The organism is Lunatibacter salilacus (assembly GCF_009797935.1).
Lineage (GTDB): Bacteria > Bacteroidota > Bacteroidia > Cytophagales > Cyclobacteriaceae > Lunatibacter > Lunatibacter salilacus.
Map to the genome: position 1 here is coordinate 1 of NZ_VOLC01000006.1, position 57,671 is coordinate 57,671.

Sequence of the window (57,671 nt, forward strand, 5' to 3'; positions counted from 1 at the left end):
GGATGACGCGGATTTTTTTGGATCGGAATAATCTCGACATCAATAAAAACAATCCCTACAATCCGCCAAATCCGTGTTCCATTCGCTTCGAAGTAAAATAGAACACGGATGACTCGGATAAAACGGATGACGCGGATTTTTTTGGATCGGAATAATCTCGACATCAATAAAAACAATCCGTACAATCCGCCAAATCCGCCAAATCCGTGTTCCATTCGCTTCGAAGTAAAATAGAACACGGATGACTCGGATAAAACGGATAAAGCGGATTTTTTTGGATCGGAATAATCTCGACATCAATAAAAACAATCCGTACAATCCGCCAAATCCGTGTTCCATTTGCTCCGAAGTAAAATAGAACACCGATGACGCGGATGAATCGGATGACGCGGATTTTTTTGGATCGGAATAATCTCGACATCAATAAAAACAATCCGTAGAAATCCCTACAATCCGCCAAATCCGTGTTCCAATCGCTTCGAAGGGCATTATATATTACGAATGATATGGATGAACCGACCTATTTTTTGAACGCATCCGGAATGATAAACTCATACCCAGCAGGCGGCCAAGGCCCAATACTTTGCCCTGTAGGCCTTGATGCTTTGGGGCGGATAGGTTCGTGGCCAACTGCCGAATAAGTAATGGCCAAATGCGGCGTTTGTCTTTCTTTACCCCCATCCTGTACCAAGGATCTTATGCCTGCATCCATAATGCCGCTTGTCATCAAGGTACGCTCCACGGGGGCGGTAGGTTTGCCCGTCACAAAAAACTTCTGAATGTTTAATGTCAAGTAACTAAAATGGGAATAGCTCATGCTGTGGTCCAGTACAAATTCGGTGGCTACCGTTTTACCATCCGCGTTGGCCGCATAGGCCCAGCTAGAATTTACATAGCCCGTAAGCATCACAATTGCCCCCTTAGTGCCGTCGCTATACCGGATAATTACCGCATGGGGATCCGATTCCAATTCCCTCATATTTCCTTCCTTTTTACCTCGAATGGCGTTACAGCCTGCCTCTACCAAGTCTAGTGAAATTTCACCCGAATCCATCGCTTTCCATACTGCCTCGCCACGAATACCTTTAACACTTTGCACACCCGTTTCCCCTCCTTTCCTCCGTTCTACCATGCATTGAAGAATCTCGGCAACGTGAAATCCATAGGAATCAAGCGATGAATAGCCGATCGCCACAGCTTCCGTAATCTCAACTCCAAGTGGGTGCTCCATCGGCTTATCCCTCCAGGCAAATGGCAAAGAGGACCCAGCCATCATTGGGACATTGAGTTCCTGGGCACGGTCGTAGATCCACTTGCTATCCAGCCAGCTATAGGCCAAATGCTTATCCGTAAAAAGCGGCACCGATCTATTAGAGGCATCGAAGACCCTGAAAATTTGCTCCAAATAATTCATCCGGGGATACATTTTGACACCTAACCGGCTTTTTGGATACTCTCCATGTTCACCAATGTACAGGACCGCATCTACAGCCAACATATCTCCCCCCAATGTAAGTGCTTCGGCGATAGTTGGGTAAAGCGTGGCACCGTTCATCTTTGCTATCCGAACGCCGGTGTCATTCTCCCCAATCTGATCAATCCATACCGAAACGATCTCAATCTCAGGTGTAACCATACCCTCATCGGTGGGAATGCCCGCAAATATCTTTGTAGCAATCACATCCGCATGGGCACTATTCCGGTAAATGTTCGCAATCAGGGCAATTTTCTTTTTTTCCCTCTTAGCTGCAAATACAGTTTCAAAAGTAGCTCCCATCGCTGATGTGGAAACTGCAACTAAAGAGGATGCTAACACAGATTGCTTTAAAAATTTTCTTCGGGGATAGTCGTTCTTCTTATTCATAGAAATTATTCATTTTGAAGGATTGATCAATTAACCAGCATGTAACATTTTTCTAAAAACCAGAGCAATTTGCTGTGATTGGGTGATTCTTTTGAAGAAAAACCTTCCAAGTTTTACCAGTTGAATTTTAACAAAGAGCTGATTTTCAAAAAACTTGGAAGGTTTACGGAATAAGATAATCGACTTATACGACCGCTACCAACCTACGGCATAGCCATTTCTCCTAGGATCTGCCCCTCCCATCAACCAGCCTGTGGAATAGTCAATCGTAATGCCCTGCGCACCGCCCACCGTCATGGACCATGGACCCAAACTGGAATCCAACTGAAATCCCATTTTGCGTAAATCGCTTAAGACGCCTTCCCCTACCCTTGTCTCCATTATAACCTCCTTAGCAGGCACCGACCCCAATTCATCTTTCCAGCGAAAACGTGGCGCACTGATGGCATCTTGAATATTCATGCCAAAATCTATATGATTCATCGCTACCTGCGGTACGGACTGTAAGATTCCAAAACTTCCAGGGGAACCAACGATAAGTTCCGGCCTACCGTTTTTATGAAACTGCATCATTCCTCCCACACACCAGCCTACACCCTTGCCCGGTTCCACACTATTGGCCAAGCCGGGTTCTTTGGACATCCAATCCAAGGCACTATTAAAGATTAATCCTGTCTTTCCCGCAATATAGCCCGAGCCGAAACCTCCACCATGGGTCTGTATAATTACCGCCGCATTTCCCCATTCATCCACAACTGACAAGCTTGTGGTGGCATACTGATAGGACGAGTAAATTTCTTCACTAATAGCTGTTGTGGGCAAAGTCTCACCATTCCCCACCGTAGCCTGAGTTTTTCTTTCAGAGACACGCTGCCTAACCTTTTCCCGCTGTTGATCCAAGTAAGCATCGGACAGCAACATGTCGACAGGAACCTCCACATATTCGGGATCTCCTACATATTTATCTGTATCCAATCTACATAGATAGATAGCTTCCATTAGATGGGCGAGGTACTCGGTGCTATTATGTCCCATTTTTTGGACATCAAAGCCCTCCATGATTTTTAGGGTCTGAAGCTGCTGTATACCCATTCCCGGAGGGGGATGGTTGTAGACTGTATAGCCTTTATAAGTAATAGATATTGGATCCACCCACTGAACCTTATCCAGAACAGTGGCTAAATCTTTGGCCGTTACAAATCCTCCATCGGCTTTAAACGCAGCCTCAATTTCTTTTGCCAATTCTCCTTTGTAAAAATAATCAGCACCATTTTCCACTATCCTCTTCATGGTTTGTGCCAAAGGTTTATTAGTAAAAAAATCGCCGATTTTATAGGGTGACTTATCTGCCTTTAACAGAATATTAACCGACTCAGTATGCGGAAGCACACGCTGCAAAGTTCCTTCCCACATCGCTTGGTCAAATTCGGTGATAGGTACCCCCTCTTCCAAATATTTAATCGCCGGGGCAAAAACCTGACCCAAATTCATGGTACCGTAGTCAGTCAAAGCCCGGTTCCAACCCGCCAAATTCCCTGGAACCGCGACAATTTTAGGACCTACCGTCTCTATCGCACCATGCCCTGCCCCATCCTCTGCCATAGTCGCTCCGCGAAGTTTGTCGGCATCGAATGTTTCAGGTACCCATCCCCCGAAAATAAGGGATCGGGTTCTGTTTTCTTTGACATCGTAATACAGCAAGTACCCTACCCCTGCTACCCCTGACATATAGGGTTCTACCGCATTAAGCGCGGCTGCGGCAGCAACGATGGCATCTATTGCATTACCACCCTTAATCAACATCTCTTGACCTGCCAGAGTTGCCAGCGGATTTGCCGTAGCAACCATACCCCTTTTACCCATTGCCGCCGGACGAAGGTTCTCTTTAGCCACTTGTGCATGAAGGGGCATATAAATGAAACTAGTGAAAACGAAAAACAGAAAAATTCTAATGGCCTTTCTAAAATTTGATGGATATAGGTATGTCATAATTTTCAGTTTTCGATTGAAATAAATATTTGATTTCCAAGCATGCTCAATGGCGTTATGAGACTTTGTTTCTCTGATTTATGTGATCCGTATTTTATGGTGAAAGGGAGTAAAGCCGGTGAGAAACACGGTAGGCGCACTCATTCTTGGCAGCGATCCCCGAATTTCCACCCACTTATGACTATGAATTCCAGGCCCAAAATGAATTGATTCTCCTTCCGCTGTATAGGTGCCCCACCCTTCTTTCAAGTAGTAAACATCTTCCATGTCGGGATGATCCTCAACTCCGGAAAATGATCCGCCTGGCCGGAAAATCAATTCCAAAGCCAGCGGTACATGATCTGTTCCCTTGATATCAATTTCCAATTCAAAACCACCCGCTATCTCACCAATACTCACGGTGGCAGTATACTTCTGCACCTCTGACTGGGGGCGAAGTGTCCTGGGCATTTTTTCCCAATCACCGTCCTCCGGCAAATGTTCCACCGGCAAAGGTTGGTAATACGGACCTTCAAGGCTACTAGTTAATATGTACTTTCCATTCTTTTGTTCCATGTTCGCAGATGAAAACTGCCCTTTACCGAAAAACGCACTTGCAAACCTAATGCCTTGGATAACTGCTTTCTTTTTGTGAAAAGTAAAAAAGGAAGCGGAATTAAGCAGTATAGATCCATCATAGTCCCTCCTGCGGATTCTGGTAAGGCCTGAGTGCGAAAACACCTTGACGTAATCTATCGGTAAAGGACTGCTGCCTGGCAAAGTTTGCCATAGACTTGGGTCTTCCAAAAAGTAGTGAAGAAAGCCTGTGATTTTCGCAAAGGCTGTCTCCTCAATTAAACGGCATGCGGCAGCAAATTGGGAATTATTATCTTTTATCGCCAAATACCGATAGGGGTAGTAGTAATTTTCCAGCGTTCCGATGATGGAATTATCTTGCCTGCCGGAAGCTTCGGTGACAATCTCTCCATTGGGATGAAGGTAGTAAAAGGTCATTTCGAGATTTTTCCGCACATAATCCAGCAGTTCCGGTTTATCGAAACCCCTAGCCGTGCTAATCAAAACACGATTGCTGAGCGATGAATAAATGTAGCTACTTCTTTCATTGTATTGTCCATCGGGATCTATGTCAATTTTTTCCGCCAACCATTCCTCAGCACGGTTTAGATACCCTGAATCTGGGTCAATTTTATACATCTCCGCCAATGCGGAACAGACCACCCATCTGTGGTTTGGGGTGTGAATCCCTCCAATTTTCAGACATTCCCCTGCTTTATCCAGAAACTGGCGTAAAGGGGTCAAAAGTGTCGCTTTGTTTGATATGCTACTTTCTCCCAACAATCGATAACCTGGCGCCAACCATTTGACAATAAAGGCTGTATCGGGTGTAGAGTGAAAGTTGGTCGAAACCAAGTCTATGGTCCCATCTTCATGCTGAACGGATTTCAGGAATTCACTACATGCTATTAGGGATGATACAAGCTCTTGATCACCATAAAATGAAGATTCCTCCGAAACTAAAGCGTTTAAGCCAGTTTTTATCAGCGAAGTAGCAGAATGAGCGGTCGCCATTCCGTAAGCGTCAAGAACGCCCCCATAATTAGAGGATTCCTTATCACTAATAAAACGTTGAAGAATGTTACTGAGATTGGTATCATTCTGTTTGATTAGTCTGATTAGCCAATCTGGCTTTTCAGATTGATCTTTATCCTCTAGCGAAATTGAATTATCTAAAAATAAGTTGGGGACAAACGGTGCAAATAAGGCCACTTGGGTGTTTTGTTTGATAAATTTTCTTCGGTTCATTTAGGGGTTTTGTCTAATTTAATGAATCAAGATAGAAAAATTCGACAACTTTCCCTTTGTACCCCGGAATAAAATCCGGGGCACTTTCAATTCATACATTCAATTCATTGGTAATCCATACAGGTACTCTCAAATTTGACCGATACTACGCAATTGATTCAAGAAGTGCTTCACGTAGCTTTTTGGCCACAATTTTGTCTTGTCCCTTTTGAAGCATAAATACCGCTACACGGATATAATCATCACTTTCCCAGGAAATTGTTTCTATCGAAGGAGTTCCATTTCGCATTTTTTCACCCAGAAGTTTTCCTGTCAGGTTGATTTTATTTTTGTCCCAAGTGACTTTCAGCGTTGGGTTTTCATTGGCAATTTCGGGGATAACCGTCTCAGTTTGTATTCCAGGTATATCCTCAATGGCACTAGCTATATGCGAAACCTGTTTTTCCCATGATTTCCAGATCTTATCGTGATCCCTGTTTATGAATGTCTCTAAAGCCACATACATTCCTAGAATCTCTTCCTTGTTCACTTTATTTCCCCTACCAATATTCCCACCTCTGGGAGGTGCACTTAATCGGGCGGCTTCAATCAGTTCTTTTTTCCCCATCAAGATACCGGCACTTTGCGGACCGCATAAGGCCTTTCCACCGGAGATGGCTACTAGATCATAGCCCATATCGTTGTACTTCCATAGATTTTCCACTGGGGGAACATCTGCTGCTATATCGTTCATGGTGGGAATATTGTGTTTTTTTGCAACTTCCAACCATTCCGCATGTTTGATTTTACCCAGAGGTTCTTCTCTATTTAAGAACCACATCATAGCCGTTTTTTCACTTATAGCTGCCTCCAGTTCCGCACGGGTTTCGATGAGCACCAGTTTTGCCCCTGTATTGGTAAGGGCATGGTGATAGCCATTGGCATGTGTTTTTTGGAGGATAATTTCGCTTTTCATACCGCTGCCTTCCAAGAAAGGGAGCATGGCCACTTTTTTAGTATCCTTACCCGTAAGTACACCAGCAGTTCCCAAAACAAGTGCAGACCAACAGCCAGCAGTGACCATGGCTCCTTCCGCATGGCAGAGCGCAGCAATTTTTTTACCCACGGCATCCTGCACATCATCCAACATCACATAGTGCTTGGCGGATTCGTTGATTGTTTCCATCACCTCATCCGGCATTAAGGAGGCGGTCATAGAAGTATAGTTTCCGGCAGCGTTTATAAAGGTGCGCAAGCCCAGTTCCTGTATTAGATTTCGTTTTGCAGGTGCAGCGGCGGCAGACGCCATATTTGGTATCAATAAGCTACTCCCAAATACCCCTCCCAATAAGGGAAGGGTAGAGAGTCGTTTTAACAGTTTTCTTCTTGAAATCATAATCCTAAAATCCTTTAACTAATGGCAAAACAATATGACTTGGTCTAGCCCCTCCGTGGTGAATGGACTGCTGGGCAATCCTTACCTCTGCATCGCTACCTAATGGTTTCCCAGTATTTGGATTTCGGTCAAATTGCGGAAAATTACTGGATGTAATGTCAATTCGGATACGGTGGCCTGGCTTAAACACATTTGCAGTTCCCATCATTTCAATTTCGAACTCATAAACCTGATTTGGTGTGAGAAGATTTATTTTATCCAAACCGTCTTTAAATCGGGCACGAAGGATTCCCTCCGAAACGGGGTAGGCGCTACCGTCGGGATATACATCCACCAACTTGATCATCCAGTCCGTGTCCGGTCCGTCCGTAGCTGCGTGAAGTTTCATTTTGATAGGTCCGGCTACTGTCAAGGCTTCCGTCAAAAACTCTGACGTGTAAACCAACACATCGTTTCTGCGCTCGATATTTCGCTGATCCTTGGGGCCTGCTATGGTAGGTGTACCGCAGCAGTTGTTTCCTCCATAGGTCATTACCGGGTGGTTGGGGTCATACAGGTATTTGTCCAACCCACTTTTTGAAGGCTTGTCAAAAGAAAGTTTTCCTCCACCACGCAATGTGTTTGCCGGCTCATTACCAGAAAGATATAGCTCTTTATACTGAGTTCCAGGAATGGGCCAGTTGTCTTCCTGACGCCACTGGTTTTCTCCCATATAGAATATCTTTACGGGCTTTTCAGTGTCAATTCCGTTTTGAATCCCTTTTAGGTGAAAATCATAATACCTGAGTTCTTCCTCATAAAGATCAACAAAAGCATGAGCACCAAAATCAAGGTCTCCAAATTTAGTTCCTGGACCGTGACCCCACGGGCCGATGAGGAGTTTTGTACCCTGACGTGCTTCGGGGGTGCCTCCATGATTTTTCATGCCCACATAACCATTTATAGTACCCTGTAAGAAAATATCAAACCATCCCCCGGTATTATAAGCGGGAACCAATACTTTTTCAAACCGCTCCTCGTCGCTGATGGATTTCCAATATTCGTCATAGCTTTCATGTTCCACCCAATCTCTATAATGCTGCACTGCATAACCTGCGCTTTCCAGGTCCCCATCTTTCAGTGGAAGATGCATCAGGATATTGTCATAGGTTAGTTCTTCCGGTGTGTAGGCAGCCGTGTGCCAATATTGGGGTAACATGATCCTATTTGGCATACGGACTACACCCCAACCGTAGTTGAAACTTAGACGATAAGCACCCCCCATGGTTATCCAGTTGGCATATAAATTCGTGGAAGCTACTGACGGAAAGATGGCGTCTAGGCTTGGTGGACTCTGACTCGCTGCTGCCCACTGATTATGGCCCAAATAGGAACCACCTTGCATAGCAATTTTCCCGTTGGAAAAATCCTGCTCGGCAATCCACTCAATAGTATCATGGCCGTCATTGGCTTCATCCCGGAAGGGTTCCCATTTCCCATCACTTTCATACCGTCCCCTTACATCCTGCACAATGCCAATGTAACCGTTTTGGGCAAATTTCGTCATCCGCTCGTGATGCACATTGTCCCGCTGCAACCCATAAGGTGTCCTCGTTACTATTACCGGATACTTTCCAGGCTTTATGGGACGGTAGATGTCGGCATATAGGATGGTGCCGTCCCGCATAGGAATAGCAACCTGTCGGACAATACGTATCTCATTGAGAACATCGTCAGGTACAGGTGGGGGCATACTCCCATTTAGGCCGATGGAAACGATGAAAAAGAAGATTATTAAAAGGAATCGGCTGATATCAGTCAACTTTTCGGATAAGGTGATTTTTTTTGATTTTTGCATTTTCAATGGATTTTATTTCAGGGGTTATCGTTGATATTGAGGGTCCCACCAAACCGTACTGGTTAGTAAGTTACCTACATTTTGGCGGTTATATGCTTCATAGAAAGCATCCTCATTGAGTGTAATTTCGGAATCTGGGATGATCAACCGTCTAGGAATAGTACCTCCGGTGAGATTTCCCGGATAATTGGTAGGAATAAGGGTTGGATAATTTGTTCTACGCCAATTGGCGAAAATTTCATAGTTATCCAGAAGCAATGAAACCCATTTTTGCGTACTAATTTGTTCTAGTCTTTCGTCAAAAGAACCACCAGAAAGGTAGGGGTTACGGGCCACATAGGATTCAATTTTTTCTTCGGCAATAATTCCCTCATCTCCAAATAACGCCCACTGCCGCATACCAGCCCGAACGGCATCCTCATAGGCGGATTTTGCATCCCCCGAATACCAGCCTCTCAGAGAAGCCTCTGCAAGAAGCAAAAGGGTCTCTGCATTGGTCATCGTCAATATTGGACTGCCAAAATTCAAAATCGTATTTGGATGGGGTTCAGAATAGGTTTGGAAATCGTCCGGCTCGCCGAAAAACGCCCCATTTTTCATTCCTCGCTGAAGGACAGTGGTTGTATCATAAACATATCCACTCCCACCTGGCGCATCCACCCAAACTACGGCGATGACATTAAGCCTTGGGTCGCCGGTGGATTTAAGATGGTCTATCAATGTTTCTGCGTATTTTCCACCCTGTGTATTGCTAATTCCGACTTGGGGATCCTGATAATCTTGTTGAAGCAAGACTGCTGCCTTTGGATTTCGACTGTGAGGAATGGGACCATCCTCAAACGAAACTTTAGCGATATCACTGTCTTCAATTATAACCCCGCCAGCAATTGCTTTTTTGACCCATGTTTCCGCAACATCCGGCTTTGCCTCAGTGAGTCTCATAGCCAGTCGGAGCATAAGGGAATAGGAAAACTTTTTCCATTTTGCGATATCTCCCGAATAAAATAAATCAGAATTTCCAAAGGTTGGCAGGGCTGGATTAAACGCATTCGCCGCATTTTCCAGTTCTTGCAGCATGTTCATGTATATATCTTCTTGCCTATCATAAGCGGGTCGAATATCCCCGTCAAGCACTTTTAGCGCCTGTGAATAGGGTACATCCCCATGTACATCCGTCACAATATGGAACATATATATTTTCCATATTCTTGCCGCGGAGAGCAGGTTGATTTTTTCCGGATCATCCACCACGGCTTGAATAACCCGCTCATTGTCCATCAGGGAAGAATTGTATATTGCCCAGTGGCTTCTTGCCATACTTTCGTTGAAGTATTTATCCCCTGTGCCTCTTACTTCACTGTGGGTTGCAAAATGCTGCATAGCTTGGGCCAAAATAAAATGTTGGCCATCAGCACCATTGGTAAAATTAAAGGCCGCTCCAATAAGTTGGGAATTGGTGAACAGATACTCCGGAACCACATCTTCAAAGGCATCAGGATTTTTGTTTAATTCTGCAAGGTCTGTCAAATCATTACAGCCCAGCCAGCCGAAACTGGCGAATGCTAAAATAATCAGGGAATAATTATATATAAATTTCATGATTGAATACAATTTTAGTTGAATACTCGGTTGTTTAAAATTGCGGATCAAAAACTGATTTTCAGGTTTAATCCTATCTCTCTGGTTCTAGGCAACATGACTCCAGCAAAATTCTGGTTGTTACTGTTGGGGTCAAAACCCTGTTCTGGATCAAAGTGGTCAGAATTCCTGTATATGATTGCGAGGTTTCTGGCAACAAGTGATATTTGGGCAGTATTCAATCCCAAGGCCTGAACTTTACTGGATGGCACATTATAGTTTAAAATGAGGTTTCTAAGTTTGACAAAACTTCCGTCAATCATGAAATTCTCCGAATATTGCCCGTCATTGTTGTAATAGGTGGACATAAAGTTGGCAGGCCAGGTTTGGGTAAATTCATCTCCATTTTCGTCCACACCGGAATAGGTAAGTCCATCTTCTCTTCCTGGCAATGTCTCCTTAAGCAGTCCAAAGCGCCACATATATTGCTTGTTCTGGGAAAAGAAATGGTTGCCGAACTTACCGTCTAAGAGAATATTTAGAGAAAAGCTCTTATAGGAAAAGGTGTTTTCAAAGCCCATAGTATAAGGAGGCACACCTATGCCGAGCGGCTGTACAGGACCTAACATCGCATAGCGGCTTCTACTGTTATACACCCTCACCCCCTCTTCGTTATACATGTAACTTCTGCCAAACCGGGTACTCAAATCTTTTCCAAGCAAGCTACTAGCCCCCGTAGCCTGGCCTTCGGCAAGCGTGATAACCCGGTTTTCATTATAACCCAAATTATAACTGGTAGACCAAGTGAAGTTGCCAGACTTAACTGGAACTCCCGTTAATAAAAGTTCGACACCCCGATTCCTTATTTTTCCGACATTTAACAGTATAGAAGTGGCACCGGATGATGGAGCAATCCCAGTAGGAACAATATCATCTGTATTCATCCTCCGGTAATAGGTGAGGTCAATGCCCAATCTTCCCTGCAGGAAACTTGCATCCAAACCTACCTCAAAGGTAGTAGATGTCAGGGGCCTTAGATCAGGATTTGAAATGGCAGTCGATGAAGTTTGTACCGGCACTCCCATATGTCCTCCCTGCCTAAACCCGAAAAGTTGGTTAATGGCGTAGGGTGAAACAGTGGCACTTCCTACTTCAGCCCATGAGCTGCGGAACTTGGCAAATTCAATGCTTTGGGGAAGTTTGAACAAGCTGGATAGAATAACGTTTCCTCCGATCGAAGGATAAAAAATCCTGTTATTCCCAGTACTTAAAGTGGAAAACCAGTCCTGACGGGCTGTCAAGCTCAGATAAATGGTCTCCTTATAGTTGAAATCCGTTGATGCGAATAACGAATTGGTACCCGACCGGACCAATGCCTTATCAGGAACTAAAATAGCTAGATTGGCATGGCTGATCCAATCAGGTATAATGAATTCTGAACCAACCAATGACGTGGAAAAATTATTGTCTCTTTCCAAGTTTGCCCCTGCCATGGCAGCGAAATTAAAATGCTCAAAAAACCCTGTGCTGTAATTGGCAATCAATCTGGCGTTAGTTCTAGACTGCTCATCGCTTACAGATCTATACGTGCCAAGGGGCCGGAATGCTGTGCCTTTAGGGTAATAATCCTCACCATTCCAACTGCTAAAGTCACGCATAAAATCAGCTTTGATAAACATGTTTGGCAAAACGTCATAGGTCAAGCTGGCTTGGGAAATCACGCGGTTTCGATAATCTTCGTTCCTCATCTTATCCCTAGCAAAATAGGGGTTTGTTGCTTGGTTGACGTGCTGCCATTCGACTTCCTGACCCGTCTCGGGATCGTAGCCCGGGGCGAGGCTACGGATATCCACCGTATTTGCCAGCAAGTAAACACCCCACGCTGAGTTTGTCCCCACATATCCTACACCGGGTCTGTTTACGCCCGCTTCATAATTGTATTGGATTTGGGTATCAAAGCTTAGTTTGTCGCTTAGAAATGTTTTTAGATTTAAATTGGCTGTTTGTCTACTAAAGTTTGAGCCGTGAACAATGGCCTGCGATCTCAAATCAGACATGGAAAAGCGGTAAACAACATTTTCATTTCCACCTGAAATAGCAACCGTATTTACCACATTGGTACTTGACCTATAGAAATTTTGAATATTATCCTTCACATTTACCGGCGAATAGGGTCGCATCACACCGTCAAACTGAACATACGGTTGGCCATCCATCTTCTCCCCAAAAGACAAGCGCCCGGTACTTTTGGCTTCTCCCTGATTTCTGGGACGAATCCCCAAACTTCCCTGCCCGTACTCATATTGATAGTCCGGAAAGATATTGATGGTTCCAACAGTGACATTGGAATTTATTTCGACACCCATGCCCTTCTTACCCCTGGCACCCTGTTTGGTTGTGATCAGAATAACGCCATTGGCCGCTTGACTTCCATAAAGCGCTGCGGCAGCACCACCCTTCAACACGGATATGGATTCAATATCATCCGGATTAATACTTTGAATTCCATCGCCCAAGTCAGTTGTAGCTCCGTTTGCCTGATCAAGTATAGTAGTAGGATTATTGGCGATGGGCATTCCGTTGATAACGTATAGGGGTTGGTTATTCCCATTGAGGGATCCGTTTCCCCGTATCACCACCCTGCTGGAGCTTCCCGGGCCGCTAGCCATACTTGTGGCGTTTACGCCGGCGATTTTTCCGGTAAGGGAATTGGCAATATTTGTTTCTCTTGCCTGAGTGAATTCCTCTCCTCTAACTTCCGTGACGGAATATACCAGCGACTCTTTTTTTCTTTCCAGGCCAAAAGCTGTGACCACTACCTCCCCCAATGCCTGTGATTCATCGTCTAGAGTAATCGTAAGCGAGGTCTGCCCCCCTACGATTACCTCTTTGGTAGCATAGCCTATAAATGAAACAACCAATACGGCTCCCTCTGCCACATCCAATACAAAGCTGCCAGACAAATCCGTAACTGTCCCGATAGTCGTACCTTTGACAAGTACAGAGGCCCCTGGTATAGGTTCTCCCGAAGCGTCTTGGATTACCCCACTGATTTGGGGACGATTTGGTTCAGTTGATTCCATCCTTTCGGCCACCGTCTGTGTATTATCCCGTGATTCGAGGGGACTTGGGACCACATAAATGGTGTTGTTTAACCGTCTAAAATCAAAATCCGAGGTTTCTGCGAGGTATTCCAAAACCTCCCTCAGATTACTGTCCGTAAATGTAAAACTGAAAGACTTTTTGCTTTTGGCTATACTTTGGTTGTAGGTAAACCGGAAAGATGTTTTGTCCTGAATTTGTTCTAACACCTCCTTAAATGACTTGGATTCTACGTTGATGTTAATTTTAACATCTTCCAGATTCTGGCTGTTTGAAGGCGTTGCCAGGATGAACTGCATCGCCATTATTTGTACAAAGAAGGCATAGAAAAGCCCTTTTGATGCCATGATCAATAGTTTTAGTAAATTAATTTTCATAATTTTGAGTGCTTTAATCTTCTTAGTGAAGTGATTGAATTAATAAGGTTTAAGGCTTGATCCAGAGCTGTGGCCGCAGTCTCTGGATCTTTAATTATGATATTATTTTTTATATCATAGGCATTTAGTTTTTACATTGTTTAATGGTTAATGTGATGGTCTTGGTGGACACATCCGTTTCGTAGGTAAAATCTAGAATATGTGTTAATCCTTTCATAATCGTTTCTATCCGTTCCCCCTCGTACCTGCCGGTTATCAAGCAGTTAACCTTCTTTGAGGACTTGTCCAACGCAATGGTAACTCCATATGCCCTCTCTAGCACATGAAATACTTCTTCCGCTGGTAGCGAATCAAATTGAAGCTTTCGGGTATGCCAGCCTATATAGAAGTCGGGATTTACCTGACTTACTACTATTTCGCTCTCCTGAAGAACCGCCTGCTGACCCGGGGTAAGAAGCACATTGTCCTTTGAAAGCGTATCCGCAACCTTTACGCTCCCTGACGCCACCGTAACTTCGGTAGCCTGAAAGGTGTTGACATTAAAAATAGTACCCAAAACTGTCACTTCCGTTTGATTCGAAATTACTTTAAACGGCTTTACCCGATCGGAGGTCACATCAAAGTATGCTTCCCCATACAACTTCACCACCCGTTCGCTTGAATCAAAAAACTCAGGAAATTCCAATTTGCTATTTTCGTTCAACCGGACCATTGTACCGTCATTAAGGGTGATCGTAGACCGCATGCCTATTTCAGTAGTTTTAACAATCCATTCCGGCTCATGAAGCTGAGGACGGGTAAAAAAATGGATTGCTAAAAACACTAATCCAATGACTAAAACAGAAGCTGCATATTGGCGTGATGAAATTAGAATTTGCCTCAATTTTTTCTTTCTTTTTCTTATCGAAGTAACCTTGGCAAAAACACCGGCTTTGGCTTGCTCTAAATAGGCTACCTCAGGTTCTTCACCCCTTCTTTCAATCTCCTCTAGCAAGGATTCAAACGCCTGCTTCTCATCTTCACCAGATCCTGGGGAAAGAAAACGTTTTGCTAGTTCAAAAATAGTTTGATTTTTCATCAATACCTTAATGGTTATATTAAAGAAGTACCAAAAAGAGAAATGATCAGCTACTCAAACTGAAATAAATATCAAATACTTTTATCCGATTGATAAAACCAGTATCATAACGCTAAGAGTTTGTCTTAAATAATACAGTGCTTTTTTAATGTGGTTTTCGACTGTAAATACAGAAATACCCAATTTCTGGGCGATTTCCTTATTGGAAAGAAAACTAAAACGGCTCAATTCAAACACACTTCTACATTTAGAAGGCAATCGGCGTATAGCTGCCTCGATTGTGGCACGTGTATCCTGTTCAAACAAATATTCTTCCGTCGCATTGGTTGATTCCCAATCCCGGATAAATTCCATCTGTACGCTGTTAAATTTGCTTTTTCGAAAGTGTTTCGCAATCTGATTCTTTGCAGCTCCAAATAAATACGCCTGTAGGTTCTCAATGGTCGGTTTGTCTGGATTCTTCCACAGCCCAATAAATATATTTTGAACCAGATCCTCAGACGTCTCCCTATCCTGCATAATCCTATAAACATACCTATAAACAGTCTGGAAATATCGACTGTATATTACTTCAAAAGCCCGAGAATCAACTGTATCATGTAACAGCAGAAGCAAATCGGTATCGGAAAGGGTGTCTATATGTCTCAAACTCAACTAAATTTAAAGGTATGAAACTCTTTTTCAATAGGCTGGGTTTATTCGAACCGGCATTAAAAACAAAGTGATTATTTAATCAAAAATTGACGGATTCGCAAGTTCTTTCAATTTACCTGTTTCTAAAACTTATCAAAATTTAAATTATTAATTTAATAAAAAAAAATCTTTCCTTTATAAAATCCTAAACGGCAAAACAAAAAATCGCCTGTCAGTTTAGTTGCTTCAACCAGTTCGCTAGTAAAAAAATCAATCTCGAAAAAGGGAATTCACCAATCCTTAGATCACATTTAATTAAACAATGAATTTATCGCATCATTCATACGCCCAAATCACCTGACTCCAGATTTCCGGTCCGTCATTCTTTTGAGGTGGCCCAGGGGTACTTCGGCCATTTTTTATCAGTTGGGCTAGTTCAATTTGCAAAGCGGATCCCTGATCGGGGTGGGCGTCGATAAGGTTTTCCGTTTCTCCAGGATCTGTCGACATGTTATACAACTGCATCTCTGGAAGTCCAACCAAAGCATCACCACTCATCGGTTCGCTCCAGCCACCGGAGCCGGGCCAGAGAATAAGTTTCCAATCCCCTTTTCGAATCGCAAACCTACCCTCAATGGAATGATGGACAACTTGAGGCCTTACTTGGTTGATATTGTTTCCTTTCAATGCATTAAAAAACGAAAAACTGTCTTCGGCAGCATTGGGAGGAAGGTTATATTCTACTAGGTCCGCCACTGTCGCCATCAAATCCGTGGTGCAGATAATTTCATCAGACGTTCTCCCTTCCGATACTTCTTCTGGCCAATGTACAATAAAGGGGACCCGATGACCACCTTCATAGATATCCGCCTTGTGTCCCCGGTAAATATAACTGGGATTATGTCCGACTTTCTTCAGCTCTGGAAAACTGGCCCTCGGTGAGCATCCGTTGTCACTGGTGAAAATAAGAATGGTATTATCCAAGATACCTTTTTCCTCCAAAGCCCGGGTAACCTGACCAACTACATCGTCGACTTGCAGCATAAAATCACCATACATATTCGTATTGCTTTTTCCCATAAATTCAGTGATGGGCAAAATTGGGGTATGGGGAGCCGGCAGGGCAAAATAAAGAAAAAACGGAGTTTTAAGATCCGATTGCTCATGAATATAAGAAACTGCTTTGTCAGCCAGGTGAGGTAAGGCCTGTGTATGGTCAAAATCCGATCCCGTGGGGCCGTTTCTCCAAAAGGCCTTTTCATCCACATTGACCGTCATGCGGTCGGGGACGGCTGTTACCCGGTTATTTTCAACATAGACATAGGGTGGAATGTCCAATGAACTGCTAAATCCAAACGAATAGCTAAACCCCGCTTCCATGGGTCCGTTTTTTATTGGCTGGGTATAATCCACTTCCAAGTTGTTGTCCAGGCTATTTAATTTTTCATAGGGCTGCTTAAATGTCCAATCCCATCCCAGGTGCCATTTGCCAACAAAGGCCGTGTGGTATCCTTTTTCCTGTAATAATTTCCCAACAGTCAGCCGGGTCGAATCTATCAACGCCTTTGAATACCCACCCAAAACTCCGCTTTTTAAGGTAGAACGCCAATTGTACCTGCCTGTGAGAATTCCATACCGGGTAGGCGTGCAGACTGCCGAACTGGTATGGGCATCTGTAAACTGAACCCCACGCGCTGCGAGCCTGTCAATATTTGGAGTAATGATTTTTGACTCCGGGTTATAACAGGACGCATCTCCTATGCCCATATCGTCAGCAAGGATATAGACAATGTTGGGGTGGTTTTGGGCAAGCGCGACAGTAAGTCCAATAAGGATAAAGGCAATGAAAGACAATAGTTTCGGGTAGATCATTTGGTTTTAATGGTTAATGGTTAATGGTTAGTGGTTAATGGGTAATGGTTAATGAATCGCATCCCATTAACCATTGATACTGTTGGCTTTTGCGGATTTTAGTATTGTAGTGATTAGTTTTATTATTTCTATGGCATCTGTGTTGATGCTTTCAAATTGTTCTAAGGTCAGATAATCAGTTTCTTTTAGCAGTTCGAGCCAATAAATGGTTTCGTTGATTTCTTTTTGGGCGATTCCCATTTTGTGTTTGAAGTCGTTTTTTGTTTCTGCCTGTTCAGTAAATGCTGACATCTGCCTCTGTGAGGCAGATCAGAATAATTTCATCTGGTTTTCAACTTTTGGATGAAATGTCCCAATAATCATAAAAGGGTTGTGAGATACGTAATGATTCTTCTGTGTCGTGCCTAAGTAGAAATGTAGGTCTTTGGTCTTTGCAAAGTCATTAAAGTACTTTTTACGAACATCTTCAATTGCTTTGTGCTCATTCCCTTCATGTCGGGTGAGACAGTTCCAATATAGTTGTCCCGTTTCCCAATCTTCAATCATCATATTACTTTCCTTATATTAAAGATGTTTTACGGAGTAATTAAAATCTGGTGACTTTGCAATAGCTTCTGACAAATGCGAACGATGGCACTGACAAGGTTCTGCTTCAAAACATGTTAAAGCAATGCGCTTATAATCTTTTAGCAGTTCTAAAATCTGTATTTGTGATGAAATAGATTCCATTAAGGTTGTATTGCGGTAATCTGCAAATAAACGGTCATAATCTGCCTGCGTCTCTAGTTCTTGACGCTTGTCAGAGTTGATGCCGACTTCAGGAATATGCAAGTATTCAATTTCCAAGCTGTTGCAATACCGTTTCAACAAAGTTTTGCTAAAACCAAACTTCATGCTCAACGGATTTTTCCGAACATCGACTAGCAACTTTACATTATTTTTTACAAGTTTTTGCAAATACATTTCCAAGGAAATGCCTTCATATCCAATGGTAAACAAAGTGGTTTCTTCATCTTTAGGCATTGCATTCTCCACTCGGTCATAAAGTTTACCCGGCAATACATCTTTGGCTATGGTGCTTCGAATGGCATAAAACGGAAAGTTCAAATAGGTATGCTTAATGAGGGCGTTACTGCCCATTTGTCCATAATCCGAAACTATTTCTTGCAAAAGCTTGGCGTCTGCTGGCTTCAGCTTTTGAAAATAGCTTACCAAATCGCTCTTACCATATTTATTTTCGGTTTCTGATAGAAAACCTTTTTTAGCCCTGGTATTCATATCCGCTTTAGCGGAATAGGAGTAACAACCGAATTTATAGGGTATAAAATCATACTCTGGATTTTGCTTTTTCATGGCATACAAAAACAGCAGCTTTTGGAAACGCAGCTTTTCCACTTCGCCACCAAGCAATTCAATTAATCCTAATATAATTTTTCGTCTATAAAACATCTTACAAATTTAGAATTTTTACGCCATTGACTTTATCATACTTTCTCAAAAAGCCACTTCTTCCGCACTAAACTTGTAGTTCAGGGATTTAATCACCGCTTCTTTTTGCTTAACCTCAGTAGTAAAGTCGTCATAGGTGAATACATATCCCTTGGGTAGTCTATCTATAGTAAATGCTATGTATTCAGCTATTTTCATCCTTTTTATTGTAGTGCAAAGGTTCTTAATTTGTCCAGTTTATTAGCAAAAAAACTGGATATTTTTAAATTTTCAAGTTTTTAGTTCGTAAAACTTGACATTTTAGGGTAAGCCCCATTAATCATTAATAATTGACCATTAACCATTATTGAGCATTGGCTCCATTATTTTAGGTTTATTGGCCTATTCTTGGATTATCAATCATTCTTTTCATGGTGTCAAATAATGCCTGGTAGAATGATTCATCTTTTGCGTATAGTTTGTAAAGTTCAAGTTCTTTCCTGCGTTGTTGTCCCATGACATCATCCAAAATCTTCTTAAATGCCAAATCTCTGTTTTGTGCGTCTTTGTTGTCGGCTACTTTGGATTGATAGTCTGGATGCGCTTTTATATGTTTACTTATGGAAATAAACTTTACCCGCTGGTCTTCCGGTGTAGCATCCCAACCATGGAACCATCTTTCATTGAAGGTTCTGATGATTTCATCCAACTGATCTTTTTCATCCTCGCCTCCGTGAGCACCCCTTGGGTTAGGGTTTTGTGGATCTAATTCTGTTGCCGAATCGTCCAATCCAATAGCGTGATTCAGTTTGGTACGCTCTAAACCATAAGTGGACAAATCAACTGATTCCAACAACTCGTCAATCAATGCATCTTCTCTGGTTTTCACAATCAGTTTAGGAATAAGGAATTTCAAAAACCAGAACAGCTTTTCCCATTCCAAGACCTCATAAGGCATAATAGAGGCCATTTGCCCGTATATTTTTACAAACTGCTTGGCTTTAATTTTAAAATCAACCTTCTCTTCTTCCTCTAATTCCAACTCCTGATTAAAACGGTCAGCGGCTACATCAATTATAGGACTGAGTTGCTGGGCATCGACCCCGTCAAAATACTTTTCTACAAAGGATTCTATTTCTGACCATTCATAAACGCCCACATCATCTAATGTACCTTTCAATTCGTGGAGCACATTGATATCTGTAGCCCGGCTCAATGATGTGGAAGTATAAAATGGATCAAAAGAGTTTTTGATGTCATCCACTTGATTGAAGAAATCCAGGATGAACAAGTCTTCTGTTTTCTTGCCCAATTTGTCTGCTGCCCTGTTTAATCTGCTCAATGCTTGTACAGCCAATACACCTTGTAATTTCTTATCCACATACATGGTACAAAGCTTTGGCTGATCAAAACCCGTGAGGTATTTATTAGCGACTACCAACAAGCGATAATCATCAGAATCGAAATTATCCCGGGTGTCCTTTTCTGCAAAACCATTTAATTCTGCCTCAGAGTATTCAACGCCATCAACTGTTTTCTTACCGGAGAATGCAATTGCGATCTTAAATGGATTGCCTTTATCATTCAGGATGTTTCGCATGGCTAAGAAGTAACGAACTGCTGAAATGATATCCTGGGTAACCACCATGCCTTTAGCTTTCCCTTTTAGCTTCTTGGTGTTGTACACTTTACTGATAAAGTGATCCATCATGATTTCTGCTTTGGTGGCGATGGTACGTTTATCCCGCTCTACATAAGCACGTAACTTCTTCTGGGCTTTTTTGGTATCGAAAAGTGGATTATCCTCAATGGATTTTTCTATTTCGTAATAGCTTTTATAGGTAGTATAGTTTGCTAATACATCCAGTATAAAGCCTTCCTCAATGGCTTGTTTCATGGAATACAAGTGAAAAGGCTTGAAAGATCCATCTTCCTGTTTGCTGCCGAAACGCTCAAGAGTTGCATTTTTTGGGGTTGCCGTAAATGCTAAGTAAGATGCATTGCCTTTCATTTTCCGGGCTTGCATGGCTTTCAGGATTTTGTCCTGGGGGTCTTCTTCCTCCCTGTCCTGAGCGGAGTCGAAGGATTCCTCATTTGCTCCCATACCCATGGCCTGATTCATAGTGCCTGCTGCTGTGCCACTTTGAGAACTGTGTGCCTCATCTATGATTACTGCAAATCGCTTGTCGCTCAAATCAGCAATGCCTTCTACAATGAAAGGAAATTTTTGGATAGTGGTAATGATGATCTTTTTGCCTTGTTCCAGGCTGTTTTTCAAATCATTGGAGGAATAAGCTGGAGCAATAATATTTTTGACCTCTGAAAATTCCTTGATATTCTCACGTAGCTGCTTGTCCAGCAGTCTTCTATCTGTCACTACTATTACCGAGTCGAATAAAGGATTCTGAATGCCCTTGGAACCTGGTAGACCTTCTCTTTCGGGATAGGTTTCTATCAACTGATAAGCTGCCCAGGTAATGGAGTTGGATTTTCCCGACCCTGCCGAATGCTGGATCAAATAGGTATGTCCAACACCCTTTTTCGAAGCATGGTTGAGTATTTTCCGTACCACATCCATTTGATGATACCGTGGAAAATATAGTGTTCGCTTATTCAAAGCATCTGTGGCTTTGCCATCAAAGCGAACAAAGTGTTGAATGATATTGGCTAAACTTTCTCTCTTGAAAACTTCTTCCCAAAGGTAAGCAGATTTATGTCCAAATGGATTTGGGGGATTGCCTTTTCCGTCGTTGTGGCCTTTGTTGAATGGTAAAAAAAAGGATTTGTCCCCTTCCAACTTAGTACACATATATACTTCATCCGTATCTACGGCAAAGTGCACAATAGCCCGGCCAAATTGGAGAAGGGGTTGGCGAATGTCTCTATCGTACTTGTATTGCTTAATCCCATGTACTTTGGCGTTTTGTCCTGTCCATTGGTTTTTGAGTTCGAGTGTAGCGATGGCTATACCATTGACAAACACTACCATGTCTATTTCTTCCCGTTGGTTTTCCAGGTTATAGCGAACTTGACGGGTAACGCTGAACTCGTTTTTTTCAAAGTTATCTTTTACCGTTTGACTACTGCTGGCCATGGGCAATTGAAACAGTAAGGTGAAATGAGCATCTTCTACCTCCAACCCTTTTCGAAGCAAACGCAGGATGCCGTATTTTTTCACCATTCGATCGAAGCGTTCCAAAATTTTGAGTCTCCTATCGGTAGATCGCTTTAATTTATCAAGCTCTTCTTTTTGTGTGTTCTCCAAAAAATGCCAAAAACGATTTTCATCCAACGCATATTTAGCGTTGAAATCATTCGCATGACCCATATAAAAGCCATTTCCACTACGATAGATTTCAGCGGGTTCTGAAACCACCATCAAGTCATTCCCTATGTCCTCGGAAGAGGCACCAGTTAAAACTTTTTCTATGGCCGCTTCAAGGGCTGCTTCGTTGGTTTTACTTGTAGTCATGGGCAATTTTTTGTTTTATTTCCAGTCCAGCTTTTGTCAATCGGTAGCACTGTTTCTTACTTTTCGGATTATCTGGAATGGTCATTTCAATCCATTTGTACTCTGTTGCAGGATCAAGATAGTTTTCATTAATATTTGTCCGATGCGTAAATCCCAACCTTTCCATCATTTCATCCCTACATAGCTCTCCATCCAATATCCACAAAAGTCGGTGTCGCAAGTATTCAAGGTATATAAATAATTGATCATGTGCGGTAACCTGGTCGGTGCCCGAAGAAGTGCGCCAAATCATAACCGAAAATGATTTACTATCTTCAAACCCATACTCAACACCCAATATACCCAAGTGGATATCAGCTTTTTTAACTTCATGGAGGTAAACTTTTCCAGGATTATCACCCGTAGCAGCCACTTCTTTAAACAAAAAAACATCAAAAAACAGCATCAACAACTCATCCTCTCGAATATAGGAAGATACAGCTTGCCTAATAGCCGCAAACTCCGTTTGAACACTTGATAAGAGAATTGTTTCTTTGGGCATTCAGATAAATTTACATAGGTCAGTTTAAAAACAAGATTTCAAATTTTTCTATGGTGTCCACAATGATGTTATTTTGGTTTTTAAGATCCGACTCAGATTCTTTGCAAAATTTGATTTACAGCACTCTCTATATCGTCATAAATATAAATTTCCTCGACAGGTTTTGATGACTCTGCGTCTGTTAGTCCAAATTTTCCAATGCCTCTGTTGAAATCTAGATCGATTATTTTTTCACCTTTTTTAAACTCTATCTTGGGATTTGAGTTTTCACCCTTCCCATAACGGTACTTTAGCTCAAATTCATGCTTCTTTTTCTCATTCGCTAGAAACCAGTCGAGGGTAAAGAGCTCAGAAAATCGCCCTGATATTCTAGTTGAATTTAGTAGAAAGATTGAGTGGTTATATTTTCTTATATGATGTTGATTAGAATAATCTAAAACCGTCGGATTAAATAAGATTGTGTTAGTATATTTATCTTCTGATCTATATGATTTACAGATGATTTCTAGACTGGAAATAATATTTTCTGAATCAAATTCAGGAAGATATATCAATTCATCTATCAATGAAAGGTTTGCTTGGATGAATCTCCTCCAATTTTCATTTCTATCCCTGAGAGTCCCTCTAATATTTTTTGGAAAGTAATACTTATTTAATTCAGGTTTGAAATAGGAGTCCATCTGAGAAAGGAAGGATCTAAATAAGAGGTAGTTGCTTTGGTTAAGTACATCTTCAGAAAATAAAGCTCTGATCTTTTCCCCTTTCACAATCAAATGATCGAAATCATTTTTAGCGATTTCAAGAATAAAGCCGATTTGTCCATAAAAGTAATTATGGGTTTCCAGTTTAATAAATTGAGATTCCCATTCAATTTCTAGATTTTCTATGATCAATTTTGACTTGAGAACCTCTTCTTTGACTTGTTCTCCGTCAAAGAAGTCTATGCAACCCTCTAATTGAGAAAGTTTTTCGTATACATTTTTAGATCCGAGGATATTTATTAAAGAGTCAATACTTCTACAAGCAGTTCTATGCAAATAGGCTGTTTCAATCGGTGTATTGAATATTAGGTTTCCGATAACCCTGGCCCATTGTTCAAAAAAAGTGAAGTCTCCACCATTGTTAATGATATACCGGGACAACGCATACTGATAGGTATTGTTAGGAAAGTTTAAACCTTGATTATTCTTGAAAAAATATTCTTTCAATGAATTAACCTGGTAACTCTCGTAAAAGCTGTAGTCTTTCTCCATTCCGCTGAAAATATCCAATAGAGTGATGTAGCGATCAATGTTTTTGGAGAAGGTTTCGTTACTTTCAAAAAGAGGTATAAGATCTTTTTGACTGGAAGTCCTAAGCAGCTCTGTACTCTTGTCTGCATTGATCTCTGATGCGGCACTCTCATCAGTGTATTTTTCTATTAGGTAGTCACTTAGATATAAACTCTTAAAAAACTGAAGATACTTTTCGTCAATTTCTTCGACTTCTTTCACATGAACCCAAAAAAGGTCAAACCACTCAATGTCTAATTTCCGACCTAAATCCTTGTCGCCAATTCTATCTTTATGGTTTTGTAGTAGCCATGCCTTAAAATTTTCAAAACCAGACAATGACTTCCCCCTAGCATTCATTTTCACATACAATTCGTCAGTAAGATCAAACTCATCCAAATCAAAAAAATCAAAAGACACCACATTCAAGTCAGTCAAAGCTTCCCAAGCTTCATCACTTTTGATGTTTTTTTCTTTAACAATTCTTTCTATTTGTTTGAGAACAGACAGCATGCTATTTACCGTCGGATCTTTGATCCATGAAGTAAAAAACAATTCATCGTTCAAAATCGCTTGGAATAGACCTTTCTCCAATTGTAAATTAAGAATTCTTGAGTCACAAAGCAATTCCAAAAATTCTTTTGAACTATTTCTGGTTGTATAAGTAAATCTTTTTAGAATTTCTAAACCCATTTCATCCCTATTCAAAAAGGCAAAATACCAATGGATTAAAAACAGTGTGGTTAGTCTTTGCTGACCATCTAACGGGATAAATGTGACAATTTCGGATTGTTGCTCTGATTTTTTAGAAGTTGAAAACTCAACTTTCAAATAGAGATTTGCAGCGTAATTTTGGACAGAATGTAATAATGAATCTATACTGTGCTTATTTTTCTCCAGTAAATGGAAATTCTCTTTTCCCTCTAACTTGCCATAAATAAAATCTAAGTGAAGTTTTTTACTTGGATCCTTACAGGAAGATAAAATTGATTCTATCAATTTTCTACTGATCTCATGGGCACTCTTTCTGCCATAAGTATAATCTCTCTGAATGGTCGGAATTTCAATGCTATATTCACAAATCAACTTCCAAAAGCTGATTTTTATTTCTTTGTTCATGATTCTATCGGAAAGTATTTGTTTAACTGGTCTTTGATATGGTTTTTGTACTCTTCCATATCCTTTATACCAAAAATTTTATCGGTTATATTTTCCTCTTCTTTAGAAAAAGCTTTGGTAAATACGTCTTTAGTACCATTCGGAATATATGTGATTTCATCATCTGACGATTTCTGATAATAGATTTCTAGGATTTCCTTCCTCTTATCAGTAAAAATCTTGTTCCCCAATTTACTATTGGTATTCCGGTCAAGTAAACAGAGGTTTCCTATTTCATGAAGTGATAATTCATCACTTATTTTCTCTATCACCTCTTCGTAGACTAGTCGGTCATTTTTTTCAAATCTAAAATCAGCAAATTTCGAATCCAAATCTCTTTTACTTGAAAAATTGTCAATCAGACTAGAGATTCTCCCGACTACTTCCTTGCTGTCCGGATCAGTAATTTTATCAAAATAAGTTTGATAGGATTTTAGCCATCCTATTACATCTCTGATGGTTTTGAATCCTCTTGGGTTTTGAGGATTGATGTGTTCCACACTCCATTTTTCATTGAGGTAGAGGTTAAAAGGAAATTTTTCATCAGAAGACCTATTTAAGTAATCTTCGATATTCAAGAGGAGTAAGATATTTTGGCAGGCAATTCTATATTTCTCGTAATGGAGATTTTCTAGTCTATGATAAGCTATTTTTTCACCTTCAATATCTTTGGTTTTTGAGAGTTGATCTCGAATCTCTCTCAAAAGGAGCTCTTTGAATTCTTCTTTTGTTGGACCTTTACTCATTTCTACAATGCTGGATAACCTTTTGTATTTCGTGACGATTAAGAATCCAATGTAATGAAAGAGCTTCTTGTCTGTATACCACTCCTCTATTTTATTAAAGGTTTGTTTAATAGCTTGCCAGTCTAGTTGTTCTCCTGTCTGAAACTTTTTATCATATTTTTTGTAAGATGTCTTCCTCTGATCCTCTGTATCGATCTTTGGTACTTGATTGGCTAAATCTATGATCAAGTCTATCCGTGTATCAAGGTTGTTGTAATAATCATTGTCACAGATAAACGACCAAAAAGTATCATTTTGCAACTGATTCTCTATCCTGTCCCAATCACTGGCAAGATCAAAGGCCTTCAACTTCCCGATTTCGTTAGAATTTTGTTTTTGAATATCTAAAATGAACAAAGCTTTAATGAGTTCTGAATTGGTCAGTGGGATTTTTCCAGCATTTAAGTTCAGAAATACAGCCTCTGGTGAGATGTCAGGGTTATTCAGCGAGATATCATACCAAATTATGTGAACCGAATTTTTAAGCTTGGCGAAAAATTCTACTCTATCCGCCTTGCTTTCATCAAACCACTTCTTGATTTCCTTGTAGACTTTGAAGAAAAAATAGATGTCAACGTTATTAAAGCTGCCGTTTTGGTTTATGAAGGTTTCCCAGGTTGAGTTTGAATAGTCATCCAGTAACTGTAAACCAGTATCCAAAAACTCCCTTGTTTTCTCTCTTGTTTGATAGGAAATACTGTAAAATGAGTTATCCTGTAAAAAATGTAAAATAAGGTAAATTGACGTGACTCGCTGTTGTCCATCTATCAACTCTACTTGGTCATTGCGCTGATGTACCAATAGTGGTTGCAAACAATACTTTCCATGTGTATGATTATGAATATCATTTAACAAATCTCTGATTTGCTGATCTTCCCATTTATAACCTCTTTGATAATCCTTCACCACAAAGTGGAGATTTTTTAAATCACTAATGGGTCTAAAGTCTATGTATTCTGTTTTCATATCAACTCACTTTAATCTTCCCCGTCACTACACTGTCGATCATCGTAGCCTTATATTCTTTCAGCTTCTCAATTTGGGTTTGTTGTAAAGAAATTGTTTGGTCTATTTTGGCGGATTGGGTTTCGATGTGGGCAACGATGGAGGTTTGTTCCTTTTGAGGCGGAACGACGATAAAACGACCTGCTAAATTATTAAATCTTATTCGGACTGCCCTCTGTCTTACCGCATTGCAAATGACTTGAATATATTTTGCTAGGGCCATTTCTCTTAATAGAAGGGCGAAGTAAGTATTATTCGCTCCCTGATTTATGCTATCACATACAACGTATTCAGGAGTACATTTCCCCTCAGATTCGGAAACCCCAATTGCCCCTTCAAAAGCATCCATTGAGTTAAGAACTAATTGTCCTTTCCGAACCCCTTGAAATCCAGCTTCAAGAATAGCCTCTGTGTATCCAGTTAATCTTCTATTACTTCTGAGAGTCACTTGCCCATCTCTGTAAGCAGTAACAATTTGATTATCGGAGCTCACAGGAAGCCTACTTTGCGCAAATAGATATTTAAACCTCTTCACCTCCCAACCCTCCGGTATCTCTCCAATCCATTCCACGCCGCTGTCTTTCATTTTCTCTTTGGGCGTCATTGACCATTCACCATTAATCATTGACCATTTCCCCGTTACCGCATTTTGAATGATGATTTGCTTGCGTTCTTTGAGCAGGGCTATGAGCTGCTCTTTTTGGCCAATGGCACGGTCTATTTTAGCGGTTTTGTCGTCCAGAAAATTGGCAATGGCGGTTTGTTCTTCTATTGGAGGATAAGCCAATAAACTGTTTGCAATATGATTAAAACTAATAGTTTGTCTTACACCTGAGCCAAGGAGTTTCATATACGCCACATCATATCGGTGTAACAGGTAATTGAAATATGATTTATCAAGCTCCATTGCATTTTTGAGAACTATATAACCTGAACTCACAACCACATTGATACTCGAAAGCCCAATTCTTAAACTGATTAAGTCATAGTTTAAGTTAAGAGGGTTTACTAAATATTCACCTGCTAAAACCTCTTGGTAAGATGCCTTTGTTGATTCTGGTATTTTTTCATCATCCTTATAAACGACCTTACCAAAACTGATTGAACCACAATTTAGACTTGGGTTGGTAACTTTCTTCTTCTCTTTAAAAACATGTTTCAATTTCATAATCTCCCAGTGTTCTGGGATTTCGCCCATCCAGTATTCACCCGAATCTTTGTAAGCGGAGTATTTGTCTGAACATGATTTATGTGATGGCATGATGGTCATGATTTTTTGATTAGTATGATTCAAGACTTTTTAATTTTCTTGTTGTACACCCTGTGGAATTGCAAACTTTGAGCACCGAAGTTGATGAGTAAACTGTCAGAAACGTGGTATGCTTCACAATAGTTGATGGCTTGTGCCTTATGTACACCCTCCAGTTGCTCTATGGCTTTTATTTCCACCATCAAACAGTCTTCAACAAAAAAGTCTACTCTACGTGTTCCTACATTATAGCTCTTATACAAAAGGGGCATTTCAAGTTCACGTTCATGAGCTATATTATTAAGGTTTAATTCGATACTCAATGCTCTTTGATAAACAACTTCTTGGAAACCGTTGCCCAATTGGTTGTGCACTTCCATTGCACAACCAATTACTCTGTGGGTTAAGTCGTTAATTTCTTCCTTCGTTTTTAAAATCTTGTCCATCTTTCAATCCTTTAAAATCCTGTTCAAGACTATTTCTACCAAATGATCCATTTTGGAAAAAGCGAACCACTTCTTTCCTAAATCTTTTAAAGAAGCTCCCAAATGATAGAGTTCCTTTTGGTCGATAATCAAAAAGCGGTCGTGGCTATTGGTAAAAGTTTTCAAGGCAATGGGTGGGTATTGACTGTTGTGTTTGTCAAGGTCTAATTGCAGTTGTTTAGAAACTTGCTTGGTAAAAATGGTGGCGTTTGTGTTTTTCTTCCGCTTGGCCAATATGGTCAGCACGCTTTCGTCCACATAGTTATCTATCAGTATGATATCGTTTTTGGCCTTTTTGATGATATCGGCTACAAACACATAGGCATCAAAAATTTGTCCTTCGAAGAAAATGCCTTTGTCAGGTTCTGGTTTTCCGGCTTCTAGGGCTTTGAAGATTTGCTCTAGCTTTTCATCTGTTTTGAGTTGTTTCAACTCCACTTGGTCGAGGCGTTGGAAAACTGAAGCGTTGTTGAGCAGAAAATTGCGCATGGCAACAAATGCTTGCATGATTTGTATGGACACATTAACGGCCACATCACTTCTCAGTACAGCTGACAGCATGGCCACTCCTTGCTCTGTGAAAACATAGGGATTAGACGGGCTATGTTTCAGGGTTTCTAAGCGGTCACAATTTGTGACCAGTTCCATTTTCTCTTCCTTTGTTAGCTGAAAACGAAAAGCATCAGGAAAGCGATTGATATTTCTTTTTACAGCTTGATTTAAAACTTTGGTATCTACTTGATACAAGTCAGCTAAATCCCTGTCAACCATCACCTGAATTTTTCTGATGGTGAAAATCCTATCTTCAATATCTCTTTTGCTTAGCTCCATCAACTTACATCTTCAAAATATCCATGATTAAGCCTTCACTCTCTTGCTCCAATGCCAGTATTTCCGCACTCACTTCTTCAATAGGTCGTAGGGGCTTGTGCTGGTAGAAATATTTGTTGAAGCTGATTTCATAGCCAATTTTGGTTTTGTCCAGATCAATCCAGGCTTCCTCCACATGCGGTTTTACTTCCCGCAAAAAATAGTCGTGAATGTTTTCTGCCAAAGGCACACTTTCACTGTCACGCAGGTCGGTTTGATTTTCGTAAATGATGTATTCGTTCGACTTTCCGCTTGGGTAGTAGCCGTAATCGGGTAGTTGCTCTTCAGTACAATCCAAATGATCCAAGACTTGGTCGAGCTTTTCGCCACTTAGCTTTTGGGTTTTCTTGATGACCTTTTCGGCTGTTTCTTCATACCAACTTACGGCAGCCAATAGTTGATTCTTTTCGCTGGCAGAGAGTTTTGATTTTTGGGCTTTGAGTTCTTGGTTCACTTCCTCCAAAAAGACATTGTAATCGCTGTATTCATCCGTACCAATGGCTTCCATTAACTGCTGGGCAGTTTCCAATATTTCCTTTTGCTTTTTCCAAGTAGCGGCCGTCGTAAGTGCTTTGCGCTTTTTGGCGTTTAAGTCCTGATCGTTTTTCTCACACCATTCCAGTAGCTCTTTTTCAATGTATTTTAAATCGGTGTAAACGCTTTCGCCAAAGGTTTCAAAAGCCCATTGCATGGGTTCTTTGAGTGTTTTGTCATAGCGCAAGTCGGCAATGCGATCGACAGAAAACTGCGCTTTCAATCTGGCCGGTCGGTCAATCGTTACTTTGTAATAACCAAAATCGGAATTATCAAAAACCTTGGCTGCCAAACCATCTTCGCCTTGGCGCTCCACCGTCTCAAAATTGGTATAGGCATCCTGAATTTCTTGGATGTGCGTAGCCGTCAATTCGCAGTTCTTATTGCCCAGGTTTTTACGCAGTTTGGCAAAACGCTGAGAAGCATCAATCAGCAACACTTTTCCTTTTCGCTGGGCTGCTTTGTTGTTGTGCAAAATCCAGATGTAGGTAGTAATGCCGGTATTGTAAAACAGGTTGTTGGGCAATTGGATAATACAATCCAACCAATCGTTTTCAATGATATGTCTGCGGATATTGCTTTCGCCACCTCCGGCATCACCTGTAAACAAGCTAGAACCGTTATGCACCGAGGCAATACGGGAACCCAATGGGCTTTGGCTGGTCGGTTTCATTTTGTTGACCATCTCCATCAGAAAGAGCAATTGTCCGTCAGAGGAGCGGGGGGTAGCATCTGCTACTTCTACATTGCCCCAATAATCTTTGAGATTTACTATAAAACGGGAGTCGATGACAGCATTTCCATCCTTGATATATTTTACTTCACTTGCCCATGATTTTCCATAAGGTGGATTGGAAAGCATAAAATCAAAGTTGTGTCCGGAAAATTCATCCGTGGAAAGGGTAGAACCCACACGGATGTTTTCAGGGTTATTTCCCTTGATCATCATGTCGGACTTACAAATGGCATAGGTCTCATCATTGATTTCCTTGCCATATAGGTACACATCACCCATAGCCCGAATGGCACCTTCTTCATCTTTGATGAAATTCTGCGACTCCGTAAGCATACCACCCGAACCACAAGCAGGGTCATAAATGGTCATGACGGGAGGCAATTGGTCTTTGATCGGATCAAAAACAATATGCGTCATCAGGTCGATTACTTCTCTTGGGGTAAAGTGCTCTCCTGCTTCTTCGTTGTTATCCTCGTTGAATTTCCGAATCAGTTCCTCAAACACATAGCCCATGCCTAAGTTGGAAAGCGGCGGGAGTTTTCTGCCGTCAGGGTCTTCTACCTCAAAAGGAGTTAGATTGATTTTAGGCGAAGTGAATTTCTCCAATACATCGAGCAATACATCTTTAGCTGCCATGTGCCGGACTTGGCTTTTCAGCTTAAACTTGTCAATGATCTCCTTGACATTCGGACTAAAGCCGTTGAGGTAATCCTCAAAATTGGCTTGCAAGATCTGCTGACTGTTGGTGGCAGTGTCATACAGTCGTTGCAAAGTCCATTCACTGGTATTGTAGAAGACGTAACCACTTGCGTCTCTTAGACCGGTCTCATCCCATTCCGTAAATCCAGCCTCATCCCGTTGGAAAGCAAGTTCCTCCATCACCGCTTCTTTGGTTGGTTCGAGCAAGGCATCTAGCCTACGCAACACTACCATAGGAAGGATAACGTCTCGGTATTTTCCTCTTACATAAACGTCTCTTAGACAATCGTCAGCTATTGACCAGATGAAGGAAATTAATCTATTGTGTACGGATTGGTTCATTCTTGACTTTTTATTTCTATTCGTCTCTTTCGCCTATTTTAAGCGTTGGCAAATCTAGCCAAAGGATATTTTTCTTTTTGTTTAATGTTAGGGAATCTTTTAGCGTAATTCAGCGCTGCGTGTTCCCAGAAACTAAATTCGGAATGATCCGGGGAACTCCTGAAATACAGACAGCCTGTAACACAATGGATCCTAACAGTCTGTGAGAGCCTCCCCTCACATTGCCTACAAGGATCCGTAAGGAATATCCCCAATATACCAAATAAATCAGGCAAGGGAGAATGTTCAAATAACCACGTCCCTGTTATGTGCCGTTAGCGTTATTTTATTTTTAATTTTCCGCCGGCACATCTAATAGAGAAATATTTTGCTTATCGGCTAACTGCCTAATATCTTCTAAAAATTGCAAACGAATACTTTCCATATCTTGATAGGCTTTGGTTAGTTCAGGCGGCCCAGTTCCATCTAACCTTCTAGGTAAGTAACCTTTACTAAAAACAGTGTCTTTAATATATGGCTGCATCTTTTTAAATGTTGTTTCCATGATATCCAGTTTTCTTAACATGTTGTATGCAATATTTGAAATTTGCGGTTTATCTAATGACTGGAGTAAAACATATTTTGCTTGAATTTCTCCATGTGCTTCATTAATGCTTTTTAATACCGCTATATATTCATCTCCATTTACAAATCTAGTTTGAAAATTTAAAGAAAAAGCTCTACGATATGTTTGACCGATAATATAAATTGAAATTTCGTTAGCTTTTTGATTGCTTAAAGAATCAGAAATTGATAAAGTCACTTTTTCGCTACCTTTTTCTTTTGAAAAAATTTTATCCCAGTTAGTGAATAATCCAGTAACGATAACTCCAATTAAAGCAACTATAGCAACTAAAATCTCTACTCTTGCTGTTTTTTTCTTTTGATTAGGCATAATGTCTTATTTTAATTTGTCAGTTTCAGCACTTTCAGTATCTAATGGCACATAATCGTGTCAGCCAGGGGAATCTCACCCCCACCTTCCCACAGAACTCCCGAAAAACGGAACAAGCTGTGCGTGAAAGTCTCCCTTCACACTGCATGCCCCGATGCATCGGGGGCTCCTCATACCAACAACCACTTAAAGGTAATGCGCTAATTTAATCAACTAACGGTGGTCCTGCTTCTTTTCCATAAACCATCCCTTGAATAAACAAGGTTGTGAATAAAGGCGAAACATGGTATGCTTCATACCCGCACACCTCTCTCAAATGTCCTCCCGGACATTTGCCGTGCTCCACTCCCATTTACTCATGTTTGAATTCATTTTTATGGAATTCGTGAATGCGTAGCATTTCAGAAGCTTCAACACTACTACGACTTAGTCTGCCTCCTATATCTATCACACAACTTGTCCTGATTTCCTTTAGAGTTTCAAAGAGAGTGTGTTTGCCTCTTCGATTTTACAGAACAATGAAGAGTTCAACCTGAGACTTTGTTCAGGACAGACCCGCAAGCCGGCATCGGAAGGCCTGTCTACTAGTTGCCCAGTAGTACTCCATCCATTTCAAAGCATTCATACCTTTAGGGCTGATTCAAGTCACACACGGTTCCCAGCTACACCCAGGCATGGTTTTAAACCACTGAACCTCCTACGAAGAATTGATCTTCAAATTTACCACTATCCTGTCCTACGAAGCACGAAACCCCTGCTTGCATATAGGTGATGACGGGCACAGTTTTTAATTTGCTTTCTTATAGTATTTTTCTGAGTACAAAGTTTTTAATGATTCAATATCTAGTTTGTGTGCGTTTATAAATTCTTGTATTTTTTCATCAGTTAAAGACTGAATTTCGTATTTACTAAACTCCTTAAAAAATGATTTGACATTGGTACGCAAACTTTTGAGTGTCCCTCTTCGCATGATTTCAACATCACGTCCAAAATCTCCGTGATAAGAAAGATTTTTAGTTGGTATGATTAGAATTCTTTTGACTTGAGATTCTCCATATTGACTTTCAAACCAAGCACAATGTGTATTCATTTGTCCTGTTTCATTTTTGTTAATCTCCTGTCTTTCTATGTTTACTTCACTTTTACATTCAAAAATAAAATATTGGTTACTAACACCGCACCATAAATTGTCAGGACCTTTTTTAAACTCCTTATCAGGGCGTTCACTTAAAAATCCAAGCATTAAACCAAGTTCTTTCAAGGCATATTCAAATTTCTCTGATGAAGTCCCAAATTCTAGGTCACTTAAAATACCTTCAATGCTTATCATAAGCTCCTGGTAGCTTTGGAAGTTTTTTATGTAGCTTAAGATTCTCTGAACTCTATTTTCATTTATATATTCTAATTTTTTATAGTTTATTCCTTCACTTGGTTTAAGTAACTCGTGATTTTTTAAAAAAGCAGATTTTTGTAATGAATTGGCCTCTACTTTTGAGTCTAAATATTTGTATCTGGCCAATAATTGTAAATACCAACCACGTTCACTTTCATTATTGCAGTAATTGTCAACTATTTTTTGGATTGAATCACAAGCTTTTTCATAGTCTCCGGAATAGTTTGAAACTGCTGCTTTACGCTCTAATACCAACGTTTCATATATAGTACTGTTATTTTGTTCTAATACTATTTTATTCATTTCCTCTTTGTAGAATTCTTTCCAATCTTCATCTCTTTGTAAAAATTGTTTCATTAAAGACTTCATTGCATCCATTGGTTGATTCTTGTCGGAGAGTTCTTCAACTGCCATTTCAGCAATTTCAAGTCCTATTTCAAGTTGCTTTTTTGTTTGAGACGAGAAATATTTATTTGTTCTGCTACTTTTTATGAATTTTACCAGGTCTGCGCCAATTAAGAAGATAATGCAGTAGTCTTTCTCACCTCTTACACTTCGACCTAAACCTTGTTCTATTTTCTGGGCGATTTTAATATTAATTGAATCACTATTTACTCGATTGGCTTCTTCATATCTATCAGATAATGAATAAAAGAATGGTTTACCATCAAGTATTAGAATACGACAAGATTCATCAGGCAAATCAATACCATCATATCTATTTGCAAAGACAACAGTCTCTTTGTAAATTCCTTTTTTTAAATGGTCAACTACTTGACCAATCTGGTCTGATTTAGGAACAATTGCACCAAGGGAATGGTAAATTTCAGATTTTGAAAATGAGGAAACTAATGATACTACTCCGTAGTTTTTTGTATAAGGTGGGGCTAATGCATTAACAATTGTTATTCGGTCAAGGTTTTCATCTATTAAAGAGGGAATCAATAACATTTTTTCTCCTGACCAAATCTGTTCGGGATTTGTTAAAGGAGATTTTACAGCATCAATATTAAAACCCAAACCCTTTATAAAAAAAGAATCGTCCTGCGTTGTAGCAGACATCAAAATTCTTTGTTTAGCATTATAAAAGAATGTAAATTTTTCAATAGGTATGTGAATCGGTGTGATTTCAATATTCTGTCCTGATATGAATGCTTGACAGTTTTTAATGTTATCTTTAATAAATGGCCAAGCAAAAGCTAACTCAGTTTCCTCCCGATACTCTGAAAGAATACTTAGTAATTCTTCCGACTTATCTATCCAACTCCAATATGGTATTGGCAAAAACGAGTTATAGTCTCCATTCTCAATTTCCAAAAATGTTCCCTGACCCTGGTCTGACAAACTATCTTTGAATAATTCTCTCAATTTATTATAAATCTGGTGATCTTTGTTCAGATTAATCGTGAAAGAATCTCTAATAGAATCAATACAAGCGTGTGAATCGTCTAAAACTATATTTTCTACTGGTATGTAATCATTACCAATGCCAAATACAGTTTTACCGTTAAATACTTTTTGAACGTGTGTTATCAATATTTTTTTACCGTCAATAAATTCATTTGGAACTGAGCCATCAGGTTCAATAGAGCAGTAACTTATACCAAACTTTTTGGCATCATTTTTAACTTGCTGAACAAGATATTTATTAGGACAAACGTATAAACAAGGGCCTTGATCAGCATTAATTTTGGATTGAAGAATTAATAACCCAATTAATGTTTTTCCCTCTCCCGTATGAAGTTTAATAATTAAGTCTTTTTTGGTTGATTGAGAATCATACCATTCCTTAAGGATTTTATTCTGTGCTGGTCTTAAAGGTCCTGCAATACTTCTCCTGTCTAAAGAATCATATATTTCAATCGGGTCTGTTTTCTTGTCTATTGCAGATTTGTTCAATCTTTTCTTAAAGTCAACCATATTTTATATTGTTACTATCGTTCGTTTATATTGTGCCCAAAACTTGTATTCACGGAACTCCTCAAGCCATTGCTTCTATATCCCCTAGTCCATAGGAATACTGTGGCATAGAGCCATAAAAGTCCCGCTATTTAGTAGGAAATCAGCCCCTTGGCCAGTGTGGATATAACCGAGTGTTTCCAGTTATCGATTAATTCCCTAAACCGAACAAGTTTAATCAGTCCTTGAGTTAAGCTACATCAGATTCCGCAATGCGTCTTTCCATGTTTCTTTTAGGCTAATTTGTTTCACCAATCCCTTTTCTCCATAACCTATCAAAAACACCCAACTTTTAAAGATAGACTTTTCAGTTAAAGAAAAAAATACCCTAATCGGGGTATTTTTTATTCCAATTCCATTTATAGTTTTACTAGTTATTCGGATAACCTAAAATTGTTTGGTTATCCCCGGAAAAGGATTGTCTAAAATGGGTTTGGTTTTATGGCTTTAGGGGGCTATGGGAAGGGATTTTTTCAAAAAAACAATTTCAACAGTCCTCCTAAAACGTTATTTAGTAAGCCATTGCAAATGGCATGAAACGGATTTCGGTTTTGAAGGAAGTTAGAAATAGGAGGGTGTAGAGGATTCTACACCCAGGGGGGGGTATTGCAGAGGATAGTTAAATTTAGTTGATCTCATATGAACTTATATGTCTTATATGGTTCACAAATATTTTCATCTTAAATGTGGAATGACTTTGATAAATTGAAACGCTATCATTCAAATACCTTGGTAAAACGCTGATGCCGGATACAGATGGAAGAAAGTATGGGATTGCAGGGACCAAAATCCATCACTACCTCCCGATTATTCTTTTCAAATTCGAGTACAGCCTCCGCGTTATACGGGATTCCCTCCAATTCCCGAAAGTCCTCAAAATTCCCATATTCGCTTTCCCCATCCTCCAAACGGTAATGTACACCATCTATAAATTTAACCCGCCTTCCGACTATCTGCAATTCACCTTTTAGGTATTGGGTATATCCGACAATTTCTGCCGATTGCGGCTTTCTTAGAAAATGGATTCTCTCAAAGATACCATCCGGGTGAAAATGATACCTTGCTACCAAATCCAGATCCCGGCCTTCCAGATAACTGCTTTGCTCCCAAGTGCCGTACAAAACGGTGGGTGAAATGTCTCTTTCATTGGAACAAGAACTCAATGCCAATACAATAGCCGTTAAAACTAAGTAAACACTATCTTTCATAGAAGTAAAATTTGTTTCTTCTTAGACGGTTTTTCTTTAGCGTTTGTCTCAATCCATACCTCATTTAAACTTACTTCAACTCCCAATACATCCTGTTCGCCAGTACGTATTCAAACATTTCCTGATAAAGCGTCAACTGAATATCAAGGATATTTTCATAGGTGGCCTTATCCTCGATGGTTCCATGAGGGCTCTCAAAGGTAAAGGACATCGTTCCGGTGGCATGATGTAAGGCACTTACCAAATTAAAGGATGCCTTGGGAAAATCGGGGTCATCATCCGCTAAGCTCAGGGAAAAATTTTCTCCCCGGTTGGGTAGGCCTTTACTGATAAAGCTATTGTTTAAGCCTTTGGCAAAATCCGCAATCCGCTTCTTCATAAACAGGGGTACATGGCTGTTTTGAATCACAAAGGGTGTACAGGAACAGGAATGCAGCGAAACGGTCATATCGGGAACTTCGTCCCTGGCAACCTTTAAGATTGCTTTAGTTTCTTCAGCCATGGGGGAGAAAAAATCATCATGCATCATATTGATGCCGTTATCGTTGTAATAGGCACCGAGGATTTCAACGTTTCCTTTCATCGGATGTAAGGCTTTTGCATGCGGCCATCGCCAAGGTGAACCGTCTAGTTTGGTTCCTTGACCATATTTGGTCATAATATCTTCGGGTAAACCCACAAAAGTATCATAAGGGCTTCGCCGTCTGCCGTCCGGGTTTCCGTGGGGAATAATGATCACCCGGAATTGGTCAAAATATTTCTGAATTTGTGGCCAATCCTTTCCCCGATAATCTTTTCCCGTCTCGGCAATGTGAATTAGATTGACCAATCCTACCAACCCCTCGCTCTCCTGTCCGTGAACGGGTCCCAAGAAGAAAACAACAGGTTTGGTGGTTGAATCTTTCCGGGCATAAAATGCCGGATTTCTAGCTGCCACCGCTGAGTTGTAATTGGCTTGGGAGTGAAATTCCTCCTTTTCGCCATAATATACCGCATAAAGAGGTAATCCACTGGGAGATTCAGCAATCTGAGTATAGGTGCCTTTGGTCATAGACCGCAGTTCAGCATCGATATCGGCCAAGGTGGCCTTGTAAAAATCCGGTATGTCTGTTGGGTTAGCCGGATCTCCCGCTTGGGGTAAGGTCTGCGCCCGCAACACACCGGAAATCAGGCAAATGGTAAGGGGAAGCAAAAAACGGAGCGTATTCATTGAATTTTAGGTGTTTTTGAAAGTTTATTGGAAATTCTAAGGTAACATTGTTTTACCTAAAACCTGCAAACCTTCCGGGTTTTGTTGATAATCAGCTAATTATTATGATTAACGTTTGAATCGCCAGACTGGGTGTGGTTTGCCATCCCTACTACCCGGCCCAAGCCTGAGGACTGTTTATTAACGGCTTGTCCTACCGTTCTATTATTTCCAATTTGCAATTGGAAATGGACGGAATTACCAATGATCTACGGCTATTGTAGAGGATTTTACACCTAGGGGGAGGCGTTTATTAAGTTAAAAGTGGAAAGTGAAAAGCTAAAAGTTGACCCCACTAATGTCCTTTTTTCTGACTTAAATACGGCTAATTCCTAGACTGTTCCAAGTGCCGTCAGGCACGGCCGATATAATAGCCACCGGTTTCAACCGGGGGATCTAAATGATAATAATATTTCAAAAGTCCCGTCGGGACGGCCGATGTCAAGCCAAGGTTTCAAATTTAGGTTTTGTCAGGTGCCTATTCTATTTCGCTCGGGTAGCCTTGCGCTTTTTATCGGTTATACCCACCTTTTGAGCACGCTTTATCGTCCGTGCCTACGGCACTTTTAAGGGAGGATTGTTTCCTAACCATGGGTTGAAACCCATGGTTACTATATCGTTCGCTCCTACGGAGCTGATCAATTTCATTCCGCTTTATCTATAACTATTTAGATCTACCCAGACCTTTTCAAACACTATGGCAGAATGAGTACAAAATGGCATACATTTATTTCCTAAAAGGTTATTTAGTAAGCCATTGCAAATAGCATGAAAGGGATTTTGAAGGAAGTTAGAAATAGGAGGGTGTAGAGGATTCTACACCCAGTGGGGGAAATAGCATCCCATCAACATGGCACATCCCAAATAAATACGGTTTAACTGATTGCACATTGTCCGAAAAAAATTTTCACCATGCCACATAAATCTTGCCTGTACTTTTACCGGATTCCAACAACGCATGCGCTTTGGCAATTTCAGATGCGGAAAACGTTGCCCCCACTTCCGGTTTTATTTCGCCCTTTTTAAACAGTTCGATCAAATCACGCAGACAGGAACCGATAATTTCTATTTTGTTATCAGCCAAACGCAGCATATTTACCCCAATAACTCCCTGCGATTTCATCATCATAAACAAAGGACTGACAAATCCGGTCTGAAACAGGAATTTCACATCATTGATCAACAGGCTTTTTTTCCCGCTCCTAGCTGCGCCCCCAAAACAAAAAATCCGTCCACCAAACGCCAAAAGCGATAGGTCATTTTTGAAGGTTTTGCCTGCGACGGTGTTGAACACATAGTCTACCTTTCTAATTCCGAGTTGGTTTTCAATTACATCTTTGTAGTTGCTTTGCTTGTAATTGATCGGTATTTCAACACCTTGTTCTTTAAGAAAAGCTATTTTCTCTGGTGAGCTGCAAAGGCCGATAACCCGAACTCCTTTGCGGTGACATAACTGGGTCAATGCAACTCCCACCCCACCGGCACAGGCATGAATTAACGCCGTTTCTCCCGCATGCATTCGGCTGGTAAAATCGGTCATATAGTACGCTGTACAATATTGCGTGGCCAAAGCACAAGCCTCCCCTCCTGCTATGGAATCGTCAATAACCGCCGCTCCCCTGAAATCAGCCACCGCCTGGGAAGCGTAACCTCCAAACCTTGTAAAGGCTACCACCCGCTGATCGGCAAATTCGTCCGGAACCAAAACTCCCTTTTTGATCACCCTGCCCACGACTTCATAGCCAGGTACAAAGGGAACCTTGGGCGCATCCTTGTATAATCCGTTCCGCGCCATTACGTCGGCAAAGTTCAGCCCGAAACCTTCTACTTCTATCAGCAATTCCTGTTCCTTCGGTACTAGATCAGCTCCTTCTTGAAGTGAAAAAGCTTCCTCGGCTTTTCCGTAACTGGTAATCATCAATTGTTTCATCGTTTTGGGCTATTGGTTAAATGAACATTCACAGTGTCAATTTGCTTACCAAAACTGAGGTAGCTTCATTTTGGTTTTTTCTAAATTTACACAAAATTTTAATAATCAAAATTTATCTGCCCAATCAATCCCAATTCAATGGGATCTTTGCTATTTTCGCCCAACCTTTAATCACCCTAACATTGAAAATAAAACGCGTTGCTGTTAACGGATGCGGCAGAATTGGCCGACTGACCATCAAATTATTGTTGGACAACCCGCACTTGGAGCTGGTTGCTGTTAATGACCTAACCGATCCGGTTACTCTTGCCCATCTGATCCAATACGATTCCGTGCATGGGAAATATCCCTTTCCCGTAAAAGAAATCGATGGAAATATCTCCGTAAAGGGAAAAACGATCCGCATTTTTGCGGAAAAAGATCCGGATAAAATTCCATGGGGTGAGCTTGATGTGGATCTGGTGCTGGAATCCACCGGGAAATTTACCACCAAAGAAGGAGCCCAAGGACACTTGCGGGCAGGGGCGAAACGGGTTATCATCACGGCACCTTCTCCCAGTGCGGATGTTCCGACCATCGTATTGGGTGTGAACAACGAGATCCTACATGGCGATGAGAAAATCGTCTCCAATGCCTCCTGCACCACAAACTGCCTGGCACCGATGGTCAAAATCATGGATGACAACTTTGGGATAATCAAGGGATACGTCTCCACCATTCACTCCTATACCAACGACCAAAATCTCCACGACGCTCCACACAGAGACTTAAGAAGAGCACGTGCAGCCGCCTACTCCATTATCCCCACCACCACCCATGCCGCCAAAGCCATGGAAATCGTCCTTCCTGACCTTAAGGGAAAAATTGAAGCATCCGCCATGCGGGTGCCTGTACCGGATGGCTCACTGACGGACCTGATTGTCTTGCTCAAACGGGATGTTTCTTCGGAAGAAATCAACGCCGCTTTTAAACTTGCCTCCGAAAATGCCTATAGGGGTATCATTGAATTCAGTGAAGATCCCATTGTGTCTATAGACATCGTGGGCAATCCCCATTCCTGCATATTTGATTCTGCCCTCACTTCATCTATGGGAAACTTGGTAAAATTAGTTGGCTGGTATGATAACGAGTCGGGCTATGCCAACCGTCTGGTTGAATTGGCGGAGAAGCTTTTGTTAAGTGGTAAGTGATAAGGGATAAGTGGAAAACCTTGCGCTCTTTATCGGTACCCCCCCCCTCAATGTCGATAACTATAACAGTAATCTTAGATTATTAACATTTAACAAATCTAAAGGTCGGGGATTTCAACCCTAACAAAATCCGGTATGGGATCGTAAAATTAAGCCTTAGACAAATCCACTTCATCCTTGGCAATTCGACGATATATCTATCACCTATTTTTAGGGTATAATCACCTATTCCGGTTCCTCCTTGATACTTACGGTCATTATATGAATAGTTGAACTTAACCACCGTACCTGATTTCAATCCGGGTTGCTTTTTTTCAACAATACCAACGGTATTTCTTAAGTTGCCATTGAGGCTGTTGAAAAAGTCAAGTTACCTGTTAGAGCCCTTATTTAAATATTTTGCAGCGGTCTAGAAGAATGATGTACCATAAGTACTTCTATGGCGTCTTCTCCTCTAAGTTCGTAGATAATCCTGTAATTGCCTTCAATCAATTCCCGAATGTTCTCTTCATTCTTTTCAGGGACTACCCTTCCAATCTTCGGCATTTTCTTTAAAATATTGACCTTATCGAAGAGTTTGGAGACAATAAAAGATGCATATTTCGCTGAATACCTATCGCTAAAATCCGCTATACGAGTTAAATCATCTATGGCCCTTTCTGCCCATATTATTTTAACCATTTTTCAAGTTTCCTTTTAGCTTCTTCCTCTGAATAATATTGTCCTGCCTGTATCTGAAGTCGGGCCTCTTCGATTTTCTGTAAGATGATCAGCCTTTCCATTAGTTCATCTACCGAAAATTCATCTGGCAGATCTTGAATGGTCTCTAATAATTGGGTCTTTTTCATGGTTTCTCCTTTTTCTAATCACAAGGTACGTAAAAGCACCCTTGTTGTCAAAAAATTAAACGTTTGAGTCAGTTGGCTGATTTTAGAATAGGTTCTTAATGAAAAATAGCAGAATTGGACGCTGTACAGGTGTATCGGCCCAGACTGGGTGTAGTTTGCAACTAAACCCTTCTATTATTTCCAATTTGCAATTGGAAATGGACGGAATTACAAATAATCCACGGCTATCAAACCTTCTCATCCAGCATAATTCCTGTTAACATTTTTTAACATTTGAAGTATTTCAAATTTTTTTTCCAGTTTTTATTTTTGGTGCCTGTACCAATCGTCACTAAAAGATTATGAACCGTTTTTTATTGTCAACCCGTACTAAGATGCTAAGCATCGTTATGGTCCACATCCTGTGGATGTCGCTTCTCGGTGGTCACCTGGCACATGCCAACTCGGTGGCTCTTTACACGCCTTACCCTGAAATTTCCGTTCCGCCCGGTGAATCGATTGATTACGCCATCGAGGTGATCAACAACACGGAAGAAATCAAAAATGTACCCGTATCCCTTAGTGGTGTTCCAAAAGGCTGGGAATATTCCCTGAAATCCGGAGGATGGACCATTCAGAAGGTTTCTGTGTTGCCAGGGGAAAAGAAAAATTTATCGCTGAAACTTGAGGTTCCCCATCAGGTGAAAAAAGGCACCTATCGATTTCAGGTAGTCGCCAGTGGATTGACCTCGCTGCCTCTTACCGTCACCGTGTCTGAAACAGGCACGTTCAAAACAGAATTCACGACCACGCAGCCCAACATAGAGGGGCATTCAAGTGCACTATTCTCCTACAACGCAAAGCTGCGCAATATGACTTCAGAGCCGCAACTATATGCTCTGAGTCAAGATGCTCCCCGAGGCTGGAATGTAATCTTCAAAGCCAATGGAAAGCAGGTAAGTTCTGTACAAGTAGATGCCAACCAAACACAGGATATAGCAATAGAGGTGACTCCCCCAAAGAAGATTGAAGCTGGAAATTATAAAATACCCATTCAGGCAATCACCAACGCCACCTCCGCCAACTTGGACTTGGAGGCTGCCATTAAGGGTTCCTATGAAATGGAGCTTACCACACCTACCGGACTACTAAGCACTAATATCACCGCTGGAAAAGAAAAACGGCTGGAGCTTGTCGTACGAAATAACGGCTCCTCTCCCATCACCAACCTAAAGCTGGACCGAAGGGCTCCGGTGGATTGGGACGTGGTATTCGATCCCAAGGAGATTCCAAACTTGGAACCCGGTGAAAGTGCCCAAGTATTTGCCACAATACAGGCATCCAAAAAAGCAATTGCCGGCGATTATATGGCCACGCTGGAAGCCACCAATCCCGAAGTTTCCGAAAAAGCAGCCTTCAGGGTTTCCGTAAAAACCCCCGTGGTCTGGGGATGGCTGGGGGTTATGCTTATCCTAGGTGTATTTGGTGGGATTTTCCAGTTGTTTAACAAATACGGAAGGAGGTAAGCGTGCAGGCTGTTATTCAACTTGATAACCTGACCAAGCACTACGGGGATTTCAAAGCCGTGGACGGACTAAACCTGCAAATTCAGAAGGGAGAAGTATTTGGCCTGCTCGGGCCAAATGGCGCGGGCAAGTCTACCACTATCCTGATGATGCTTGGACTGACAGAACCAAGTTCCGGATTGGTGCATGTTTGCGGCCTCAATGCAACCACCAATCCCAAAGCTGTAAAGGAGAAAGTCGGGTATTTGCCAGAAGATGTGGGGTTCTACGACGACCTTAGCGGATGGGAAAATTTGATGTTCACCGCCCGGCTTAACCGAATAGCGGAGGAGGAGGCAAGAAACCGCATCGAAGACCTGCTTAAAAAAACCAGCTTGGAAAAAGCCGCCCATCAAAAGGTGCGAACCTACTCAAGGGGTATGCGGCAGCGACTCGGCTTGGCCGATGTGCTGGTCAAAAATCCCGAAGTAATCATACTGGATGAACCTACGCTGGGAATTGATCCAAAAGGTGTGAAAGAATTGCTGGATCTAATCGTGGAGCTTAGCCGGGAAAAGGGACTGACCGTACTGCTTTCCTCACACCACCTGCATCAGGTGCAGCAAATTTGTACCCGTGTAGGATTGTTTGTGCAGGGAAAATTACTTGCCTCAGGTTCCGTGGACGAATTGGCCGCCGAATTGATTTCAAAACATCTGGTGCAGATAGAGGCTCGGATTACGCAACCCCAATCAACGGCTAATCTTGAAGCGGAGCTTCTCCAGTTAGAAGGTGTGGATGATGTAAAGATACTGTCAAAAGGCTTGCTTTATATTGGCTGTTCGAAGGACACTTCCGCCGAAGTAGCCCGGGCTATTGTGGAGGCAGGAGCCTCTTTGCACCATCTGAGTAAAAAAACGTATGGGCTGGATGATATCTATCAGCGGTATTTTGAAGAAAGAAAGACAAAGGAAGTCGGGGCATGATGGTATCCTCACCCGACGGAAATATTAAAAATGCGAAATTACCCGACTGCCATTTGGCAGGATTCTACCTGCCGGAATCATGGCAGTCGGGTATGGCTATTGAAAAGCAAATTATGATACTATGAAATCGAGCATGAGGAGAACCTCACACGGAGGGATGATTATCATAGCGAGATTCCATGTGACCTCTGAAAAACAAATTATAAACACATGAAACTACTCTCACAAGCTAGATCATACCTGTCTCCTTCGGGGACACTTACCCTGCCTTGGGTTCAAGAGAAAGTTGCAACAAATAAAACATTTGCTCAAAAGGAAACGAAGCCGAATATCCCCTCCCCCTTTTGGGTGATTGTACAAAAGGAAATCGCCGACCATATTCATAGCTGGAGGCTGATCATTTTGGTGGCAATTATCACGCTAGCCTGTGCCGGTTCGCTGATCACGGGGCTGATGCATTTCAAAGACACGGTAAAGCCAAGTGATCCTGAAGATGCATTCTTTTTCCTAAAGCTCTTCACCGCGTCAGGAAATGGGTTGCCGTCATTTATTGTGTTTATCAGTTTCCTCGGTCCGCTATTGGGTATTGGGCTGGGTTTTGATGCCATCAATTCCGAACAGAACAGGGGCACACTGGCACGAATTCTTTCACAGCCTATCTTTCGGGATCAGTGGCTAAATGCCAAGTTTTTGGCTTCGCTGCTGGTGGTGGCTGTTTTGATCGGATCTCTAACCGTGCTCTTTATGGGGATTGGAATTCTCCGAATCGGAATTCCACCAACAGTAGAGGAAGTAATGCGGATTATTATCTTTACGCTTGTAAGTATATGTTATATCGGGTTTTGGCTGAATTTGTCCCTGTTGTTTTCGGTGAAATTCCGGCAGGCGGCAACCTCAGCACTTGCCTGCATTGCGGTATGGTTGTTTTTTACCGTCTTTTACGGGATAGTCGTCAACTTAATCGCCAATGTGCTGGCTCCTTCGGAGTTTGCCCATCCGCATCAGTTAGTCCGGTATCAGGAGTTCATCATCAATCTTCTCCGGGTAATGCCCAGTCAGTTGTATAGTGATGCGACCACTACCCTACTGATGCCCAATGTCAGAAGTCTGGGTCCACTAACCCAGGAGCAGATCGTCGGGACAATTCCCAGCCCCCTACCACTGGGCCAAAGCCTGATGCTGGTCTGGGCGCAGCTTACCTGCTTGATTGCCGCAACGGTTGTTTGCTTTGGGTTGGCTTATTATTCCTTTATGCGGAGGGAGATTAGATCCAGGTAGGTAGGAGTTGAAGATGGTTAGTTGAGTTATTGGTTATTGGTTATTGGGTTATTGGTTATTGGGTTATTGGTTATTGGGTTATTGGGTTAATAGTTTTCTCATGGACGGAGAGATTTAGAGACGAAGGGATTAAGATACTTTGGGATGTGAATGGAGAAAAAAAAAACCTAATGAAGGCAGGCGTGTTTTATACTGCAAAAGTGGAGACGGTTAGTTGATGGTTGATACCCTACTTTGTCGCAGATACCACATTATGTTGGTTGCAAAGCAACGTCTAAAAATTAATCTACAGGTGCCGTTAGGATTTCCTGTCGTAGGTACGGCACGGCCGAAATAATAGCCCCCGGTTTCAACCTATTAATCAAGCACATTTTCATCGACTTAAAGACAATCGATGAAAATGTGCTTCTTGACACGCGAAACAGCATGATGGCCGCAACCATATTGTCACAACAGTGGCGCATCAACCCAGCAACTCCAGGAAGACTTTGAATGCATCTTCCGACTGTTTCCTGTAGAGGGAGCAAACTGGAACTTTTCGGAAATGCTCGTTGTATATGCTTTAAATGTATCCGACATTTCCGAAGCCCAATTAGGTGACTCTATAAAATCTATTCCTGAACCCATAAAAGAAAATATTATGACTACATATGATAGACTAATGGAGAAATGGAAGTTAGAAGGAGAACTGATAGGAATGCAAAAAGAAAGAGCAGAAGGAAAAGCAAAAGTAATTCTCAACCTTTTTGATGAAGGATTCCAAACGCCGAGAATAGCCAAAATCGTTGAAATGCGGGAGCAGGAGGTAGTTACTATCCTGAAAGACAAGGGTATGTTAAAATAAAAATATAGTATTTTTGAATGAACCTAGTAAAAAACACGGCATTTTTATCCCCATTAAATAAATCACTTTAAGCTAAGAACACTTTTTCCAAAGTGCAGTTCGGATTTAATGTACTGCACTGTAGGCATAATAACCCCTTGTTTCAAAAAGGATCCACAGACTACCCTGTAACAAGCTAAAGAAATACTTAGTCGAGATATGTATTCCAAAGCAAAGTCACTTGGTGATTTTATTACCGAACCTGTGTCTAAAAATACGTGCGTAGTATGCCATTGCAAAATAGCAATTTGGAGATTTTGGCTATGAAGGAATTTGATAATAGGTTGTTGTAGTGGATACTACGCCTAGTTCGAGAAAGGGTTTTCGGTCATTCCACCGTTGTATCCTCAGGATCCCTGAAAACAACCACGAAATTTCTAGACTTAGTAATCTCTGGAGGAGTTAAAGTCGCATTATTCCCCTTAGGATTGGGGTTATTGTAATATATTACCCCATGGTCTGCTAGGTATTTCATAAATGTAGATCCAGTTTCCTGTTTATATAACGGCATCTTCAGATAGTCATTTATTGGAACGCCCACAATAAATCTATCCACGGAGTTAGGTGTGAAAATTAAAGGATTAACGCTCTCGTAATCCGTTAGTAAGAGAGTGTCAATTCTCCCAGAGTATTCAAAGCAAAGGTATAGGTAAGGAAGCTCATCTGTATCCGGATTAAAATGGGTGTTAAGAAAGAAAATTACCGAATCAGGTGAGGAATTGAAAACGTCAAAATCAAAATAAACTTTCGGAATAACATACGGTCTAGCTACATTCAAGGAATCATTTTGGTATTGATTTATGAAAACATTATTTAATTCAACCTTAAAGTCAAGATGCTCATTCTTATCAAGATTTCCACATCCATTTAATAGCATATAGAAAACGATAACAGATCGCAATTTCATCTTTTTCCCTTTTTGCATCTTTTTGAGGGTATTTCATTTAATTATTATACGATATTGGCCATCTCGACTAGCTCATGCTTAATTAAAGAAACTTCACCCAGCCCTTCGAAGCCGTTAATAATCCCCAATTTGATCCTATATTTATTTTACCGCATCATCTATTTGACAGTAAATAGTTTGTAACAATAAGTTTAAGGAATTCTCTTTTTCCCGTCACACACATACCGCAATACTCTACCTAAAATCCACAACCACCCTACCTCTATCCTTCGATAGCAATACCTCCTTTGTCTCAGACCCCACGGTAATCCTATAGTTTCCGTAAAAACCAATGGTGGCAAAATTTCCGTTTTGGTTGATGCTTCCCGAGTTATCTGTCCACCATGTTTTGTGAATCAATTCCTGATAAGCTTCGGCAGCGGGAGTTGGTGACCAGTCCCGGTTGTAGAGAGAGGAAACTGGAATCCAGTTGGCCCCAGCCCAGAATCCCCACATCAGAATTCCATCCACCGCCGGATGGGCAAAGCAAATGCTGTAGTAATCAACCAAATCCTCCGCCTTCTGTGCTTCCTCTTCTGGAGTCATGGTACGGATATTTTCCCGGTAGTATTTGGAGCGCTGACCGGGCATATTAAATTCGGTAACGATAATGGGCAATTTAAACACAGCCAATGAATCCAGCGAACGCTTTAACTCCCCCCTGTCAAAACTCTCTCCATGCAAATGACCCTGTACGCCTATTCCCGCTATCTTCACCCCCTGCCCCAACAGCTCCCTGATATGGGCCATATAATCGTCTAATCTGCTTCCCGTAAGGATATCGTAATCATTTAAGAATAGTTGGGCATCCGGATCCTTTTCATGAACCCACTCCACCATTTTTTTGGTAATATCCGGACCTAGACGCTCCTCATAGAAGTTCCCATGAATCATCTCGTTATTTAGGTCATACTGGGCAAAGCGGCCCTTGTATTTGGTGGCGATATCTTCTGCCCTATTTTTTAGCGTTTGACGAAGTTCTTCATCATCCAACTCCTTGACCCAATCCTGCACAAATTTTTCGATTCCCCAATAGATATTGTGTCCACGCAGCGGAATATTATGATTGTCCGTCCACTCCAGTATACCGTCAACAACTGTATAATTCACCTCCCCTTTCTTCGGTTCCATATTTCCCCATTTCAGGGCATTTTCGGTAACGGCGGAATTGAAGTTTTTCAGGAATTTCTCCTCATACTGGCTTTTGTCTTCGGCTGACATTGAGCCACTCACAAAACCATTGCTGATGGCAGCCCCAAACCAAAACTCATGGGATAGCTGCTCTATCTTGACTTCCTCTCCCGGATTTCCCAATACAATCAATTCCCCTTTTCGGTGTCTTTCAATATCTTCTTGGGCTGGGAGATAAATTGGTAGGATGGCAAATAAGAATCCAATAAGAAATAATCGAAGTTGGTTTTTTGAACTAGGCATAGCTATAGGTTTAATGGTTAATAGATTTGAAATTACGAATTATTGGGCTATTGGAAAATTAATGTGTAGCCCATTCTTCATTTTATTCAGATTCGACGAAATGAATTTGGCACTCCCTCAATCTTCGAAATCGATGTACTATTATTTATGCATCCATTTTGTCAAGAGAAAACCCGCAGCCATCGATCATTTCCTCAATTCAAGTTCCAGCTAAAAGGACCACGGAGGACACAAAGAAGGAACAAAGAGCACTGAGTTTTTTTTAGAAAATTCTCCGTATTCATTGGTTCTCTTTTTTCACGCAATGGGCGCTACGACTTCGCAGCGGACGCAACGGATATCGGAATAGCCTATTTGAACTACTGTACACCATATGATTAAAAAATGACAAAATTCCTAGCAAGACATAAGTAACTCAAAACGAAAAAAAGTCGCTGCGGTCGCTGCGTATAAACCGTTGCGATCACTGCGTGAAACCTTCGGACCATAATCTTTAATTGTGTGTTATTCGGGGAGTGCAAAGGCCACATACATATCTCCCTTCGGCGTATTAAACCTTCCTCCCCCACAGGCCAATACAATATATTGCCGTCCATTAACCTCATAGGAACTGGGTGTGGCAAATGCCGCTGCGGGCAAAACCGTTTCCCATACAATTTTTCCCGTTCGCTTCTCATACGCCCTGAACTTGCCATCTTGCGTGGCAGCTATAAACAGCAAACCACCTTCGGTCACCAAAGGTCCGCCAAAGCTTTCCGTTCCCGTCACAGGCAGCCCCTTAGCCATTAATTCGGGATATTCCCCGAAGGGAATCTTCCAGAGATATTCACCCGTATTCATATCTATCGCATTCAAGGTACCCCAAGGGGGGCTAACGGCAGGATAGCCATTACTGTCTAGAAATTTCATATAGCGATTGACCACATAAGCAGGCAGATCCGTGGAACCAGCTTCTGCCACAAGCCCCGGTTCATTGCCACTATCAGCCATCTCTGAATCTCCTTTTTCCAAAAAAGCCAGTAAAGCTTCCTTTTCGGATGGGGATATGGAAGGGAAGGCAGGCATCATGCCTTTTCCGGAGGAAATCAGTTGGGTGACTTCATCAGGTGTTTTACGATTGAAAATATTTACAAGAGAGGGGTATTCACTTTCAGGATGCCCTTTGAGGTCGGCACCGTGACAGGGGGAACAGTTTAATGTATAGGTGCGCTTTCCCACACTCATCGCATTTAATTGCTCTTCTGAAGCGCTTGGCCCGATACCCATATACCGGGCCATTTCGTTGCTGTTGATATACAATATCCCCTCGGGATCCACGGCTGCTCCACCCCAAATCGCCCCTCCACTGAGCCCTGGAAAGACAGGCATTCCCCTTTCATTTAATGGGGTAAAAGGTCCAGAATATCTACTCTCTCTCAATATCTCAAGCAATTCTTCCCGGTTTTCCGCATAGGGACTTATCATGGAATCGGTGATCGCCTGCCTGGAAAAAGGGGCTGGCTTGACAGGGAAAGGTTGTGTGGGCCATGCCTGTTCTCCCGGGATGGTTGATGGGGGAACCGTCCTTTCCTCAATGGGGAAAAGCGGTTCACCGGTTTCCCTATTAAATAGAAAAACATAACCATGTTTGGTGACCTGAGCCACCGCATCAATGGTTTTGCCTTCGTGGGTTACTGTCAGTAGATTAGGTGGTGCGGGCAGATCCATGTCCAGGATATCGTGATGAACCAACTGATAATGCCAGATTCGCTTTCCTGTTCGGGCATCCAGGGCGAGTAGGCAATTGGCAAAAAGATTTGTTCCCACTCTATCCCCACCATAGAAATCCGGCGCTGCGGAACCAGTTGGCACATATAAAATTCCCCTATCCCGGTCTATGGCCATCCCAGCCCAATTGTTTGCCCCACCGATGCCTTTGTTGAGATAGGTGTCTTTTGCCCATGTGTCATACCCAAATTCTCCAGGATGGGGAATGGTGTGAAAAACCCAGGCCAACTCCCCGGTTCGGATATTAAATGCCTGAATATGACCCAAAGCAGCTCTATGATCTTCAGCAACCCTTAATGGCATAAATATCAAATCATCATAAACTGTTCCCGGGGTATTGGAAAGCACCATTTTATCTATGGCTGTGGGCCCGAGACCAGTTTTTAAGCTTATCCGGCCTGCATCTCCAAAGGCGGAGATTGGTTCACCTGTTGATGCATCAACGGCATATAACCACTCACTCTGCGAGTACAGAATTCGTTTATCTGCTCCACTTTCCCAATAGACCACTCCCCGATTGACACTAAATGAATCCTTAGATCCAGCGGCATGTTTCCAGATTTCGGTGCCGGTTGCCGCATCGATGGCAAAGGGCTGAACGCCCGCAGTCATGCCATAAAGCACCCCATCCACGATAATGGGGTTGGTCTGCATATGTCCGCTGTCCCCGGTATGGTAGATCCATGCGATTTGAAGGTCGTTGACAGTCGATAGGTTAATTTGGTCCAAGGAGGTATAGTGGTTTCGGTCGGGTCCTCCCAGGTATTCACGCCACTCTTTATTTTCCTTGGCGGACTGAGAACAGGCAGTTAGAAAAAAAATAAATAATAAAAAGGGTAGGCAAAAAGCCAAGATAGAGCTAGGTTGGGTGGTATATTGATGCATAAATTGACCGAAATAAAGATGGCATTCCCTAGTTCAAAGGAATGAATTCCAATATCCTAACTTTTCGGAATAATTCAAGACAGGAAATGGTGATTGGTATCAAAATTCCTTAAATGTACCTGCCATCCAAAAAATCCAGCTAAATGATATACGACAACTTTCGGTTATAATCTGTGGATTAAACTTAACACAAAAGACCTGTTTAAGAACCTTTTAACTAAATGATATAGCTGTGTTTATTAATAATACAACAACCTAGAGAAAAAATCTACTTCTTAATAATTCAACCCAAAAGCCCAAAGGGGTATAACATTGAGGTAGCCGAATCCTATATCGTCCTTTACCACATAGGATTAACCATCTTTCTCAATCTGTTTGTGGGGCTTGTTTTTCCCACCTACTTCAAATGTAATCTTATCAATAACGAAATCGGCAGTTTTTGAAGATATCACCTCATTATTAACCCGCATTTGATTGAAGAAAAACGCACAACAAATTGAACAATTCACATGAAAAATGCACATCTTATAGTGCAAATTACTTTGGGGTTTTCTTTTCATTTGAATTTTCCCCGAAATTTTGTTGCAGGTTCGTGGTTGAATTGCGATTCAAAAAAAACGTTTCGTTAAAAATGAAACAAATAGATATGTTTGTATTTTCCTCCTTCTCAGTCTATTTCAAATATCCTTACTACCTCGAGTTTTTCGGCCATTCGAACATGGATAGTCATCTCAAGATCCTGACCCTGAGAATCAAAAACAACCTGCATCGCACTTTGCGCGGGATACGAAAACATACAGGAATTGCAACCTATTGTTGCGTTCGTTATGCAACTTACACTGTTTAACCAATTCTCAAACTTTTCCAATTCCCCGCCTTCGTTTTTTTTTAACCCTTGCAGATAAGAATTCATAAACGGTATTGTAGCTTCAAAATTTTTATTCGCCACATTACGGCAAATTTCTCTATCGATAGTAGGGGAAACATCGTCCTGATTACAGGCAAAGAGAGTCATGAAAATGCAAAAAACAAAAAATACGGTATGCTTAAATTTCATCTTCATTTATTAAGGTTTAATCATAAAGCCAATGCCTAATTATACGTCCGCAACCACACCATGTTCCCGGGATATTTAGGAGTGTTTGATAAAGGGGAAAAAACTTAAAATTTATATAATTGTAATAACTTCCCTTTCATAAACCTACCCCCTTCTCAACCGCATCTTATAAAACGTAATAAACTCCTCTTCCAAGTTTACATAGTCATCGTGCCGAAGCCCCCAAAAGGGCTTGTCCAAATTTTCAGCCAAAGAAAAAGGCTTCCGTCTCCGAACGCCTTTCTCACAACCTGGTTCGTTAAATTAAAGATCTCGACCTATCTTTCCGTAATCACCCCCAATTCCGCAAAGCTTGCCGGATTGCCATCCAGTGTTTTTATGGCTTTTAGCCGGATAAATCTCGCTTCGATTGGATCAAAGGTTACCCGTTGCAGGATGGGGCTGTTGGCTATATTGCCAAATTCTCCTTCGGCAGCCTTTTTCCAAGTTCTACCATCCAAACTCACATGACATTCGTAAAGGCTTACAACGCCGGACATATACCGATTTTGCATGGGCATATAGGTAAATCCTGCCAATGAATAGGCAGCTCCCAAGTCAATTACTGCCTCCATGTTGTCTGAAATGTAGTTGGTACCCATATCCTCATCAATTAGGTTGTCGGGATTCCGTCCACTGCTAAGTACCTTCCAGTTTTTCTTGGGTATATCCAACGCTGCGGTGGTAACTTCACTTTGAAGTCCGGTGGCGGGATCCATAGCTATGGCTTGCAGTTCAGCGCCTGTTTCCACCAAAAATGGTGCGGTGTATTTCTCGGATACAGAACTTGGCGTACTTCCATCCAGTGAATAGAAAATATCTACTCCCTCTTCCGGCACTGAAAGGGTTACATTTCCATCCCTACTTCGAGTTACTTCCGGTGCCAAAACCAACTTGGTAGCATTATAAACCGCTAAATTGGCGATCGTAGGGATACCCCTGGCATCCACTACAGTAAAGCGGATCGATTTGGCCTTAGTATCCGGTAGACGCAATATCCGCTTATACCCAATGGTAGTTTCTTCGGCGATAGTTTCCCATCCGGCCTCATTCTCAGCTTCCAACTTAAATTCCTTTACCCGCTGCCCAAGGGCAATATGTTCCTGAACCAAGAAGCGGTTGAAAATTATCGGCTCTTTAAATTCTATGGTGATGGAACCACTTAGCTCTCCATCGGGAGTGGTCCAGTATGTGTCCAGTTTCTCATCCAAAACATTTTTAGCCTCAAATCCCCTTCCCCTGTCCTTATCCGAGGTGATGGAAGTTTGCTTAGTTACCAAATTCTCAGCAAAATCTTCAGCGATCTTGGCCGTAAGTATATTAAGCTGGGCAATGTCATTTTCGTGAATCAAACCCCGTCTGTCAACCGGAAAGTTTAATAGCAGGGAAGCATTTCGTCCGATACTTTTGTAATAAATATCCAACAGCTCGGGAAGAGACCTCACTTTATGGTCTTCATATTCGTGGTAATACCACCCCGGACGGATGGATACATCCGCTTCAGCGGGAACCCAATGGGTGCCATTTTCCTGACCGGCGGAATATTTTTCACTGTATTCAGGCATGCCCCCATAGACGGAATCCCGCATAAGGTTTGACCAAGTTGTTTCGTAGGCAAATCCATGTTCATTCCCAACCCAACGCACATCCGGTCCGGCATCTCCAAAAATGACTGCCTGTGGCTGTAGTTCCCGGACTAGGGCATAAGTGGTGGGCCAGTCGTAGTAACTCTTCTTATCTACTTTTCGGTCTTCGTTCGCACCGCCGTAATAGCCAGTGCCACCATTGGCCCCGTCAAACCAGACCTCAAAAATATCCCCATACTGGGTGAGCAGCTCACGAAGCTGTGTGCGAAATATTTCCACATATTCTGGACTGCCGTATGCGGCATGGTTTCTATCCCAAGGGGAAAGATACACTCCGAATTTCAGTCCATGCGCTTTGCAGGCATCCGCAATTTCTTGGATGATATCCCCTTCCCCGTTCTTATAAGGAGAGTTTTTTACAGAATGCTCTGTAGTAGATGTAGGCCAAAGGCAAAATCCGTCGTGGTGCTTGGCAGTGATAATAATTCCCTTCATACCGGCATCCTTGCATACCTGAGCCCATTGATTGGCATCAAATTCCGTGGGGTTAAACAATTCCGGATCCTCCGCGCCTGTGCCCCACTCCATATTGGTAAAGGTATTCATATTGAAGTGGACAAAGCCATAAAATTCCAGATCCTGCCAAGCCAGTTGATGTTCATTTGGCACGGGAAGGACAGGGGTTGGAGGTGGTGTGGTGGAAGAGTTGCAGGAAATTAATACTGCCATAAGCAGCATTATCAGCATGGAAATTCGGTAGTTCATGAAGGCATTTATTTTATTTAAACCGAAAATTAAGGTACTTCTTCCGAAATTGGAAGAAATTGTTTTTGATTACCTTAAAAGATTAAATAATTTACACGTTGAACTCCCCAAAAAAACACCTCTTCATGTACACCCATCATCAAATCACAAAAAAATTAACCCAGATAACACATTATTCCCAAACGTCTATATTCCTAATATGTATTTTTAGCCTCTTTCTTGGAGCTTGTGAAAGCAATCTAGAGGCGACTAAGGAAGCAAAGAAAACCAATATCATTTTCATTTTTACCGATGACCATGCGTTTCAAGCTCTGAGTGCTTACAAGCATGAGCTGGCATCCTATGCGCCAACCCCCAATTTGGATCGGATTGCTTTACAAGGAATGCGGTTTGACAAATGTTATGTCACCAATTCAATCTGTGCCCCTTCCCGTGCCACTGTACTTACCGGAGTCCACAGCCATGTCAACGGTCACAGAACCAACAATGACACCTTTAACGGCAGCCAAGTAACTTTCCCGAAACTGCTTCAGGAAAACGGATATACCACTGCCCTCATTGGCAAATGGCACCTTAAATCGGAACCAACTGGGTTCGATCATTGGGAGATCCTTCCCGGACAGGGACATTACTATAATCCCACCTTTATCATTCCCGGAGACACTTTGATTGAACCCGGATATGTCACTGATATCATTACAGACAAATCATTAGACTGGATAAAGGCACAGAGAGAGTCAGACAAACCCTTTATGCTGATGCTTCAGCACAAGGCTCCGCACCGGGAATGGGAAAAGGGACCCGACCACCTAACGCTGTATGAGGATGTAGTTTTCCCGGAACCTGCAAATCTCTTTGACGATTACAGCACAAGAGGCACGGCGGCAAGAGAGCAGGACATGACCATCGAAAAAACCATGCAATTGGCTTCCGATCTCAAAATTTGGACGGAAGAAAGCAAAAAATCGGGTAGTTATAATCGCACCTATGGCCGTATGAATGAAGCCCAAAAGGCCGCATGGGATGCGGTTTATGACCCCATAATCGCCGATTTTCAGAAACAAAACCTTTCGGGCGATGAATTGACAAGCTGGAAGTTCCAACGCTATCTGCGAGACTACCTAGCCGTCATCCGCTCCGTGGATGACAATGTAGGCAGGGTCTTGGACTATTTGGAAGATAGCGGGCTGGACGAAAATACATTAATAGTGTATACTTCCGATCAGGGTTTTTATTTGGGAGAGCATGGCTGGTTTGACAAAAGGTTTATGTATGAGGAATCCTACCGAACCCCTTTGCTAATGCAGTGGAAAGGTAATATTTCTCCCGGCAGCGTCAACGACGACTTGGTTTCCAATCTGGATTTTGCCCAAACCTTTTTGGAAATTGCTGATATTCCTGCCCCTATCGTGATGCAAGGCCGTAGTCTTCTTCCGTTAATGACCGGACAAACGCCGGAGGATTGGAGGCAATATTTATATTATCATTACTACGAGTTTCCAGCCGTACATAGCGTCCAAAAGCACGAGGGCATTACCAATGGACGATACAAGCTAATCCACTTCTATGAGCTGGATGAATGGGAGTTTTACGATCTCGCAACCGATCCAATGGAAATGAACAATACGTATTCAGATCCAGCAAATGTAGAACTTATCACTTCATTAAAAGACCGGTTTAGAAGGCTTAAAACCCAATATGGGGTAATTCATCCGGGGAATATGTAGGATATTTGATGTTGAAATCGTTGAAATGATATTGGTGGAT

General features: G+C 41.6%; 40 protein-coding genes. 6 read left to right on the forward strand and 34 right to left on the reverse strand.

All coding sequences use genetic code 11. From position 1 onward, the window contains the following. From FQ608_RS27455 to FQ608_RS09730, 27 genes are all read right to left on the reverse strand, one after another. A partial coding sequence (locus FQ608_RS27455; RefSeq protein WP_234364152.1) for a hypothetical protein occupies positions 1-215 on the reverse strand: 215 nt, incomplete at its 3' end. 305 nt (positions 216-520) lie between these two features. Continuing rightward, complete coding sequence (locus tag FQ608_RS09605; protein ID WP_158857864.1) at positions 521-1,864, reverse strand: hypothetical protein; 1,344 nt, start codon at positions 1,862-1,864, stop codon at positions 521-523. A gap of 195 nt (positions 1,865-2,059) precedes the next feature. After that, on the reverse strand, positions 2,060-3,853 hold the full coding sequence (gene ggt / locus FQ608_RS09610; RefSeq protein WP_158857865.1) for a gamma-glutamyltransferase: 1,794 nt from the start codon (positions 3,851-3,853) through the stop codon (positions 2,060-2,062). Between the two features lie 78 nt (positions 3,854-3,931). Beyond that, complete coding sequence (locus FQ608_RS09615) at positions 3,932-5,656, reverse strand: hypothetical protein (RefSeq protein WP_158857867.1); 1,725 nt, start codon at positions 5,654-5,656, stop codon at positions 3,932-3,934. A gap of 145 nt (positions 5,657-5,801) precedes the next feature. Continuing rightward, a complete protein-coding gene (locus tag FQ608_RS09620) occupies positions 5,802-7,031 on the reverse strand; it encodes an aminotransferase class V-fold PLP-dependent enzyme (protein WP_158857869.1) in 1,230 nt (409 codons plus the stop codon). Between the two features lie 4 nt (positions 7,032-7,035). After that, on the reverse strand, positions 7,036-8,868 hold the full coding sequence (locus FQ608_RS09625) for a CocE/NonD family hydrolase (protein WP_158857871.1): 1,833 nt from the start codon (positions 8,866-8,868) through the stop codon (positions 7,036-7,038). Between the two features lie 24 nt (positions 8,869-8,892). Next, positions 8,893-10,467 (reverse strand): SusD/RagB family nutrient-binding outer membrane lipoprotein, encoded by a 1,575-nt coding sequence (locus tag FQ608_RS09630; RefSeq protein WP_158857872.1) that lies wholly within the window; start codon positions 10,465-10,467, stop codon positions 8,893-8,895. A gap of 47 nt (positions 10,468-10,514) precedes the next feature. Beyond that, positions 10,515-13,925 (reverse strand): SusC/RagA family TonB-linked outer membrane protein, encoded by a 3,411-nt coding sequence (locus FQ608_RS09635; protein WP_158857874.1) that lies wholly within the window; start codon positions 13,923-13,925, stop codon positions 10,515-10,517. 124 nt (positions 13,926-14,049) lie between these two features. After that, complete coding sequence (locus FQ608_RS09640) at positions 14,050-15,003, reverse strand: FecR family protein (RefSeq protein ID WP_158857876.1); 954 nt, start codon at positions 15,001-15,003, stop codon at positions 14,050-14,052. Between the two features lie 81 nt (positions 15,004-15,084). Then, positions 15,085-15,651, reverse strand: a complete 567-nt coding sequence (locus FQ608_RS09645; RefSeq protein WP_158857878.1) for an RNA polymerase sigma-70 factor — start codon at positions 15,649-15,651, stop codon at positions 15,085-15,087. A gap of 321 nt (positions 15,652-15,972) precedes the next feature. Further along, entirely contained in the window at positions 15,973-17,508 is a 1,536-nt protein-coding gene (locus FQ608_RS09650; protein WP_158857880.1) for a sulfatase family protein, read from the reverse strand. Between the two features lie 66 nt (positions 17,509-17,574). Then, complete coding sequence (locus FQ608_RS09655) at positions 17,575-17,799, reverse strand: four helix bundle protein (protein ID WP_158857882.1); 225 nt, start codon at positions 17,797-17,799, stop codon at positions 17,575-17,577. Between the two features lie 273 nt (positions 17,800-18,072). Continuing rightward, complete coding sequence (locus tag FQ608_RS09660) at positions 18,073-18,957, reverse strand: DUF488 domain-containing protein (protein ID WP_158857884.1); 885 nt, start codon at positions 18,955-18,957, stop codon at positions 18,073-18,075. A gap of 45 nt (positions 18,958-19,002) precedes the next feature. Next, positions 19,003-19,155: a hypothetical protein gene (locus tag FQ608_RS09665; RefSeq protein ID WP_158857886.1), complete on the reverse strand. Its 153-nt coding sequence runs from the start codon at positions 19,153-19,155 to the stop codon at positions 19,003-19,005. Positions 19,156-19,330: 175 nt separating this feature from the next. Next, positions 19,331-22,408 carry a type I restriction endonuclease subunit R gene (locus tag FQ608_RS09670; RefSeq protein ID WP_158857888.1) on the reverse strand — a complete coding sequence of 1,026 codons (3,078 nt, stop codon included), beginning with the start codon at positions 22,406-22,408 and terminating at the stop codon, positions 19,331-19,333. After that, complete coding sequence (locus FQ608_RS09675; RefSeq protein WP_158857890.1) at positions 22,395-22,949, reverse strand: DUF4062 domain-containing protein; 555 nt, start codon at positions 22,947-22,949, stop codon at positions 22,395-22,397. The genes FQ608_RS09670 and FQ608_RS09675 overlap by 14 nt, the downstream gene beginning before the upstream one ends. A 92-nt stretch (positions 22,950-23,041) precedes the next feature. Continuing rightward, the gene (locus tag FQ608_RS09680; protein WP_158857892.1) at positions 23,042-25,339 is read right to left on the reverse strand and encodes a GmrSD restriction endonuclease domain-containing protein; all 2,298 of its coding nucleotides are present in this window, start codon (positions 25,337-25,339) and stop codon (positions 23,042-23,044) included. Further along, complete coding sequence (locus FQ608_RS09685; protein WP_158857894.1) at positions 25,336-27,129, reverse strand: DUF262 domain-containing protein; 1,794 nt, start codon at positions 27,127-27,129, stop codon at positions 25,336-25,338. The genes FQ608_RS09680 and FQ608_RS09685 overlap by 4 nt, the downstream gene beginning before the upstream one ends. 1 nt (position 27,130) lies before the next feature. After that, entirely contained in the window at positions 27,131-28,462 is a 1,332-nt protein-coding gene (locus FQ608_RS09690; RefSeq protein ID WP_199856353.1) for a restriction endonuclease subunit S, read from the reverse strand. Further along, entirely contained in the window at positions 28,459-28,863 is a 405-nt protein-coding gene (locus tag FQ608_RS09695; protein ID WP_158857896.1) for a GxxExxY protein, read from the reverse strand. The genes FQ608_RS09690 and FQ608_RS09695 overlap by 4 nt, the downstream gene beginning before the upstream one ends. 3 nt (positions 28,864-28,866) lie before the next feature. Further along, positions 28,867-29,733 (reverse strand): ORF6N domain-containing protein, encoded by an 867-nt coding sequence (locus tag FQ608_RS09700; RefSeq protein ID WP_158857898.1) that lies wholly within the window; start codon positions 29,731-29,733, stop codon positions 28,867-28,869. A gap of 4 nt (positions 29,734-29,737) precedes the next feature. Next, positions 29,738-32,083 carry a type I restriction-modification system subunit M gene (locus FQ608_RS09705; RefSeq protein WP_158857900.1) on the reverse strand — a complete coding sequence of 782 codons (2,346 nt, stop codon included), beginning with the start codon at positions 32,081-32,083 and terminating at the stop codon, positions 29,738-29,740. 331 nt (positions 32,084-32,414) lie between these two features. Continuing rightward, positions 32,415-33,017: a hypothetical protein gene (locus tag FQ608_RS09710; RefSeq protein ID WP_158857902.1), complete on the reverse strand. Its 603-nt coding sequence runs from the start codon at positions 33,015-33,017 to the stop codon at positions 32,415-32,417. A 787-nt stretch (positions 33,018-33,804) separates the two neighbouring features. After that, positions 33,805-36,330 (reverse strand): DEAD/DEAH box helicase family protein, encoded by a 2,526-nt coding sequence (locus FQ608_RS09715; RefSeq protein WP_158857904.1) that lies wholly within the window; start codon positions 36,328-36,330, stop codon positions 33,805-33,807. 755 nt (positions 36,331-37,085) lie between these two features. After that, a complete protein-coding gene (locus tag FQ608_RS09720; protein WP_158857906.1) occupies positions 37,086-37,577 on the reverse strand; it encodes a hypothetical protein in 492 nt (163 codons plus the stop codon). A 70-nt stretch (positions 37,578-37,647) separates the two neighbouring features. Beyond that, the gene (locus FQ608_RS09725; protein WP_158857908.1) at positions 37,648-38,787 is read right to left on the reverse strand and encodes a M14 family zinc carboxypeptidase; all 1,140 of its coding nucleotides are present in this window, start codon (positions 38,785-38,787) and stop codon (positions 37,648-37,650) included. Between the two features lie 946 nt (positions 38,788-39,733). Then, positions 39,734-40,756 carry a quinone oxidoreductase family protein gene (locus FQ608_RS09730; RefSeq protein WP_158857910.1) on the reverse strand — a complete coding sequence of 341 codons (1,023 nt, stop codon included), beginning with the start codon at positions 40,754-40,756 and terminating at the stop codon, positions 39,734-39,736. A 182-nt stretch (positions 40,757-40,938) separates the two neighbouring features. On the opposite strand from FQ608_RS09730, the gene gap reads away from it, so the two are divergent. Then, a complete protein-coding gene (gene gap / locus FQ608_RS09735; RefSeq protein ID WP_158857911.1) occupies positions 40,939-41,946 on the forward strand; it encodes a type I glyceraldehyde-3-phosphate dehydrogenase in 1,008 nt (335 codons plus the stop codon). Between the two features lie 390 nt (positions 41,947-42,336). On the opposite strand, the gene FQ608_RS09740 is transcribed toward gap, so the two are convergent. After that, positions 42,337-42,627 carry a type II toxin-antitoxin system RelE/ParE family toxin gene (locus FQ608_RS09740; protein ID WP_158857913.1) on the reverse strand — a complete coding sequence of 97 codons (291 nt, stop codon included), beginning with the start codon at positions 42,625-42,627 and terminating at the stop codon, positions 42,337-42,339. Then, a complete protein-coding gene (locus FQ608_RS09745) occupies positions 42,615-42,794 on the reverse strand; it encodes a hypothetical protein (protein WP_158857915.1) in 180 nt (59 codons plus the stop codon). Before FQ608_RS09745 ends, FQ608_RS09740 begins: the two co-directional genes overlap by 13 nt. Before the next feature lie 374 nt (positions 42,795-43,168). On the opposite strand from FQ608_RS09745, the gene FQ608_RS09750 reads away from it, so the two are divergent. The 4 genes from FQ608_RS09750 to FQ608_RS09765 all read left to right on the forward strand — a co-directional run bounded on the left by FQ608_RS09750 (position 43,169) and on the right by FQ608_RS09765 (position 47,386). Beyond that, entirely contained in the window at positions 43,169-44,299 is a 1,131-nt protein-coding gene (locus FQ608_RS09750) for a COG1470 family protein (protein ID WP_234364153.1), read from the forward strand. A 2-nt stretch (positions 44,300-44,301) separates the two neighbouring features. Next, on the forward strand, positions 44,302-45,264 hold the full coding sequence (locus tag FQ608_RS09755) for an ABC transporter ATP-binding protein (RefSeq protein ID WP_158857919.1): 963 nt from the start codon (positions 44,302-44,304) through the stop codon (positions 45,262-45,264). A 210-nt stretch (positions 45,265-45,474) separates the two neighbouring features. Continuing rightward, complete coding sequence (locus tag FQ608_RS09760; RefSeq protein WP_158857921.1) at positions 45,475-46,542, forward strand: ABC transporter permease; 1,068 nt, start codon at positions 45,475-45,477, stop codon at positions 46,540-46,542. Positions 46,543-47,086: 544 nt separating this feature from the next. Then, positions 47,087-47,386, forward strand: coding sequence for an RpnC/YadD family protein (locus tag FQ608_RS09765; RefSeq protein ID WP_158857923.1), 300 nt, complete (start codon positions 47,087-47,089; stop codon positions 47,384-47,386). Positions 47,387-47,753: 367 nt separating this feature from the next. On the opposite strand, the gene FQ608_RS09770 is transcribed toward FQ608_RS09765, so the two are convergent. The 5 genes from FQ608_RS09770 to FQ608_RS09790 form a co-directional block, all read right to left on the reverse strand. Continuing rightward, entirely contained in the window at positions 47,754-48,350 is a 597-nt protein-coding gene (locus FQ608_RS09770; protein ID WP_158857925.1) for a hypothetical protein, read from the reverse strand. 216 nt (positions 48,351-48,566) lie between these two features. After that, the gene (locus FQ608_RS09775) at positions 48,567-49,805 is read right to left on the reverse strand and encodes an endo-1,4-beta-xylanase (RefSeq protein WP_158857927.1); all 1,239 of its coding nucleotides are present in this window, start codon (positions 49,803-49,805) and stop codon (positions 48,567-48,569) included. A 504-nt stretch (positions 49,806-50,309) separates the two neighbouring features. Continuing rightward, positions 50,310-52,457, reverse strand: a complete 2,148-nt coding sequence (locus tag FQ608_RS09780; RefSeq protein ID WP_158857929.1) for an outer membrane protein assembly factor BamB family protein — start codon at positions 52,455-52,457, stop codon at positions 50,310-50,312. A 667-nt stretch (positions 52,458-53,124) separates the two neighbouring features. Next, complete coding sequence (locus FQ608_RS09785) at positions 53,125-53,520, reverse strand: hypothetical protein (protein ID WP_158857931.1); 396 nt, start codon at positions 53,518-53,520, stop codon at positions 53,125-53,127. 311 nt (positions 53,521-53,831) lie between these two features. Continuing rightward, complete coding sequence (locus FQ608_RS09790) at positions 53,832-55,904, reverse strand: alpha-L-fucosidase (RefSeq protein ID WP_158857932.1); 2,073 nt, start codon at positions 55,902-55,904, stop codon at positions 53,832-53,834. Positions 55,905-56,029: 125 nt separating this feature from the next. Between FQ608_RS09790 and FQ608_RS09795 the strand changes: the two genes are divergently transcribed. Further along, complete coding sequence (locus tag FQ608_RS09795; RefSeq protein WP_158857933.1) at positions 56,030-57,631, forward strand: sulfatase family protein; 1,602 nt, start codon at positions 56,030-56,032, stop codon at positions 57,629-57,631. The last annotated feature ends 40 nt before the right edge of the window (positions 57,632-57,671 follow it).

Bases quoted from the DNA above. Each gene is read 5' to 3' on its own strand.
- FQ608_RS09605 (WP_158857864.1), bottom strand. From the start codon at position 1,864: ATGAATAAGAAGAACGACTATCCCCGAAGAAAATTTTTAAAGCAATCT.
- ggt (WP_158857865.1), bottom strand. From the start codon at position 3,853: ATGACATACCTATATCCATCAAATTTTAGAAAGGCCATTAGAATTTTT.
- FQ608_RS09615 (WP_158857867.1), bottom strand. From the start codon at position 5,656: ATGAACCGAAGAAAATTTATCAAACAAAACACCCAAGTGGCCTTATTT.
- FQ608_RS09620 (WP_158857869.1), bottom strand. From the start codon at position 7,031: ATGATTTCAAGAAGAAAACTGTTAAAACGACTCTCTACCCTTCCCTTA.
- FQ608_RS09625 (WP_158857871.1), bottom strand. From the start codon at position 8,868: ATGCAAAAATCAAAAAAAATCACCTTATCCGAAAAGTTGACTGATATC.
- FQ608_RS09630 (WP_158857872.1), bottom strand. From the start codon at position 10,467: ATGAAATTTATATATAATTATTCCCTGATTATTTTAGCATTCGCCAGT.
- FQ608_RS09635 (WP_158857874.1), bottom strand. From the start codon at position 13,925: ATGAAAATTAATTTACTAAAACTATTGATCATGGCATCAAAAGGGCTT.
- FQ608_RS09640 (WP_158857876.1), bottom strand. From the start codon at position 15,003: ATGAAAAATCAAACTATTTTTGAACTAGCAAAACGTTTTCTTTCCCCA.
- FQ608_RS09650 (WP_158857880.1), bottom strand. From the start codon at position 17,508: ATGATCTACCCGAAACTATTGTCTTTCATTGCCTTTATCCTTATTGGA.
- FQ608_RS09655 (WP_158857882.1), bottom strand. From the start codon at position 17,799: ATGTCAGCATTTACTGAACAGGCAGAAACAAAAAACGACTTCAAACAC.
- FQ608_RS09660 (WP_158857884.1), bottom strand. From the start codon at position 18,957: ATGTTTTATAGACGAAAAATTATATTAGGATTAATTGAATTGCTTGGT.
- FQ608_RS09665 (WP_158857886.1), bottom strand. From the start codon at position 19,155: ATGAAAATAGCTGAATACATAGCATTTACTATAGATAGACTACCCAAG.
- FQ608_RS09670 (WP_158857888.1), bottom strand. From the start codon at position 22,408: ATGACTACAAGTAAAACCAACGAAGCAGCCCTTGAAGCGGCCATAGAA.
- FQ608_RS09675 (WP_158857890.1), bottom strand. From the start codon at position 22,949: ATGCCCAAAGAAACAATTCTCTTATCAAGTGTTCAAACGGAGTTTGCG.
- FQ608_RS09680 (WP_158857892.1), bottom strand. From the start codon at position 25,339: ATGAACAAAGAAATAAAAATCAGCTTTTGGAAGTTGATTTGTGAATAT.
- FQ608_RS09685 (WP_158857894.1), bottom strand. From the start codon at position 27,129: ATGAAAACAGAATACATAGACTTTAGACCCATTAGTGATTTAAAAAAT.
- FQ608_RS09695 (WP_158857896.1), bottom strand. From the start codon at position 28,863: ATGGACAAGATTTTAAAAACGAAGGAAGAAATTAACGACTTAACCCAC.
- FQ608_RS09700 (WP_158857898.1), bottom strand. From the start codon at position 29,733: ATGGAGCTAAGCAAAAGAGATATTGAAGATAGGATTTTCACCATCAGA.
- FQ608_RS09705 (WP_158857900.1), bottom strand. From the start codon at position 32,083: ATGAACCAATCCGTACACAATAGATTAATTTCCTTCATCTGGTCAATA.
- FQ608_RS09710 (WP_158857902.1), bottom strand. From the start codon at position 33,017: ATGCCTAATCAAAAGAAAAAAACAGCAAGAGTAGAGATTTTAGTTGCT.
- FQ608_RS09715 (WP_158857904.1), bottom strand. From the start codon at position 36,330: ATGGTTGACTTTAAGAAAAGATTGAACAAATCTGCAATAGACAAGAAA.
- FQ608_RS09720 (WP_158857906.1), bottom strand. From the start codon at position 37,577: ATGAAAGATAGTGTTTACTTAGTTTTAACGGCTATTGTATTGGCATTG.
- FQ608_RS09725 (WP_158857908.1), bottom strand. From the start codon at position 38,787: ATGAATACGCTCCGTTTTTTGCTTCCCCTTACCATTTGCCTGATTTCC.
- FQ608_RS09730 (WP_158857910.1), bottom strand. From the start codon at position 40,756: ATGAAACAATTGATGATTACCAGTTACGGAAAAGCCGAGGAAGCTTTT.
- FQ608_RS09740 (WP_158857913.1), bottom strand. From the start codon at position 42,627: ATGGTTAAAATAATATGGGCAGAAAGGGCCATAGATGATTTAACTCGT.
- FQ608_RS09745 (WP_158857915.1), bottom strand. From the start codon at position 42,794: ATGAAAAAGACCCAATTATTAGAGACCATTCAAGATCTGCCAGATGAA.
- FQ608_RS09750 (WP_234364153.1), top strand. From the start codon at position 43,169: ATGCTAAGCATCGTTATGGTCCACATCCTGTGGATGTCGCTTCTCGGT.
- FQ608_RS09760 (WP_158857921.1), top strand. From the start codon at position 45,475: ATGAAACTACTCTCACAAGCTAGATCATACCTGTCTCCTTCGGGGACA.
- FQ608_RS09765 (WP_158857923.1), top strand. From the start codon at position 47,087: ATGCTCGTTGTATATGCTTTAAATGTATCCGACATTTCCGAAGCCCAA.
- FQ608_RS09770 (WP_158857925.1), bottom strand. From the start codon at position 48,350: ATGCAAAAAGGGAAAAAGATGAAATTGCGATCTGTTATCGTTTTCTAT.
- FQ608_RS09775 (WP_158857927.1), bottom strand. From the start codon at position 49,805: ATGCCTAGTTCAAAAAACCAACTTCGATTATTTCTTATTGGATTCTTA.
- FQ608_RS09780 (WP_158857929.1), bottom strand. From the start codon at position 52,457: ATGCATCAATATACCACCCAACCTAGCTCTATCTTGGCTTTTTGCCTA.
- FQ608_RS09785 (WP_158857931.1), bottom strand. From the start codon at position 53,520: ATGAAGATGAAATTTAAGCATACCGTATTTTTTGTTTTTTGCATTTTC.
- FQ608_RS09790 (WP_158857932.1), bottom strand. From the start codon at position 55,904: ATGAACTACCGAATTTCCATGCTGATAATGCTGCTTATGGCAGTATTA.
- FQ608_RS09795 (WP_158857933.1), top strand. From the start codon at position 56,030: ATGTACACCCATCATCAAATCACAAAAAAATTAACCCAGATAACACAT.